This is a genomic window from Bacillus sp. FJAT-27445, assembly GCF_001510665.1.
Lineage (GTDB): Bacteria > Bacillota > Bacilli > Bacillales > Cytobacillaceae > Bacillus_D.
Map to the genome: position 1 here is coordinate 519045 of NZ_LMTI01000004.1, position 57027 is coordinate 576071.

At 45.3% G+C, this 57027-nt stretch carries 64 protein-coding genes, 1 pseudogene and 1 riboswitch (2 of these 66 running past the window's edge); of the genes and pseudogenes, 51 read left to right on the forward strand and 14 right to left on the reverse strand.

The genetic code is table 11. The features are described from left to right. Nucleotides 1-578 carry the 3' portion of a hypothetical protein gene (locus tag AR337_RS14200; protein ID WP_059172664.1) on the forward strand. It extends 94 nt beyond the left edge of the window, so 578 of the gene's 672 nt are visible here — the last part of the coding sequence; its start codon lies off the left edge, out of view; the stop codon is at nt 576-578. 125 nt (nt 579-703) lie between these two features. Here AR337_RS14200 and AR337_RS23210 read toward each other — a convergent pair whose 3' ends face one another. Beyond that, nucleotides 704-850: a hypothetical protein gene (locus tag AR337_RS23210; RefSeq protein ID WP_156424406.1), complete on the reverse strand. Its 147-nt coding sequence runs from the start codon at nt 848-850 to the stop codon at nt 704-706. A gap of 9 nt (nt 851-859) precedes the next feature. Then, a complete protein-coding gene (locus AR337_RS14205) occupies nt 860-1957 on the reverse strand; it encodes a M20 family metallopeptidase (RefSeq protein ID WP_172797547.1) in 1098 nt (365 codons plus the stop codon). 528 nt (nt 1958-2485) lie between these two features. Between AR337_RS14205 and AR337_RS14210 the strand changes: the two genes are divergently transcribed. The 3 genes from AR337_RS14210 (at nt 2486) to AR337_RS14220 (ending at nt 4715) form a co-directional block, all read left to right on the forward strand. After that, on the forward strand, nt 2486-2977 hold the full coding sequence (locus tag AR337_RS14210) for a DoxX family protein (RefSeq protein ID WP_059172666.1): 492 nt from the start codon (nt 2486-2488) through the stop codon (nt 2975-2977). 225 nt (nt 2978-3202) lie between these two features. Further along, entirely contained in the window at nt 3203-3523 is a 321-nt protein-coding gene (locus AR337_RS14215) for a PadR family transcriptional regulator (RefSeq protein WP_059172667.1), read from the forward strand. Continuing rightward, nucleotides 3516-4715: a DUF2812 domain-containing protein gene (locus tag AR337_RS14220; protein ID WP_059172668.1), complete on the forward strand. Its 1200-nt coding sequence runs from the start codon at nt 3516-3518 to the stop codon at nt 4713-4715. The genes AR337_RS14215 and AR337_RS14220 overlap by 8 nt, the downstream gene beginning before the upstream one ends. Nucleotides 4716-4861: 146 nt before the next feature. On the opposite strand, the gene AR337_RS14225 is transcribed toward AR337_RS14220, so the two are convergent. The 3 genes from AR337_RS14225 to AR337_RS14230 form a co-directional block, all read right to left on the reverse strand. Further along, a complete protein-coding gene (locus AR337_RS14225; protein WP_053365267.1) occupies nt 4862-5050 on the reverse strand; it encodes a YfhD family protein in 189 nt (62 codons plus the stop codon). Nucleotides 5051-5178: 128 nt separating this feature from the next. Beyond that, on the reverse strand, nt 5179-5307 hold the full coding sequence (locus AR337_RS22780) for a YfhE family protein (protein ID WP_082686988.1): 129 nt from the start codon (nt 5305-5307) through the stop codon (nt 5179-5181). Nucleotides 5308-5374: 67 nt separating this feature from the next. Then, entirely contained in the window at nt 5375-6277 is a 903-nt protein-coding gene (locus AR337_RS14230) for a TIGR01777 family oxidoreductase (protein WP_059172669.1), read from the reverse strand. A 102-nt stretch (nt 6278-6379) separates the two neighbouring features. Here AR337_RS14230 and recX point away from each other — a divergent pair, with 102 nt between their 5' ends. Next, complete coding sequence (recX, locus tag AR337_RS14235; protein WP_059172670.1) at nt 6380-7189, forward strand: recombination regulator RecX; 810 nt, start codon at nt 6380-6382, stop codon at nt 7187-7189. A 101-nt stretch (nt 7190-7290) separates the two neighbouring features. On the opposite strand, the gene AR337_RS14240 is transcribed toward recX, so the two are convergent. Continuing rightward, nucleotides 7291-7965: an SDR family oxidoreductase gene (locus AR337_RS14240; protein WP_059172671.1), complete on the reverse strand. Its 675-nt coding sequence runs from the start codon at nt 7963-7965 to the stop codon at nt 7291-7293. Nucleotides 7966-8060: 95 nt separating this feature from the next. On the opposite strand from AR337_RS14240, the gene AR337_RS14245 reads away from it, so the two are divergent. Continuing rightward, nucleotides 8061-8384, forward strand: coding sequence for a YfhH family protein (locus tag AR337_RS14245; RefSeq protein ID WP_059172672.1), 324 nt, complete (start codon nt 8061-8063; stop codon nt 8382-8384). 58 nt (nt 8385-8442) lie between these two features. Here the strand turns inward: AR337_RS14245 and AR337_RS14250 are convergent, their stop codons facing one another. Next, nucleotides 8443-8616, reverse strand: coding sequence for a small, acid-soluble spore protein K (locus AR337_RS14250; RefSeq protein WP_059172673.1), 174 nt, complete (start codon nt 8614-8616; stop codon nt 8443-8445). Between the two features lie 114 nt (nt 8617-8730). Between AR337_RS14250 and AR337_RS14255 the strand changes: the two genes are divergently transcribed. Beyond that, nucleotides 8731-9000: a YfhJ family protein gene (locus AR337_RS14255; RefSeq protein WP_059172674.1), complete on the forward strand. Its 270-nt coding sequence runs from the start codon at nt 8731-8733 to the stop codon at nt 8998-9000. A 51-nt stretch (nt 9001-9051) separates the two neighbouring features. Here the strand turns inward: AR337_RS14255 and AR337_RS14260 are convergent, their stop codons facing one another. Next, on the reverse strand, nt 9052-10032 hold the full coding sequence (locus tag AR337_RS14260) for a metal-dependent hydrolase (RefSeq protein ID WP_059172675.1): 981 nt from the start codon (nt 10030-10032) through the stop codon (nt 9052-9054). Nucleotides 10033-10200: 168 nt separating this feature from the next. On the opposite strand from AR337_RS14260, the gene mutY reads away from it, so the two are divergent. Next, complete coding sequence (gene mutY / locus AR337_RS14265; protein WP_059172676.1) at nt 10201-11307, forward strand: A/G-specific adenine glycosylase; 1107 nt, start codon at nt 10201-10203, stop codon at nt 11305-11307. A 44-nt stretch (nt 11308-11351) separates the two neighbouring features. On the opposite strand, the gene AR337_RS14270 is transcribed toward mutY, so the two are convergent. Further along, nucleotides 11352-11576 (reverse strand): hypothetical protein, encoded by a 225-nt coding sequence (locus tag AR337_RS14270; protein ID WP_059172677.1) that lies wholly within the window; start codon nt 11574-11576, stop codon nt 11352-11354. A 110-nt stretch (nt 11577-11686) separates the two neighbouring features. Between AR337_RS14270 and fabL the strand changes: the two genes are divergently transcribed. The 5 genes from fabL (at nt 11687) to AR337_RS14295 (ending at nt 15749) form a co-directional block, all read left to right on the forward strand. Next, nucleotides 11687-12436, forward strand: coding sequence for an enoyl-[acyl-carrier-protein] reductase FabL (gene fabL / locus AR337_RS14275; protein WP_059172678.1), 750 nt, complete (start codon nt 11687-11689; stop codon nt 12434-12436). 73 nt (nt 12437-12509) lie between these two features. Then, nucleotides 12510-12782 (forward strand): gamma-type small acid-soluble spore protein, encoded by a 273-nt coding sequence (locus AR337_RS14280; protein ID WP_059172679.1) that lies wholly within the window; start codon nt 12510-12512, stop codon nt 12780-12782. 178 nt (nt 12783-12960) lie between these two features. Next, complete coding sequence (locus AR337_RS14285) at nt 12961-13227, forward strand: YgaB family protein (RefSeq protein ID WP_059172769.1); 267 nt, start codon at nt 12961-12963, stop codon at nt 13225-13227. 175 nt (nt 13228-13402) lie between these two features. Then, nucleotides 13403-13933 carry a DUF402 domain-containing protein gene (locus AR337_RS14290; RefSeq protein WP_059172680.1) on the forward strand — a complete coding sequence of 177 codons (531 nt, stop codon included), beginning with the start codon at nt 13403-13405 and terminating at the stop codon, nt 13931-13933. Between the two features lie 55 nt (nt 13934-13988). Continuing rightward, nucleotides 13989-15749: an ABC transporter ATP-binding protein gene (locus AR337_RS14295; protein ID WP_059172681.1), complete on the forward strand. Its 1761-nt coding sequence runs from the start codon at nt 13989-13991 to the stop codon at nt 15747-15749. A gap of 284 nt (nt 15750-16033) precedes the next feature. Here AR337_RS14295 and AR337_RS14300 read toward each other — a convergent pair whose 3' ends face one another. Continuing rightward, complete coding sequence (locus AR337_RS14300) at nt 16034-17116, reverse strand: aromatic acid exporter family protein (protein ID WP_059172682.1); 1083 nt, start codon at nt 17114-17116, stop codon at nt 16034-16036. A gap of 248 nt (nt 17117-17364) precedes the next feature. Continuing rightward, nucleotides 17365-18660 carry a glutamate-1-semialdehyde 2,1-aminomutase gene (locus AR337_RS14305; RefSeq protein WP_059172683.1) on the reverse strand — a complete coding sequence of 432 codons (1296 nt, stop codon included), beginning with the start codon at nt 18658-18660 and terminating at the stop codon, nt 17365-17367. A 173-nt stretch (nt 18661-18833) separates the two neighbouring features. Between AR337_RS14305 and AR337_RS14310 the strand changes: the two genes are divergently transcribed. The 3 genes from AR337_RS14310 to AR337_RS14320 are packed head-to-tail and all read left to right on the forward strand — an operon-like array spanning nt 18834 to nt 21439. Further along, nucleotides 18834-19847: an ATP-binding cassette domain-containing protein gene (locus AR337_RS14310; RefSeq protein ID WP_059172684.1), complete on the forward strand. Its 1014-nt coding sequence runs from the start codon at nt 18834-18836 to the stop codon at nt 19845-19847. Between the two features lie 12 nt (nt 19848-19859). Continuing rightward, complete coding sequence (locus AR337_RS14315) at nt 19860-20651, forward strand: ABC-2 family transporter protein (RefSeq protein WP_059172685.1); 792 nt, start codon at nt 19860-19862, stop codon at nt 20649-20651. Nucleotides 20652-20653: 2 nt separating this feature from the next. After that, the gene (locus AR337_RS14320) at nt 20654-21439 is read left to right on the forward strand and encodes an ABC transporter permease (protein ID WP_059172686.1); all 786 of its coding nucleotides are present in this window, start codon (nt 20654-20656) and stop codon (nt 21437-21439) included. A gap of 248 nt (nt 21440-21687) precedes the next feature. Here the strand turns inward: AR337_RS14320 and AR337_RS14325 are convergent, their stop codons facing one another. Together AR337_RS14325 and AR337_RS14330 are read right to left on the reverse strand one after the other, a co-directional pair. After that, complete coding sequence (locus AR337_RS14325) at nt 21688-22410, reverse strand: flagellar motor protein MotB (protein ID WP_059172687.1); 723 nt, start codon at nt 22408-22410, stop codon at nt 21688-21690. After that, entirely contained in the window at nt 22407-23207 is an 801-nt protein-coding gene (locus AR337_RS14330; protein ID WP_059172688.1) for a MotA/TolQ/ExbB proton channel family protein, read from the reverse strand. Before AR337_RS14330 ends, AR337_RS14325 begins: the two co-directional genes overlap by 4 nt. A 123-nt stretch (nt 23208-23330) precedes the next feature. Here AR337_RS14330 and AR337_RS14335 point away from each other — a divergent pair, with 123 nt between their 5' ends. The 11 genes from AR337_RS14335 to fliD all read left to right on the forward strand — a co-directional run bounded on the left by AR337_RS14335 (nt 23331) and on the right by fliD (nt 37129). After that, complete coding sequence (locus tag AR337_RS14335; RefSeq protein WP_059172689.1) at nt 23331-23768, forward strand: YaaR family protein; 438 nt, start codon at nt 23331-23333, stop codon at nt 23766-23768. 15 nt (nt 23769-23783) lie between these two features. Next, entirely contained in the window at nt 23784-24623 is an 840-nt protein-coding gene (locus tag AR337_RS14340) for a flagellar hook-basal body protein (protein ID WP_059172690.1), read from the forward strand. A 5-nt stretch (nt 24624-24628) separates the two neighbouring features. Next, nucleotides 24629-25408, forward strand: coding sequence for a flagellar hook-basal body protein (locus tag AR337_RS14345; protein ID WP_059172691.1), 780 nt, complete (start codon nt 24629-24631; stop codon nt 25406-25408). A gap of 147 nt (nt 25409-25555) precedes the next feature. Continuing rightward, entirely contained in the window at nt 25556-25822 is a 267-nt protein-coding gene (gene flgM / locus AR337_RS14350; RefSeq protein ID WP_059172692.1) for a flagellar biosynthesis anti-sigma factor FlgM, read from the forward strand. After that, entirely contained in the window at nt 25815-26282 is a 468-nt protein-coding gene (locus AR337_RS14355; RefSeq protein WP_059172693.1) for a flagellar protein FlgN, read from the forward strand. The genes flgM and AR337_RS14355 overlap by 8 nt, the downstream gene beginning before the upstream one ends. A gap of 11 nt (nt 26283-26293) precedes the next feature. Continuing rightward, nucleotides 26294-27757, forward strand: a complete 1464-nt coding sequence (flgK, locus tag AR337_RS14360) for a flagellar hook-associated protein FlgK (RefSeq protein ID WP_059172694.1) — start codon at nt 26294-26296, stop codon at nt 27755-27757. Between the two features lie 25 nt (nt 27758-27782). Continuing rightward, the gene (flgL, locus tag AR337_RS14365) at nt 27783-28661 is read left to right on the forward strand and encodes a flagellar hook-associated protein FlgL (protein ID WP_059172695.1); all 879 of its coding nucleotides are present in this window, start codon (nt 27783-27785) and stop codon (nt 28659-28661) included. Between the two features lie 125 nt (nt 28662-28786). Then, on the forward strand, nt 28787-29284 hold the full coding sequence (locus tag AR337_RS14370) for a PilZ domain-containing protein (RefSeq protein ID WP_059172696.1): 498 nt from the start codon (nt 28787-28789) through the stop codon (nt 29282-29284). A 97-nt stretch (nt 29285-29381) separates the two neighbouring features. Further along, complete coding sequence (locus AR337_RS14375) at nt 29382-30215, forward strand: flagellin (protein ID WP_059172697.1); 834 nt, start codon at nt 29382-29384, stop codon at nt 30213-30215. A gap of 126 nt (nt 30216-30341) precedes the next feature. Further along, on the forward strand, nt 30342-35438 hold the full coding sequence (locus AR337_RS14380) for a hypothetical protein (protein WP_059172698.1): 5097 nt from the start codon (nt 30342-30344) through the stop codon (nt 35436-35438). Nucleotides 35439-35581: 143 nt separating this feature from the next. After that, nucleotides 35582-37129: a flagellar filament capping protein FliD gene (fliD, locus tag AR337_RS14385; protein ID WP_059172699.1), complete on the forward strand. Its 1548-nt coding sequence runs from the start codon at nt 35582-35584 to the stop codon at nt 37127-37129. A gap of 23 nt (nt 37130-37152) precedes the next feature. On the opposite strand, the gene AR337_RS14390 is transcribed toward fliD, so the two are convergent. Beyond that, nucleotides 37153-37854 carry a glucosaminidase domain-containing protein gene (locus AR337_RS14390; RefSeq protein ID WP_059172700.1) on the reverse strand — a complete coding sequence of 234 codons (702 nt, stop codon included), beginning with the start codon at nt 37852-37854 and terminating at the stop codon, nt 37153-37155. 163 nt (nt 37855-38017) lie between these two features. On the opposite strand from AR337_RS14390, the gene AR337_RS14395 reads away from it, so the two are divergent. The 24 genes and pseudogenes from AR337_RS14395 to AR337_RS14510 form a co-directional block, all read left to right on the forward strand. Further along, complete coding sequence (locus AR337_RS14395; protein WP_059172701.1) at nt 38018-39271, forward strand: flagellar hook-length control protein FliK; 1254 nt, start codon at nt 38018-38020, stop codon at nt 39269-39271. Between the two features lie 13 nt (nt 39272-39284). Continuing rightward, nucleotides 39285-39698, forward strand: coding sequence for a flagellar hook capping FlgD N-terminal domain-containing protein (locus AR337_RS14400; RefSeq protein ID WP_059172702.1), 414 nt, complete (start codon nt 39285-39287; stop codon nt 39696-39698). Between the two features lie 15 nt (nt 39699-39713). Next, entirely contained in the window at nt 39714-40529 is an 816-nt protein-coding gene (locus AR337_RS14405) for a flagellar hook-basal body complex protein (protein ID WP_059172703.1), read from the forward strand. Nucleotides 40530-40738: 209 nt separating this feature from the next. After that, nucleotides 40739-40826, forward strand: a riboswitch (cyclic di-GMP riboswitch). Between the two features lie 123 nt (nt 40827-40949). Beyond that, the gene (gene fliM / locus AR337_RS14410; protein WP_059172704.1) at nt 40950-41921 is read left to right on the forward strand and encodes a flagellar motor switch protein FliM; all 972 of its coding nucleotides are present in this window, start codon (nt 40950-40952) and stop codon (nt 41919-41921) included. Between the two features lie 94 nt (nt 41922-42015). Further along, nucleotides 42016-42255: pseudogene (gene fliN / locus AR337_RS14415) on the forward strand (flagellar motor switch protein FliN); the annotation flags it as partial. A gap of 19 nt (nt 42256-42274) precedes the next feature. Continuing rightward, the gene (locus tag AR337_RS14420; protein ID WP_059172706.1) at nt 42275-42634 is read left to right on the forward strand and encodes a flagellar protein FliT; all 360 of its coding nucleotides are present in this window, start codon (nt 42275-42277) and stop codon (nt 42632-42634) included. An 11-nt stretch (nt 42635-42645) separates the two neighbouring features. Continuing rightward, on the forward strand, nt 42646-43020 hold the full coding sequence (gene fliS, locus AR337_RS14425) for a flagellar export chaperone FliS (protein ID WP_059172707.1): 375 nt from the start codon (nt 42646-42648) through the stop codon (nt 43018-43020). Nucleotides 43021-43058: 38 nt separating this feature from the next. Beyond that, nucleotides 43059-43445, forward strand: a complete 387-nt coding sequence (gene flgB, locus AR337_RS14430; protein ID WP_059172708.1) for a flagellar basal body rod protein FlgB — start codon at nt 43059-43061, stop codon at nt 43443-43445. Nucleotides 43446-43452: 7 nt separating this feature from the next. Next, entirely contained in the window at nt 43453-43887 is a 435-nt protein-coding gene (flgC, locus tag AR337_RS14435; protein ID WP_059172709.1) for a flagellar basal body rod protein FlgC, read from the forward strand. A gap of 15 nt (nt 43888-43902) precedes the next feature. Next, a complete protein-coding gene (gene fliE / locus AR337_RS14440) occupies nt 43903-44196 on the forward strand; it encodes a flagellar hook-basal body complex protein FliE (protein ID WP_059172710.1) in 294 nt (97 codons plus the stop codon). Nucleotides 44197-44227: 31 nt separating this feature from the next. Then, complete coding sequence (gene fliF, locus AR337_RS14445) at nt 44228-45811, forward strand: flagellar basal-body MS-ring/collar protein FliF (protein WP_059172711.1); 1584 nt, start codon at nt 44228-44230, stop codon at nt 45809-45811. Between the two features lie 11 nt (nt 45812-45822). Further along, the gene (fliG, locus tag AR337_RS14450; RefSeq protein WP_059172712.1) at nt 45823-46824 is read left to right on the forward strand and encodes a flagellar motor switch protein FliG; all 1002 of its coding nucleotides are present in this window, start codon (nt 45823-45825) and stop codon (nt 46822-46824) included. After that, complete coding sequence (locus AR337_RS14455; protein ID WP_059172713.1) at nt 46814-47560, forward strand: FliH/SctL family protein; 747 nt, start codon at nt 46814-46816, stop codon at nt 47558-47560. The genes fliG and AR337_RS14455 overlap by 11 nt, the downstream gene beginning before the upstream one ends. After that, on the forward strand, nt 47553-48878 hold the full coding sequence (gene fliI, locus AR337_RS14460) for a flagellar protein export ATPase FliI (protein ID WP_082686993.1): 1326 nt from the start codon (nt 47553-47555) through the stop codon (nt 48876-48878). The genes AR337_RS14455 and fliI overlap by 8 nt, the downstream gene beginning before the upstream one ends. Continuing rightward, the gene (gene fliJ, locus AR337_RS14465; RefSeq protein WP_059172714.1) at nt 48875-49321 is read left to right on the forward strand and encodes a flagellar export protein FliJ; all 447 of its coding nucleotides are present in this window, start codon (nt 48875-48877) and stop codon (nt 49319-49321) included. Before fliI ends, fliJ begins: the two co-directional genes overlap by 4 nt. Before the next feature lie 66 nt (nt 49322-49387). Continuing rightward, a complete protein-coding gene (fliN, locus tag AR337_RS14470; RefSeq protein ID WP_059172715.1) occupies nt 49388-49735 on the forward strand; it encodes a flagellar motor switch protein FliN in 348 nt (115 codons plus the stop codon). 14 nt (nt 49736-49749) lie between these two features. After that, nucleotides 49750-50325, forward strand: a complete 576-nt coding sequence (locus AR337_RS14475) for a flagellar biosynthetic protein FliO (protein ID WP_172797548.1) — start codon at nt 49750-49752, stop codon at nt 50323-50325. After that, nucleotides 50322-51083 (forward strand): flagellar type III secretion system pore protein FliP, encoded by a 762-nt coding sequence (fliP, locus tag AR337_RS14480; RefSeq protein WP_059172717.1) that lies wholly within the window; start codon nt 50322-50324, stop codon nt 51081-51083. The genes AR337_RS14475 and fliP overlap by 4 nt, the downstream gene beginning before the upstream one ends. Before the next feature lie 11 nt (nt 51084-51094). After that, nucleotides 51095-51364: a flagellar biosynthesis protein FliQ gene (gene fliQ, locus AR337_RS14485; protein ID WP_059172718.1), complete on the forward strand. Its 270-nt coding sequence runs from the start codon at nt 51095-51097 to the stop codon at nt 51362-51364. 10 nt (nt 51365-51374) lie between these two features. Beyond that, a complete protein-coding gene (fliR, locus tag AR337_RS14490; protein ID WP_059172719.1) occupies nt 51375-52142 on the forward strand; it encodes a flagellar biosynthetic protein FliR in 768 nt (255 codons plus the stop codon). A gap of 12 nt (nt 52143-52154) precedes the next feature. Then, nucleotides 52155-53237, forward strand: a complete 1083-nt coding sequence (gene flhB, locus AR337_RS14495; protein WP_059172720.1) for a flagellar biosynthesis protein FlhB — start codon at nt 52155-52157, stop codon at nt 53235-53237. An 11-nt stretch (nt 53238-53248) separates the two neighbouring features. Next, complete coding sequence (flhA, locus tag AR337_RS14500) at nt 53249-55279, forward strand: flagellar biosynthesis protein FlhA (protein WP_059172721.1); 2031 nt, start codon at nt 53249-53251, stop codon at nt 55277-55279. Next, a complete protein-coding gene (gene flhF / locus AR337_RS14505) occupies nt 55276-56460 on the forward strand; it encodes a flagellar biosynthesis protein FlhF (protein WP_059172722.1) in 1185 nt (394 codons plus the stop codon). Before flhA ends, flhF begins: the two co-directional genes overlap by 4 nt. After that, nucleotides 56420-57027 carry the 5' portion of a MinD/ParA family protein gene (locus AR337_RS14510; RefSeq protein WP_059172723.1) on the forward strand. 262 nt of this gene lie beyond the right edge of the window, so 608 of the gene's 870 nt are visible here — the first part of the coding sequence; the start codon lies at nt 56420-56422; the stop codon falls past the right edge of the window. The genes flhF and AR337_RS14510 overlap by 41 nt, the downstream gene beginning before the upstream one ends.

Below are 57027 nucleotides of genomic sequence, written 5' to 3' on the forward strand. Positions count from 1 at the left end.
AATACAGCCTGTGGAAGGAACCGCTCGAGGACCCAGGCATCCGAGTGTTTGTCGCTGTCGATGGAGACGAGGTAGTTGGCGCGACCGAATACCGTTATTATGAAAACTGGAACATTGCCATGACCGACTTTACGATTATCGGCCAGCCTGGCAAGGGAATTGGCCGCTTCCTGGCCGTGAACCGAATGAAGGACTTGAAGGAACTGGCTAGTAAAAATGGCAAGGAATTATACGGCATGTTCGCTGAAATTTATAATCCTTACCGTGTAGAAGACTACGAGTTTGGCGGTGTCAAGGTAATGGATCCTTATGTCCGCCGCGAAGTACTTTCCCATCTCGGCTACAAGCGCCTTGATCTTGATTATGTCCACCCATCCTGGGAAAATAATGGGGAGGCTGTTTCCGGATTGGACCTCGGCTTCATGCCGGGCGACGACAGCAAGGATGCCATCGAAGCTGCACTCGTTGTCGATTTCCTGACTACCTATTACTCTGTCCTGTCCAACAAGCCAAAGGAATGGCTGGATATGATTGAATCACTAAGGGCAAAAGAAACCATAGCCCTCCTGCCATTGTAGGAAATAGGACGCGCCGCCCTTTTGTTAATGGGCGGCGCGTTTTTTCTGGTTGGTGGCTAAACACGGAACTTGTATTAAGACGTTCCAGGTAACAGAAGGGCCATCCAATTGGCTGTAAATTTCTGTTAGGCAGAATTATTCTCTAATTTAGCATTAATAATTCTTCGTTTGGCATTAATAATTCCTGATTCGGCATTAATATTGGTGATTTCGGCATTATTACCGCCTGATTTGGCATTAATGCCAAACATATCAATAAATATAGGTGTCATTTAACCATGTTATTCCTTAGCACGCCTCTTAAACTCCACCAATCTATCAGATAAAGCCAGTTCGACAAGTATGTTCTGAAAAGCCAGCACTGACTCGATGTCCACGTATTCCTCATCACCGTGCCAATCCCCGCCAGCGGGACCGAATTCAATCGCCGGTATTCCGTGTTTTGCAAAAAAGACTGTATCCGCACTGCCATGCTGGCCAAAATAATTGGCTTCCCGCCCGGTATGCCGTTGCACGATTTCGCCCAGCAGTTGCAGGAAGGGGTGGCTGCGGTCTGTATCGACGGGATTTGAAAACATTCCAGGAAACAGTTCCGCGCCCTCAATCCCGCTGATTTGGCCTAGAATTTCATCCTTATTCTGACCGGGAAGATAGCGGATATCGAACCCCATCGTGCATTGATCAGGAACAACGTTATAGGCCCCGCCTGCATTTATTTTCGCCAAATTGATCGACGGTTTGTCATAGTATTCACTGCTTTCGCGGGCAAAAGGGAGGCCGAGAATTTCACGGTAAATTCCATATGCCTTCTCAATCGCATTAACCCCTTCCCATGGGCGGCTTCCATGTGCCGGCTTTCCGGCTGCCAGTACATCTGTACGGAGAACGCCCTTCGCCTGGTGGGCGATGCCAAGCCCCGTCGGCTCACCGCAAATAGCGAAATCGCCTCTGTAGCCGTTTTCGACAAGGAAGCCTGTGCAATTGAATCCGCCAATTTCTTCATCTGAAACTATCTGCAACTGAACCTTAATTCCGAGCTCCTTCCCATTAATTTGGGCAAGTGCGGCCATCATTGCCGCGACACCGGCTTTCATATCAGCCGATCCCCTTCCGTAGATCTTGCCGTCTCGTTCAAAAGGGAAGAACTGGCTGGGCTTTGCGGCAACCACATCGACATGCCCATTCAGGACAAGGGTGAAATCGCCACTGCCTATTTCGGATACAAGCATAGTGAAGCCATTGTTTTCGAAAAAAGATACAGGAAGGCCTTTTCCGCGGAGCCAGTCACCGCAAAATCGTACTGCTTTATTAGCCCCTTCAACCGAACTGCTGTCTATGGAAATCAAATCGTTAAGCAATTTAAGTACCAAACTACCCATCTCCATTCAACTATCTAATCAAATTCTTTCTTGTAAAAAAGCCCTTAATACAGTTTGCGTTAGAGAGATCCGGGAAAGCAGCTTAGAAAATAGTAAATTCCCGCATTCTCCCTCACCTAAACTAATTTTTGGGATTCCTACAGTTATTCAGAGGGATATCCACAAAAAGAACGTTATTTTAACAATCATCAACAGACTTATCCACTTTATCCACAGACATATCCCCAAATGTTATGCACAAAACCCATATTTAACACTCCCTTATTTTCTTATCGCCACCAAACTTATCCACAATATCCCCGATATCCACAGTTGTTCACATTTTATTCATATACACACTATAAACATAGTAAAATATATAAAAACATATTGAAAGTTTTTAATCGACGGAGTATAGTAAGGGTGTAGAAAGTAAGTGAAAACATTCACAAACTTAAGCCATAAACGACAGAACTTATCTCGAAACTATATTTTTTTCTTTAAGTATGTGAATAATTTCACAAAAAACTAAAACAGGAGTTGGTTAAGATGAAAAAATGGTACGAAACACCACAAGCCGCAGCACTTTGGACAATCGCCAGAATCTGGCTTGGCCTACAATGGGTTGAAGCAGGCTGGCACAAAATTACCGGAGGATTTGATGCAGGAGGTTTCCTTCAAGGAGCCATGGCAAAAGCCGGCGGAGATCATCCAGCCGTCCAAGGCTGGTATGCTGATTTCCTGCAAAGCGTAGCAGTTCCAAATGTAGACCTCTTTAATGTCCTGATTCCTTGGGGTGAAACACTTGTTGGAGTTGGGCTGATCCTTGGAGCAGCAACAATCCCGGCCTTAATCGCAGCTGCGTTCATGAACCTGAACTTCTTGCTTGCCGGCACAACTAGCACAAACCCAATCCTTTACACAGTAGCATTTGTCCTCTTGTTCGCTGGAAGCGGCGCAACCTACTGGGGCGTTGACCGATTCGCAGTCCCTTATCTAAAGGCGGCAATCAATAAGAAGGCAGCCGTAAATAAAGCATAATAGTACACAAAAAGAAGCAGGGCATACCTGCTTCTTTTTTAATTTGTTTTTTACAGGTAGAACGAGCTAGAGAGCAGTAGATTTACAGGGCTTAAAGAGTGGTGATGGTTTTTATACCATATTTAGTATTTACAATTGATACTTCATGAAGTACTATTATGCCATACGATATATCGCGATACATAATAGTAAATATCTTGAAAACCGAAAGAAGGAGTGTAATGGATGGCATATAATGGAGGTCCAATGACTGAAGCAATGTATTATGTACTATTAGCATTAATGCATCCTAACCACGGTTATCAACTGATGCATGCAATTACAGAAGTTTCGAATGGCAGATTAAAAATGGGACCTGGGACACTTTATGGAGTACTCTCACGGATGCAAAAAGATGGCCTTATTTCATTAGAAGAAGATGATGGCAGAAGAAAAACCTATCAAATTACAGCAGAAGGAGAACAAGCTCTACGTATAGAGTACAGTCGGTTAAAGTCCTTGATACAAGACGGCGGCATTTTAGATGGAGGTGATGAGAATGAATAAGGTTGTCTATAAACTCCGCCCAAGTGATTATTGGCGTATCGGTGAGCATGAAAGCTGGTTTGCAGACATGGCGACGAAGGGATTCCATCTAAAAAAGATGGGGTTACACTTTGCTAAATTTGTTAAAGGTGAATCGAAAAATATGAGGTACAGAATAGATGTATCGATAAAAAAGAAGATTACACCAGAACAAATACAGATGTATGCGGAAAATGGATGGGATTATGTAACAAGCTATAATTTTTTTCACGTATTTTCATCACCGGTTGAGCTTAATGCACCAGAGCTTCATACAGATCCTGCTGAGCAATCTTATACATTAAAGGAACTGGACAAAAAATTAGCTCTGAATGCAAGTATAGTTGTGGGTGGAATGATCTTAATGATCGGGATGTTGACTTCTATCTGGTTCCTAGATGGGACACCTACCTATATTTTAGTAGAAGGGTTTGCTATTCAACAAACCATTTTTTCAATCTTCATCGGATTTATGGCCTATACTTCGCTACAGGCAGCAATATCCATCCGTGCTTTGCGAAAAGCACTTATGGAAGGAAAGCCGATTGATCATCATGCTCCCTGGAAGAGGCACCACCGGTTACATTCCACCATCGCTTTTCTTTTTACAGTAGTGGTCGGATTGAGTGCTATCATTCCATTCGTACAGCTTGTAAAAATGGATACGAAAACATTGCCCGAAGCAAGCATTGACTTACCGTTTGTCAGATTAGCAGATATAGAGCAGAATCCTGCTTTAGTTCGAGAGGAACCTACCTATATGAGTGACAACGTTGATTGGGGAAACCGGTATACGTTTGATTGGAGTCCGTTGGCACCCGTGCAATATGAAACAGATGAAACCGGGGTGGTTCCCGGGGAAATGTGGGAGGACGGGAGCGGTGAATATTCACCAAGTATTTACACAAGGGTTTATCAGCTAAGTTTTCCAAGTATGGCGGATAATCTGATTTCTAATTTAATAAAGAGATATAGATTTGAAGAGAGCGATAAAGATTTTGTTGAAAAAAAGCATCCGAATTTTGACCTTTTGATTGTTAATGAGAAAAAGGAATCCAAACAAGTATATGCTTCTAAAGGTAATGCCGTCATACATGTTCGCTATTATGGCTATGCAGACATAAACTCAGTAATAAAAAACATTGCAGAGAAGATTGAGTTAATTTCAGAATAATGCTTGAGTCCGAATTGATATGGTTAGCATAGTTTACTCAAAATGAAAGCTCAAGGAGTAAAGCTGAGAATAATCTTGCAAAAGCAGGGCAATAAAAAACGAGCATTCGCAAACCTCAGTCAGGCGAATGCTCGTTTTTCTAAGGATTATTTCCGCCTGCTTTTCGCCCTCTGGTCCGCGGCCTTTGACCGGGCCATTGCCTCCAGGTCGTCGTGGTCGGCAAGGTCGCGGTCGAATTCGACGTCACGCCCATCGGTAATTTTCAGGTTCTTTGGAGTTTGTGGCAGGGAAGCAGTGTTCTTATCGCGATTCCTATGTCCGCGTGAACGGGCCATCACTTAAAACCCCTTTCGGAAATAAATTGCGGATATCCCGCAGTATTATCGTTTCCGAGAAGGGCCGGACCATAAGTGGGAAATTTTACAGTCAGCCAGGAGGTGAAAACGCCTAACTTTTGTAAACCTTATCTCTTCCTTAGTTTCGGCCCCTCAATTCCCGCCGCTCTGTCCGCCGCTTTGAATTCCCGCTGATAAAGAACCTCCTGAGTAGACGTTAACGTAACTCTCGCTTTATCCTTCTTTGGTTTTTCCATTGTTGGTCCCTACCTTCAAGAAAAGTATGCTGCTATTCCAATCCTTTCCTTAACAAGGGGGAATGATTCAACTTTTGTATATATTTTTAAGAGCTGGTTCAAGTACAGGATGGCGGAAGCTATATCCCGCATCAAGTATTTTTTTCGGCATGACCCTTTGTCCTTCAAGGACGAGGGTGCTCATTTCACCAAGCATAAGCTTCAGTGCGAAGCCGGGAACCGGCAGCCAGTGCGGTCGCCCCAAAACCTTTCCAACCGTCTTTCCGAACTCCTTCATTGAAACAGGTTCAGGTGCCGTAAAATTGACCGGGCCACTGACCCCTTCATTTTCAATGGCAAAAAGAATTCCGCCAATGGCATCATCAAGATGGATCCACGACACCCATTGCCGGCCTGAGCCCACTGTCCCGCCCCCGAACAATTTGTATGGAAGGGAAATTCTTGGCAATGCGCCTTCTTCGCTATCAAGGATGATTCCAAACCTGCACAATACCGTCCGAATCCCTAAATCACCTGCCTTGATGCTTGCCTCTTCCCAGCGCTTGACAAGCTCTGCGAGAAAATCGTTTCCTGGCGCATTTTCTTCGGTAAATGTTCGTTCTTCCGAGGTTCCGTAAAACCCAACCGCGCTAGCGGCAATATGGACTTTCGGCTTTTCTTTCATAGCTGCCATAATCCGCACAGCCTCATTGGAAGCCGACAGCCTGCTTGTCAAAAGCCGTTCTTTCCGTTCCGGGGTCCACCGTCCGCTGTTCAGTGACTCACCTGCAAGGTTGATGAAAGCTTTTACTCCTGCAAGTTGATGTTCCGGGCGGCATCCCTCCGAGAGCCACTGTACATACGTAAGCTCTTTTCTGCCACTTTCTTTTTTCCCTCTTGTTAAAATAAACACCTCATGGCCTTTTGCGAGCAAATCCTCCGCAAGGGCGCTACCCAAAAACCCGCTTCCCCCGGCAATTGCAATCTTCATTCCAAATCCTCCCCTCTCAAAAACCTGTTATTTCTATTTTACCTTCTTCCCATATGAAAGGCACTCCCCGGGTATGGTACAGTGGAGAAGAGGTGAGGAAGAATGGCAACTATTACGAAAATCACCACCCAGAAACGTGATACAGGAAGATACAATATTTATATGGATTTCGGCAAGGGAGAAGAATACGCATTCAGTGCCGACGAAGCCGTAATCATTAAGTTCAAATTGAAAAAAGGAATGGAGCTTGACGAATTCGCGCTGGCGGAAGTTGGCTACCATGATGAAATCCGGAAAGCCTATAACAATGCAATTAACTACCTGTCCCATAAAATGAGGTCGGAAAAAGAGGTCCGTACGCATTTGAAGGAGAAGAAGCTGGAAGAAGCGGCCATCAATGAAGTCATCCACAGGCTGCTTGAACAAGGGTACCTGGATGACACCGAATATGCTAACGCATATGTAAGGACGCAAATCAGCACAACGGATAAAGGCGCTTATGTTGTCAGGATGGAGCTGAGGGAAAGAGGCATCGCCGACCAGCTTATTGAAGAGGCGCTAAAGCAATTCACGAACGAAGAACAGTTCGAGAAGGCTAAGACGCTTGCCGAAAAATATGCGCGTAAGTACTCCTCGGAGTCAGAGCGAATCCTTAAACAAAAGCTTGATGGAATGCTGCGCCGGAAGGGTTACCAGACGGATGCCATCCAATTTGCGCTTAGCGAAGCTGACTTTGGCAGGGAAGAAGAGGATGAACTGGAAGCAATCAGGCTCCAGGGGGAAAAAGCCCACCGCAAGCATGCCAAACTAAGCGGCTATGCTTATGAAAGAAAAATGAAGGAAACTTTGTTCAGGAAGGGGTTTCCAATCGAGCTGATTGACCGCTATCTTGCATCACAAAGCGAGGAGTGAGCTGATTTAACCAAGTGCAACGAGAATTAATTGAAAATCGTAAAAACATAGCCATCCTGTTCTGCGAGGATGGCTATAGCTCGTTAAATAGACAACGCAATCTATTTTTGCCTTTCAATGATGATTTCCTTTTTTCCCATACCCTCAACAATCAGCTCAGCAACTTCCCGCGGTGACGGGAGCTTTGAAGCATCAGCCACATGCGTGCTGCCTTCCCAAAAAGGCGTATCCATCCCGCCCATATAAGCGGCGGTAAAGGTTATTCCGCTTCCTTCATATTCTTTTTGGAGGCTTTCAGTAAAGCCGCGGACCGCGAATTTGCTTGCCGCATAAACCGCTTCATTGACTTTGCCGCGCAATCCTGCCGTTGAAATGATATTAACCACATGGCTGGATTCTGCTTTTTCGAGGTAGGGCAGGACTTCTTTCGTCATATAAATGGTCCCGAGCGCATTCGTCTGAATCATTTCGGCAATTTGCTCGTTATCCATTTTTAAAAAGGGGCCAAAATGGCCGATGCCCGCATTGTTGACAAGGCCGCGGACCGTTTTGCCTGCAAGCCCCTCGGCAAGCTTTTCTGGCAGGCTTTCCGGATTAGAAACATCCAGGGTAAGAACACTTGCCGTGCCGCCAGAAGCCTCAATATCTTCTTTTACCAAGAGGAGTTTTTCCAAAGTTCTTCCCGTGAGCAACACATCCCATCCTTCTTGCGCTAAAAGGAAGGCAATTTCCCGCCCTAGCCCAGAACCCGCCCCTGTTACAATAAATGTATTCATCCAGTAATCCTCCCATTTAAATAAGCACTATCCTTTTAAAACTCCCTATAATTTACTATACTGAATTTATATTAACAAATAAGGTGGTTGCCTTGATGGAACAGGAAAAACGGTATAGCGCCATGACCGAATATGAATTAAGGCGGGAAATAGCCGCTTTGAACGAAAAGGCAAGGAAAGCTGAACAAATGGGCATGGTTAATGAATATGCCGTGCTTGAACGGAAGGCTGTAATGGCAAAGGCCTATCTGCTAGATCCAAAAGCGTTCAAGCCTGGAGAAATTTACGAGATCGACGGCGATCCGGGTTCTTATTTTAAAATTGATTACCTGAATGGGGTTTTTGCGTGGGGATACCGCCTTGGCGGATCAGGAAAGGAAGAGGCACTGCCAATCTCGATGCTGATCAATAAAGAATAACCAGGCAAAGGATTGCGAATGCCTGGTCTTGGATGGAAATTTAAAATTGAATTTAATCTTAATACGATTTAATCTGGCCGGGGTCTCTTTGTGAAGAGGCTTTCATTCTTTCCTGGGGATGGGTATTGATAGAACCGTCCGCCCGTGTTGACGCATATTCCGCCTTTGCCCGTGGTTCACCTTCGAATTTGTTGTCATTTCCGTATGGAAAACCTTTAGCTTTGTTTCTCATTGCTCCTGCCTCCATCCGTCAGTTTTTTTCAGCAGAGCAAAGAACTCTGCGTAATTTTAGTATTTGTTCGTACTTTATCAATATGCAGCCACTTTTCTGCCAGGAGGTGAAAAGGTGAACGACTATCATGAAAGATTGACCAAGGTATTGCTCGATAGAAATGACCATTTATCTTATGGGCAGGCGCGGACCTGGGTAGAGCTTCTTTGGGAGGATTTCGAAACTACCTATGCAAAGGCGGGCAGGGAGTATCAGGGCAGTGAAATGACTGAAAAAGTTATCCGGCAATGGATTGAGCATTACGGAGAAAGCCTCCACGAATTTGCGGCCCAGAACCCAAAATATGCCCATTACCTAAAGCAGGACAAGAATAAATTACATTAAGAAAAAAAACGGCAGCCCGCGGAATAACGGCTGCCGTTATATTTTGCTATTTTAGCCCGGAAGGATTTCCAGTTTCTTCCGTAATTTTTCCTCGCTGAAAATCCAGCCAGTATAGGAATTGATTACATTCAGGTCAGGATCGAGGTGGGCGACCGCGACGAATGGGTAATGGCCATTGCTTCGGTACCGCAGGTCGATGAACCTGACTTCATGGAAATCATCAAATTCCTTTACCTCCCACCTGTAAACAGGAGAGAAGGACAGGAATGCCGAGATGTTCGAATCTTTTTTTGCTGCATGGATGACAGGAGTGTCAGGAACAGGGACACGGTTGAATTTATCAAGGATTCTTACGGTCGTCCCCTGGGCCCTCCCGACAAAAAATTCGTTTTCGTTCATGACGGCAACCTTCCAGTGGTTATACTTCATAGTTGGCGTGACGACAATCTGGGTTGCATCAGGCACAATCTGTTTGACGGCGTTCACAACCTCCCGCTTTACGGAAAACCTCAGCAAATAATAAAAAATGAGGATTCCGTACACGACGAGGAATGTATATCCAGGATGCGCGCCCATGATCCAGGCGACTATGCCTGCCACATGCACCCCGAATATGAATGGATCGAACGTATTAATTACCCCGAGCGCCACCCATTTGCTAGAGAATGGCCTCAAGGCCTGGGTTCCATAGGCGTTGAAAATATCCACAAAAACATGCAGGAAGACGGCGAACTGCGTCCAAAGCCAGAGATGGAGCAGATTCGCATCGGGATTAAAGAAAAAGATGATCCCTGTAATTAAGAGCGGCCAAAGGAGCACAGCAGGAACTGAATGGGTGATTCCACGGTGGTTCCGTATATATACTGCATTGTTTCTCAGCTTTAAAACAGTATCTATATCCGGGATTTGAGATCCAATGATGGTTCCAATCATAACACTGCTGGCTGTTGCTGTATGTGGTGCAACGGCCGGATCAAGAGTGGCCAAGCCTCCTAGGGCAAGCCCCATAACGACATGTGTGCCAGTATCCAAGGTGCCGGTTCCTCCTTTTTGGGAATCGTATTCCCTTTCAAAATTCCTTGCCAATGGCCAATCATTATTTTACGGTAGTATATGGCGGCAAGTTTGCCATTGTTGAAATAATACTATTATATTCCCACTTTACTTTGTTTTTTAACATACGGGAGGATAAAACTCAAGATGAACCAATTGGAAAATGTTGAAAAGATAAACATAAAGCAATTCCGGGAAGACCTAATTTCCTGGTTTCGTGCTGAACAAAGGAGCCTTCCGTGGCGGGAAAATCAGGACCCATACAAAGTGTGGGTTTCAGAAATCATGCTCCAGCAGACGAGGGTTGACACAGTCATTCCTTATTTCACAAGGTTCATGGAACAATTCCCGACGATTGAAGCCCTGGCCGAGGCTGAAGAAGATAAAGTCTTAAAAGCGTGGGAGGGCTTAGGATATTACTCCAGGGCGAGGAATCTACAGGCTGCCGTCCGGGAAGTTAAGGAAAAGTACAATGGGGTTGTCCCAGATTCCCCCAAGGAAATCGCCACGTTAAAAGGGGTTGGCCCTTATACCGCGGGAGCGATTTTAAGTATTGCATACGGCATTCCCGAACCCGCTGTCGATGGAAACGTCATGAGGGTTTTGTCGCGGATTTTGCTGATTCGTGAAGATATTGCGAAGCCGTCCGCACGCAGAATTTTTGAAGAAGCTGTCAGGAAATTGATATCCCATGAGTCGCCTTCGGACTTCAACCAGGCGCTGATGGAACTTGGCGCGCTCATTTGTACCCCAACTTCGCCGTCATGCCTGCTTTGCCCGGTCAGGGAGCATTGCCATGCTTTTCATGAGGGTGAGCAACATGTGCTCCCAATCAAGGCTAAAAAGAAGAAGCCAAAACAGGTCCGCCTTGCAGTTGCCGTTGCCGTGGACGGAGAAGGAAGGATTTTAATCAGGAAACGTCCAGCAGAAGGGCTCCTGGCTAATTTATGGGAGCTTCCCTCCATCGAGGTGCATCATCCGATTGGAAATGCCCGCGAGGAACTGGAGCGTTATTATAAAGATTCATTTCATGCCGAATTGATGATTGGCGAGTCGATCGGCCAGATTCAGCACGTCTTTTCCCATCTTGTCTGGGACGTTACCGTCTTTTCGGCCAGACTGGATGGGCCTATTGGGGAGAATGAAAGCCTGCGCCTCGTGCCGCTTGAAGGGCTGGCGGACTTTGCGTTCCCGGTTCCACATCAAAAAATGCTGGCGCTTTATGCAGTACGGGGTGAGGAGTTCCATCCTTAAGGCCGATATACAATGAAAAACGGCCGGAAAGACCGGCCGAAACATTAATCATATTGTACCTTTGTACCATGGGTATAATCTGCTTCGCCCCGGTTCAGGCCGCCGCGCCTTTCAATTTCTTCAACTATTTCCCGGTGGATGGTCTGGCCCTCGGAATTTAGATAAGGGACTACCTGCTGAAGGGAGTGGTGAAAGAACGCAAGCTCGCTGTCTTCCCATTCGCTTTTGGATTTCATTGTCAGCTCGGTCATATCCCGTCCGACATACATGGCAATTCTCCTTTCAATGGATCATTCCCGGTTAGTTTTTGGATTCAATTGTCTTCTATACCCGGAAACGCTAAAATAAAAACAAATCAAGCAGGAAAGGAATTACGTCTATGTCTCAAAAAGTTGCACTTGTTACTGGAAGCAGTCGGGGAATCGGCAAAGCTGCCGCCATTCGGCTTGCAAAAGAAGGATATGATATTGCCATCAATTATGCGCGGAGCAAAAGCGCCGCGCTTGAAACTGCTGCCGAAATAGAGGCGTTGGGCCGGAAAGCGGTTATCATTCGGGCAAACGTCGGGGATGTTGAAAAAATCCGCTCGATGTTTGCCACGATTGAAGAAGAGTTCGGGCGGCTTGACGTATTCGTCAATAATGCCGCTTCGGGTGTACTCCGTCCTGTTATGGAGCTCGAGGAATCGCATTGGGATTGGACTATGAACATCAATAGCAAGGCGCTCCTTTTTTGCGCCCAGGAAGCTGCGAGGCTTATGGAGAAACACGGCGGCGGGAAAATCGTTAGCATCAGCTCCATCGGATCCATCCGCTATCTTGAAAATTACACAACAGTCGGAGTGTCGAAAGCGGCCCTTGAAGCGCTCACCCGTTACTTGGCAGTCGAACTGGCGCCTAAAAATATTGTAGTGAATGCTGTTTCAGGCGGGGCCGTCGATACCGAGGCACTAAAGCATTTCCCAAACCGGGAGGAGCTTTTGGAGGAAGCCAGGAAGAAAACTCCTGCGGGAAGAATGGTCGAAATCGATGACCTCGTCGATTCCGTCATGTTCCTTATATCGGAACAGTCGAGGATGATTTGCGGGCAGACCATCATCGTCGATGGCGGAATCTCATTACTCGTTTAAATTTTTTCCTGCGAAATTTTTAGGATAGAGCCTCACCTTCATGGACAAATTAATAACCGTGGAGGTGATTACAATGGCAAAATTCAACCAACAAGCAGGAAAAACTTCTTCTGGAACAAACATTCAGGAAGTACGACAGCAAAATGCACAAGCTGGCCAAGGCCAATTCGGCACTGAATTCGCGAGCGAAACAAACGCTCAAGAAGTAAGGCGCCAAAATCAGCAAGCTGGACAAGGCCAACAAGGCCAACAAGGTCAATTTGGTGAGTTCGGAAGTGAAACAAACGCTCAAGAAGTAAGACGCCAAAACCAACAAGCTGATAGCCGTAAAAACCAAAACAACTAATCAAATGCACCGAAAGGCGCCCTTTAGAAGGGTGCCTTTTTCTGTTTTACAGGAAAGCTGGCTTTCGGGTCTGAAGATCATTCGACAAAACTTCTTTAGAAGCAACAGAACTAGTCAAAGGAGATGGGCGTTATTTCAAGAATACATAGAGGAACAATTAAAGCGGGGCGGTGGAGTGATGAAAACCTTTAATCAGATGGTCTCAGAACAGATGAAAACGATGGAGAAGCTCCTTTACTTGCAGGCGGAACTAGAACGATGCCAGGAGATACAGGCGCAGCTGCATAGACTGCAAAATGAAACAGAACTAGAGTCCGTTCATGAAGAAATTATCGGAATGAAAGCTGAACTTAGAGAAATCCAACAAATATTCGAAGAGCAAACCGAAGAGGTAATACGCTCCTATCAGGATGGAAGCGGGGATATGTCGGAGATCATCGGGTAAAGGAAAGGATAAATTTTAAGAGCCATTTTCCTTCAGTTAATGGCTCTTTTGTTTTAAAATAGCCCTTTAACCGTTATAATAGGAGAAAACAGGAATAGCCTTTTGTTGCCTTTTGTCGTTTTTTTGGTTTATTATAGGTTGCAAAGCGTTCGGGAAATGAAAGTAGGGGAGATTCATGGGTTTACCCATTGAAGGAGAACCAATGCAAATACACAGCTACAAACATAATGGGCATATCCATCGCATTTGGGATGAAACCACCATTCTTAAGGGTACCCAAAACCTTGTGATTGGCGGCAATGACAGGACGGTTGTCACGGAATCCGATGGAAGGACCTGGCTGACCAGGGAACCTGCCATTTGCTATTTTCACTCGGAATGCTGGTTCAATGTAATTGGGATGCTCCGTGAAGATGGTGTCCATTATTATTGCAATATCAGTTCTCCGTTCATTTTTGACGGGGAATCTTTGAAGTATATCGATTATGATCTTGATATCAAAGTGTTTCCGGATATGACCTTCAATTTGCTTGATGAGGATGAATATGAGCGGCACCGCCGTGAAATGAATTATCCAGATGTCATCGACCAAATCCTGAAGAAGAACGTTGAAAAGCTAATCAGGTGGATTCGGCAGCGGAAAGGGCCTTTTGCCCCGGACTTCATTGACACCTGGTATGAACGTTATCTCTCATTCAGGAAATGAAAAGCCCTGTTGATTCTATCAACAGGTTTTTGTTTGATAAGGGGGAGGAAACAGTTTGGGCAGCATTCGAAGGTATCTTCATTATGTAAAACCGTATAGATGGCAAATAATCGGGACAATTTTAATCGGGGTCATTAAATTTGCGATTCCGCTTATCATCCCAATGCTCATAAAATATGTCCTCGATGACATTGTCGGAAGCACGATGCCGAAACAGGAGAAGCTCGACAGGCTATTTTGGATCATGGGTATCATGATTGTTATTTTTGTTGTAGTTCGTCCGCCAGTCGAATATTACCGACAATATTTTGCCCAGTGGACCTCAAGCAAAATCCTCTATGATATCAGGGATAAGCTGTATTCACATATGCAAAAACTCAGCTTCAAGTATTACTCCAATACAAAAGGCGGCGAAGTTATTTCGCGGGTCATCAATGATGTGGAACAGACGAAGGCGTTTGTTATTTCCGGTCTCATGAACCTGTGGCTTGATGTTGCGACAATCCTGATTGCAATTGCCATTATGTTTACAATGAATGTAAAGCTGACAATGGTTTCGCTCATTCTGTTTCCTTTATACGCCTTTTCGGTCAAATATTTTTTCGGAAATTTACGGAGCCTGACAAGAAACCGTTCCCAAGCCCTCGCGGAGGTGCAAAGCTATCTACATGAGCGCGTGCAAGGCATGTCGGTGATCAAAAGCTTTGCGATTGAGGAACATGAACAAAAACAGTTCGACCGGACGAACAAGAACTTTTTACAAAAAGCGCTTGAGCATACAAGCTGGAACGCAAAAGCCTTTGCGGTTGTCAATACGATTACGGACATTGCACCACTTATCGTCATCGGTTACTCAGGCTACCTCGTAATTGAGGGCCAGCTGACGGTCGGGACGATGGTCGCGTTTATTGCTTATATTGACAGGCTTTATAACCCGCTTAGGAGGCTTGTGAACTCATCGACCACGATTACCCAGTCCTTTGCTTCAATGGACCGTGTTTTTGAATTCGCGGATGAAAAATACGACATTGTTGATGAACCTGGTGCGATTGACTGTACAAAGGTAAACGGCCATATCTCTTTTGAAAATGTCAGCTTCTCTTACGGGGAAGGCGAAGAGATGGTGCTGAAAAACATCAACCTTGAAGCGAAAAAAGGTGAAACGATTGCCCTTGTCGGCATGAGCGGAGGCGGAAAATCCTCGCTAGTCAGCCTGATCCCCCGTTTTTATGATGTAACTGAAGGCCGAATCCTGCTTGATGGGATGGACATCAGGAAATTCAAAGTCCAGACGCTCAGGGATAAAATCGGGGTCGTGTTCCAGGACAATATCCTGTTCAGTGATTCCGTCAGGTCGAATATTTTATTGGGCAAACCTAACTCAAGTGATGAAGAAGTAGAGGCTGCTGCGCAGGCCGCGAATGCCCAGGAATTCATCGCTAATTTGCCTGAAGGGTATGAAACGAAGGTTGGCGAACGCGGAGTCAAGCTTTCTGGCGGACAAAAGCAGCGGGTTGCGATTGCAAGGGTGTTCCTGAAAAACCCGCCGATTTTAATTTTGGATGAAGCGACTTCTGCCCTCGACCTCGAGAGCGAACATCAAATCCAGGAGGCGCTCGAGAAGCTGGCGAAGGACAGGACAACCTTCATCGTCGCCCACCGCCTGTCCACGATTACCCATGCCGATAAAATCGTCCTCATAGAACATGGGGAGATTGTCGAAACCGGCACCCATGACGAATTAATGGAAAAGCAGGGCGGCTATTACCGCCTATTTCAGGTACAGCAGCTCGAACAGAAAACCGGAACGGAGTAACTACTCCAAACCGGTTTTTTTGTTTTTATTAAAAGCAGGGGACTCCGTATCCAGAAATAATTGCTCGATATATTTAGCATAATCGCTGATATATTAAAATAATCGCCGATATATAAAAATAATCACCGATATATAAAAATAATCGCTCGATATATTAAAATAAATGCTCGATAAAAATGTACCCAGGAAAGAAGGAAGTCTGCCCGCAGTGGAAATCAAAAGCCTAATTTTATATAGCAAAGAAAAGAAGCACCAGCGGACCGATGCTTCTTTTCAAACAACTACTATTCCAAAACCTGTTCCTCAATCGTAATTTCATTATCATCCTGATGATAGGACAGAAAGCTTGTGACCAATGTGTCTAAATGTTCAGCGTGTTCACCGTAGTCAAGAATGGCAGATACAATTTGCATCGTATGGTAAAGGTGGTTGTCGTCCTCTTCCTCATACTCTTTTTGCCTTGTAATGAAAAGGCGGAACACTTCCTTTTTGTCGAGGCATGGGACCGGGCTTTCCAGTACAGCCTCAGGTCGTACTTTCCCGATGAATTTAAGCATAGTATGCTCATGGTCGGTAATTAGGCAGTCCAACTGTTCCAGTAATGACATCTTGAACGCATCCGGCAGCAAATGGTACTCGTTTTCAAAACGATGGAGGCGGTTCAATGTCTCAAGGGCCGCTCTTGAAGTGGAAAGCATTTGCCTGTAGATGACAAGTTTGCGTGCTTTAACCGCATCCTCACGCTTAAATAAGTTCCGCTCCTCCTTATACATGGAATAGATAAGGTCGGCTTTAACCAGTGTATCCTTCAGCTTTTCGATTTCGTTTTTCAGCAAATTGTGATCGGAAGCGTTCCGGGCAGCCAGCCTGATCCAGCGGATAATGTCCCCTGTTGCATCCGATATTTTATGGTACAGCCTGCTTTCATAGCGGGGTGGAAGGAAAACAAGGTTAACGATAAATGCCGAGAAAACCCCGAGCATGATTGTTGAAAACCTGATGGCGGCAAACTCAATGAACTGATCGCCAGGCGATTCCATGATGGAAATGAGTGTCACGAGCGAAAGGCCGATTGTATTCCCAAGCTTTAGTTTAAGATTAATTGTAATCACGATTACAACGGCAATTCCAATGACTAGTATATGATTTCCCAGAAGAAGGACAAAAACCGTGGCGAATAACGCTCCGATAAAATTCCCCTGCACTTGTTCAAGGATGGATTGATAGGACCTGTAAATGGTCGGCTGCACGGCGAAAATCGCGGCAATCCCGGCCATTACCGGTGATGGCACATCCAGTAGTTCGCTGAGCAAAAGCGCCAGCATAATGGCGATCCCCGTCTTTAAAATACGTGCACCTAACTTCATTGAAAAAATTCCCTTCAAACTATTCTTTAATACAGCAAGTATAGCCCAATTTAAATAACTGTCCAGCCGAAAAGTTACTTTCAAGCTTGAAAGTTCCAGATTTCAAGAGGAGTTCTTATTATTTTTTCACCTTTTGGGGCAAGGCTAAACAATACTGTACTATACAACAAGTGGGGAAGCTAAGAAAGTGAATTTTTTATGAATAAATCCAGGAGCCTGTAAAGCCCCTGGATTTTATTGAAATTTAGCTATTCATTCATTAAAGAATAAAATGCATTGTCGACAGCGTGCAGCGTTGCTTCGATATCTTCTTCGGAATGGGCAATGGTTACAAACCATGCTTCGTATTTTGATGGAGCAAGATTGATGCCTTGATGGAGCATCAGTTTAAAGAACCGAGCAAACATCTCTCCGTCAGTGTTTTCCGCTTGCTCGTAGTTTACGACTTTTTCTGTTGTAAAATAAATCGTCAGTGCGCCTTTAAGGCGGTTGATGGTGATTGGCACGCCATGCTTGCTTGCTGCTTCAAGAATGCCTTTTTCAAGCATTTCGCCAAGGTGGTCGAGATACTCGTAAACGCCTTCCTGCTTAAGGACCTCAAGGCATGCGATACCCGAAAGCATCGAGGCAGGGTTTCCAGCCATTGTGCCAGCCTGGTAAGCCGGCCCGAGCGGGGCAACCTTCTCCATGATTTCCTGTTTGCCTCCATACGCTCCGATTGGCAGCCCGCCGCCAATAATTTTTCCAAGCGCGGTTAAATCGGGAGTGATGCCAAGAAGGTCCTGGGCACCTCCATACATAAACCTGAAAGCGGTTATTACTTCATCAAAAATGAGCAGAGCGCCAGCTTCATGGGTAAGCTCTTTTACCTTTTCAAGAAATCCGGGCTTCGGTTCAACAATGCCGAAATTGCCGACAATCGGCTCAATCATGACCGCGGCAATCTGGTCTCCCCATTTATCGAGTGCTTCCTTCAATGGTTCTGTTTCATTAAATGGTACGGTTATGACTTCCTGGGCAATGCTCTTTGGCACGCCGGCGGAATCGGGTGTCCCAAGCGTTGACGGGCCGGAGCCAGCGGCAACTAGGACAAGGTCGGAGTGCCCATGATAGCAGCCGGCAAACTTGATAATCTTATCACGGCCGGTATACGCACGTGCAACACGGATGGTGGTCATGACCGCCTCGGTGCCAGAGTTGACGAAACGGACCTTGTCCATCGCCGGCATCGCTTCCTTCAGCATTTTTGCCAGGGTAATCTCATGTTGGGTAGGCGTTCCGTAAAGGACGCCGCTTTCTGCCGCCTTTTTAATCGCCTTCGTGATATGCGGATGGGCATGGCCGGTAATGATTGGGCCATAGGCTGCCAGATAATCAATGTATTGATTTCCGTCTACATCCCAAAAATAGGCTCCCGCAGCTCGTTCCATTACAACGGGCGAGCCGCCGCCGACCGCCTTGTATGAGCGCGACGGACTATTGACTCCGCCAACAATATGTTCAAGTGCTTCCTTATGTAATTTTTCAGAGTTCGAAAAGTTCATGTGCGCTGGCCTCCTCTTAATTTACTTACCTATAATAGCATTCTTCTGCTTTATGATTGAAGTTTTGGCATGAAAATACTATCATTATCCTTCATAAGAATGCCAGAAAGTTGTTTTGCTCAAAAAGATTGGATAAACTGTTTTGTTAGAGTGCTGTTTTTGGAGGATTAAAAATGAATCATACGAACGCTATCGAAGTAACCGGGCTACGGAAGGAATTTAAATCGCATTCAAGCCGGTCAGGCCTTGCAGGTGCTTTTCGCGACCTGTTTACACGGAATTATAAAATTGTTCCCGCCGTTAATGATATAAGCTTTCATGTAAAACAGGGGGAGATGGTCGGCTACATCGGCGAAAATGGAGCGGGAAAGTCGACGACCATCAAGATGCTTACAGGCATTCTGACGCCTACATCTGGCAAAATCATCGTCAATGGAATGGATCCGCATAAGGAAAGGGAGCGGTTCGTTCAGACAATCGGTGTCGTTTTCGGTCAGCGTTCCCAGCTCTGGTGGGATATTGCTGTCCAGGAGTCGTTCCGTCTTTTGAAAAAAGTCTATAAAGTCTCCGATGCTGATTACAATTCGCATATGGATCACGTCATCAAAACGCTCGAGATCGGGCCGCTGCTGGACAAGCCGGTCAGGAAGCTGTCGCTTGGACAAAGGATGCGCTGTGAGCTAGCGGCCGCCTTGATCCATAACCCTCCGCTCCTGTTCCTTGATGAACCGACCATCGGCCTTGATGTGTTAGTCAAACTGCGAATCCGCGACTTTTTAAAAGAAATAAATGAGAAGTACAATACGACAATTCTGCTGACTACGCATGACCTTTCGGATATTGAGGCGCTTTGCGAGCGTGTAATTATGCTAGACGAAGGCAGCATCATTTATGATGGCCCGCTGAATGACTTAAAGGAAAAATGGGTTGAAGGGAAGGAGCTTCAATTCGAATTCCTCGAAAAAGTGGAGCTTGCCGCCCTTCAGCAAGTGACCGCCGATATGCCGGTGAAATGGGAAATGGACGAGAAAGGCCAGGTTTTTACAGCCCAGACCGAAGATGTGGATGAAGTCATTTCCAAGGTTATCTCACGAGTTGTTTCGGCTTTCAAAATTAAGGACTTTAAAATCAATGAAACCTCCACTGAGGAAATTATCCGCAATATTTATGAAAAAGGCTCAGCATAAGGGAGGCAGCAGATGGACAAGTACCTAGAAATGGTCCGGATCCGGTTTTTGATGATGCTGGCCTATCGGACAAACTACTATACCGGAATATTGATTTACAGTATAAATATTGGAGCTTACTATTTTCTTTGGAATGCCATTTACGGCGGGAAAGAAAGCATCCAGGGGCTTTCGGTCGAGCAGATGACTACTTATGTGGCAATAGCCTGGATGGCGAGGGCGTTTTATTTCAACAACCTTGACAGGGAAATGGCGCTTGAAATCATGGAGGGGAAAGTCGCGATTGAACTGATCCGCCCTTACAGCTACCTAGGCATGAAGACGATGCAGGGTCTTGGCGAAGGGATTTTCCGTCTGCTTTTTTTCTCCGTGCCCGGAATGGTAATCGTGTCGCTGATTTTCCCGGTTAAGCTGATTTGGGATCCGGCTGTCTGGGGGCTTTTTGCCGTTTCCATTTTCTTTAGCTTTCTGATCAACACACAGATCAATCTGTTAACAGGGATAACAACATTTTTCCTATATAATAACGCAGGGTTAATACGAGCAAAAAGGGTCGTCATTGATTTGTTTTCCGGCCTGCTTTTGCCAATGAGCTTTTTTCCTGGTTGGGCTCAGGAAATCATGAAGTATCTCCCTTTCCAGGGGATCAGCTACACCCCTAGTATGATTGTGACGAAGGGTTTTTCACAAGGGCAGGCGATTGAGGCAATCCTTCAGCAGGCGGTTTGGGTTCTCATCCTGCTTGTTCCAATTTTCATCCTTTGGCAGCTTGCCAAAAAACAGCTTGTCATTCAGGGGGGCTGACCGTGTTTTATGCATCGATGTTTTTTCAATATGCAGGACAGTATATGAAAACAAGGCTCCAGTATCGGGCTGACCTGCTGGTTGAAATTGTCTCCGACCTCCTGTCCCAGGCGGTCAATTTCATTTTCATTCTTGTCGTTTTCGGACATACATCGTTTCTAAACGGCTGGAGCAGGGATGAAATCATTTTCATCTACGGTTTTTTCCTAGTTCCATATGCGATTTTTTCGGCGTTCTTCAATATTTGGGATTTTAATGAGCGATACATTGTTAAAGGGGAGCTGGACCGGATTTTAACAAGGCCGATCCACAGCCTGTTCCAGATTATCCTTGAAAGGCTTGAACTAGAAGGTCTTTTTGGAGCGGTTACCGGAATAGCGGTTATGATTTACGCGGGTAACAAGCTTGGCATTGAATGGTCATGGGCAGATCCGTTTATTTTCCTGCTATTTGTGGCAGGCGGTGCGCTCATTTACGGCGGTGTCTTTGTCATGCTCGCCTGTGTAAGTTTCTGGGCGGATGCCCGGACGTCAATCATGCCGATGATGTACAACATCGGAAATTACGGGCGCTATCCAGTCGACATATACAACAAGGCCATCCGTTTCGTTTTGACGTGGATTTTGCCTTTCGCATTTGTAGGAGTCTATCCCGCCGCCTATTTTCTCGGGAGGGAAGAATGGTTCGGATACGCCTTCCTTACTCCAATAATGGGAATCCTTTTCTTCACGGCTTCAATTTTCCTATGGAATCAGGGAGTGAAGCAGTACAGGGGAGCGGGGAATTGAGAAAAGCGAAAGCGCCCGTTTAGCGCCGTATGGACTGGAGGGCTCCGATGGAGATAAAGGAAACACGATGAGCGCAAGGGAATCGATGTTGACTTATCGTAGCGAGGGGACCGAAGTACACTAGGCGCTGGGCGCTTGAGCTAGACAAATTTTATGCATTTTTTATGTCTTAGAATAAAAACGCCTGCCAATTTGCATCAATCGGCAGGCGTTTTTATTATGTTAAAATAGATTTGGAGCGTGGATGACTATTGCCTCAGAATAACGATTGTCACCCTGCGGTTGGCCTGGCGGCGTTCATCCGTATCGTTTGGAAACAACGGATGGTATTCGCCGAAACCTGAGAATTGGAGTCGGCTAGATTTGACATTTTTTGACTCAAAATAGTATAGAACACTGGCGGCCCTGGCCGCTGAAAGTTCCCAGTTTGTCCTGTAAATGGTATTGGTAGCAGGAACATTGTCTGTATGGCCTTCAATGCTAACCATGTTAGGAACGGTATTGATCAGCCCGACCATTCCATCAAGCGTTTTAAAGGAACGTGCCTTCAGTTCAGCCCTCCCTGAATCGAAAAGGATGACATCCTTCAAAGACACTTCAACGCCTTTTTTTGATTCCTGCAGGGAAACGACCGCCTCCAATTTATTATTCTTAATATAATTTTCTAGCTTGATTTTCAAAGCGTCAAGCTCTGTATCTTTTTTCTCTTCCTGCTCCTCCTTTTGAGGCAGCCCTGGAGTCGGCAGCTGCGGTGTAAGGCCTTCGTTTTTATCGGGGATTTTCGTTCCAGTCAGCTCTGATTTGAACGATTCCATAATCGACTGGTACTTTGCGGCGTCAATATTACTTGCCGCATACAGGACAATAAATAAAGCCAATAAAAGGGTCAATAAGTCGGCATATGGAATCAGCCAGCTCTCGTCGATATGGCCTTCATCACTGTTGTCAAACTTTCTTCTTCGCTTCCTCATGCGGATTTCTCCTCAAAAAGAGCTTCCCTGTCAAGGCTTTCATACTCCTTGCGCTCGGACAAAGGAATATGGACGGTCAATTTTTTTTCCAATGCGCCTGGCAAAATCCCCTCATAGATTGCGAGCAGCCCTTCGATAACGACAAGCTTGGAGTCCTGTTCCTGCTTGGAAATCCGCTTCAGTTTGGTTGCGAGCGGGTGCCAGAGGACATACCCTGAAAAAATTCCAAGAAGGGTCGCGATGAAAGCGGCCGAGATAGAATGACCGATTTTTTCAATTTCCGAAAGGGAACCAAGTGCGGCAATCAGCCCGACTACTGCGCCTAGAACGCCAAGAGTAGGGGCATAAGTTCCAGCCTGGGTGAAAATAAGAGCACCGGATTGGTGCCTTTTTTGAATTGCATCCACTTCCTCAAATAAAACTTCCTCGATAAACTCAGCTTCGTATCCATCGATGATCATTTCCAGTCCCTTTTTAAAAAAAGGATCGGTTGTCGACTCGGCAATTCCCTCCAGAGCAAGAAAGCCTTCTTTTTTGGCCATTTCTGCGCATGCAATTAATTTTGCAATTGTTACTGCCTGGGAAGGAAGCTTTGGTTCGAACAACGCAATTTTCAACAATTTAGGGAACTTTTTCATTTCCCTGAACGGAAATGCGACAAACAGGGCTGCCGCAGTTCCCCCAAAAATAATCAAAAATGCGGCGGGGTTATTCAGGGAAGCAAGTGGAGCGCCCTTTAAAATCATCCCAAAACCAACAGCCAGCAATGCCAAAATTATTCCAAAAATACTAGACATGAATTTCTCCTTTGGTTTATCTTTAATTTAACTTGATACTTGCCATTGTAAAGGACAAGGCAAAATTCGACAATTGTGTTTTGAAAAAATATTTTTTAACCGATTGGACGGAGGAGGGCCAAATTGAAAATACAACAAAGCCATGGAATCGGCCAAGAACGCCATTTGCCAGTAAGGGAACGAGGCATAGAATCACCCTCTTTCCAGCAAATATTCCATGACAGGCAGCTTGGCCTGAGCAAGGAACGGCTCGAGTCTCTGTTGTCGCAATTGGACAGAAATGGAAGCCGGCTAACTGTTTCGAGGTCGATGCAGGATTTATTGGCATATAAGCAAACGATAAGGGAATTTCTTCAGGAAGTAGTCCATAATGGATATACACTTGAGGAACACAGGAATTTTCAGCAAAACGGCCGAGAGAAAAAGCTGATTTTGATAAAACAGGTAGACCGCCATTTGCTCGAATTGTCCGACCAGGTATTCGACCAGCAAACGACAACGGTCGGTCTGCTGGACAAACTGGGTGAGATAAAAGGGCTTTTAGTGAACCTGTACATGTAAAGAGGGGGAGACGATATGCTAAGAGGAATTGATTCCGCCGCATCCGGTATGATTGCGCTTCAGCGTAAGCAGGATGCGCTGACAAATAACCTGGCCAATGCGGAAACGCCTGGCTTCAAACAGGACGCAAGCCCGCTCCGTTCATTTCCCGAGGTTTTGCTCGAGCAAATCCGCGGCCGGGAAAAAGGAGTACAAGCAAGGCTTGGAACATTATCGATGGGCGTTTACAACCAGGAGTCGCTGCCATTGTTTTTGCAGGGGGTGCTGACAGAAACAAATATGCCATTCGATGTCGCAATCAATGATCAGGGAATTACACCGGTTCAGGTGGATGGCCGAACTGTTAAGCCGGCTGCATTCTTTGCGGTACAAACAGAAGAAGGCACCATGAGGCTGACCCGGAATGGCCGTTTTTCCGTGAATGAAAACGGAGAGCTTGTAACGGCAACAGGGGATTTTGTTTTAGGGCAAAATGGGAACAGGATCACTGGGCTTGACCCGCTCTTGAAGGATGTCTCAATTTCATCGAATGGGGACATCGTCGCTTTTCCAAATGATCCGCAGCGGACAAGGACAATAGGATCGATTGGGATGGTGATTGTTGAAAATCCCAACCAGCTGAACAAAAGGGACAATGGCCAGTACGAGCTTGAAGGACCAGGAATGGCGATGATTACCGGCAATCTGCCTGCCGGGCTCCAGCTGCACCACAAGATGCTGGAACAGTCGAATGTTGATATGTCACAGACAATTACAGAAATGATGGCCAACATCCGCCTGTATGAGGCAAACCAGAAAGTTCTGCAGGCCTACGACAAAACATTAGAGCAATTGAATACGATTGGAAGGGTATAAAAACCATGAGCTCATCTTTATTTATCGCTACTTCAGGCATCAAGGCATACCAGGGTAAGTTGGATACAATTGCCAACAATATCTCGAATGTGGATTCCGCTGGATATAAACGCAGGGAAGCCGCGTTTTCCGAAAACCTTGCAGCATCCATCCGGCAGCAGCCGGAAGCGGAAAAGGAAATAGGGCGGCTGTCGCCGGACGGACTGCGAGTTTCCTATGGATCCCGAATTGCGGCAACGCCGATGGATTTGACCCAAGGCGCGCCAAAGCAAACGGACCAACCGTTCGATTTCATGATTGAAGGGGAAGGCTTCTTCCAGGTTCGCCGTACTACTGGCACAGCCAATGAAATTTTATACACGAGAAGCGGGGCGTTCCAGAAAACCCCTGTTGGGCCGGGAAGGTTTCAGCTAGTCAACGCCAATGGCGATGTTTTGCTCGGCCGGAACGGAAACCCAATTGAACTGAATGAGAACGACACGCTTACAGTCAGGGCTGATGGAACCATTGAAGGGACAGGCCAGCAAATCGGGCTCGTTGGGTTTTCGAATCCGCAGCTCTTAAAGAACGAGGGCGGGGTTTACCGGCTGACGGGTGGGAATGTGTTCCTTGTTCCAGGTGACACCTACCAAATCAGGCAGGGCTTCCTCGAAGGATCAAATGTCAGCCTGAATCAGGAAATGACTGATATGATCAAGGCGCAACGAGGATTTCAGGCAAATTCAAGAGCGCTCAGCTATGCTGACCAGATGATGGGAATCGCGAATGGAATCATGAGGACATAGCATCTAAAGTTACGGCGGTTGGCACCGAGGATTAGTGCCCGCCGTTTTTTATTATTTTTTCGTAAAAAATCGTGGATTTACCCTAGTCGGTTGTAGATTTCCGGCCGATACATGGGGTAAGAGAAAGTTTGAAAGGAGTGGGCCGTTATGAAAATCAATCCATTTAATCGAATCGATACTGCCTATCAGGCTTATCGGAAAAATCAGCCCAGCCGCACTGAAGGAACAAAGAAGGATAAGGTTGATACAGTAGAGTTATCAAGCGAAGCGCAACTTCAGATTCAAAAAGATAAAGAATTGAGAATTCAGCAACTGAAATCGCAAGTTGAAAATGGCACATACAAAGTGGACAGTGAAAAAATCGCTGATAAATTGATTTCGCTGTGGAAGACCGGAGCTAAGCTGGATGAATAGGCTTCTTGAAGTATTGCAGCTTTTGGCGGACTTGCACAACAAACTTCTTGAGACAGCAAAAAGGAAACAGGAAATCTTGGTTTCAGGCGATGTCAATCTGCTTCTTCCTGTCATTTCTGAGGAGTCCAAACTTCTCAAAAAAATCAAACAGGCGGAGGAAGAGAGGACAAGAGCACTCGGCGAGGATGTAAATCTTTCGTTTACCAGGCTAATTGAACAACAGCCTGACGGAGACCTGAAAGAAAAATTGAAATCGATATTAAGCGTTCTTCAGCAGCGGTTCGAGGAAATTGGCCGGGTGAACCACCTGAACCAGCAGCTCCTCGAGCAATCGCTGACATATACACAATACATGATTAATCAAATCTTACCTGCATCAGAAGGGCCTGGCCTTTACAGCGCAGGGGCAAACCCGAAGGAAATGAACGAATCCGTTCGGCTGTTTGACGCAAAAGCATAGGGGAGAAGGAAATGTATTCTACCTTTCACGGTTTGGAAGTAGGGAAAAGGGCAATCCTTTCACAGCAAACGGCCCTTAGTGTCACAGGCCATAATATTGCAAACGCGAATACAAAAGGCTACACAAGGCAGGAAGCCGTCCTAAAGGCAACCAACCCGCTTGCCTCGCCTGGCATCCAAAACGGAACACTCCCAATGCAGCTTGGAACAGGAGTGGAAGTTTCCGAGTTCAGGAGAATCAGGGAAGGGTTCCTGGACAAACAATACCAAAGCGTGCAGCAGCAGGCGGGTTATTGGGATGCCAAATCGGGCAGCCTTTCCGCTCTCGAAAGCATTTTCAATGATTTGTCGGACGCCGGGTTGGATGGTTCAATCCAGCGTTTCTGGCAAAGCCTGCAGGAGCTTGCGAAAAGGCCGGATGATTTATCGGTCAGGGTTGTCGCGGCCGCATCAGGCAAAGAAGTAGCCGACCGCCTCAATCAAATCCATTCGGATATCGGGCTAATTGAAACAAGCATTGCTGACCAGCTAAATGTTAAGGTGAACGAAATTAATTCGACGGCAAAGGAAATTGCCTCCCTTAATCTGAAAATCGCCCAAGTCGTTGCCGGCGGAAACCAGCCGAATGATTTGCTCGACAAGCGCGATGTGCTTCTAGATAAGCTTTCACGGCTTGTTGATATCGAAACAGTGCCGGGGCAGAATGGGCAGATCAATGTGTTGGTCGGCGGCGAGGAACTCATTAAAGGCGATAAAGCAAAGGATTTTACCATCAATCCTCTTACCGGAGGAGCGGCGGTTGACGGGATTTCCGTTACTTTGAAGGGCGGCGAAGTGCAGGGGCTTCTAGAAACCCACGGCTATACAACCGGTGGAACAACGGCCGGCACGATACCAGCACTTAAGACGAAGTTGGATGCGCTGGCAAAGGCAATCGCAGACAGCATCAATAAAATCCATTCAAGTAGCGATGCCAGAAGCCTTGAGTATTTTGATAAAAAGAAAAACGACCCTTCCGTTCAGCCTGAACCACTGCTATTCTTTGTTGATAAAAACGATCCGACACAACCGCCTTCAAGCGCGGACAGCATCATGGTCAATCCGCTTCTAAAGGACTTTCCGGCGAAGATTGCCGCGGCAGCCGCCGAGAATATTGGGGACGGCTCTAATGCTACGAAGATGAGCGATGTGCTCCAAGGGAAACTAACAATTGGCGGAACAATCGCGTCACTTGGCGACTTTTATAAAACAATTATTGGCGAGCTAGGAACCGACATACAGGCGGCAAACAATTGGAGCGATAATGCCAATGCGATGGCGCAGCAGGTCGAAAATCAAAGACAGTCTATATCCGGCGTCTCCATCGACGAAGAATTGACAAATATGGTCCGGTTCCAACAGGCATACAATGCCGCTGCACGTTATGTATCCGCGGTAAATGAAATGCTGAATGTGCTGATTAATGGAATGAAGTAACGGCAGGCCGGAAAGGAGGGCTACAATGCGTGTAACACCATTGATGATAAACCATCAATTCATTAAAAATCTTCATAAAAATAACCGAACAGTTGAAGCGCTGCAGGGGCAAATAGCATCCGGGAAACTGTACGATAAGGTTTCGTCCAACCCTGGGGCTGCATTAAAAAGCCTTTCGTACAAATCCGACTTGGCGAAACTGGAACAATATCAGAAAAACGCCCAGGACGGAATCAATTGGAGCTTGGCAATGGATGATGCGCTTGACGATGTGACCGGAGTCATGCAGCGTGTCCGTGAGCTTGCAGTCCAGGGAAGCAGTGATTCATTCAGTCCGGCTGACAGAAAGAGCATCGCGATTGAGATGCGCTCGCTCCTTAATCAGGCGGGAACCATCGCCAACACCCGATTCGGCAGCGGCTATTTATTTTCAGGGACTGATATTGAAAGCCAGCCATTTATGAATGATGCTTTGCAGCCTGTAAGTGCTGAGGGCATGAAATGGCAGATTGGCAAAGGGCTAAATGCTGAGGTGAAAGTAAGTGCGGGATCGGTTTTCGGCCATACGGAAAGCGGCAGGGACCTTTTCCAAACTCTTACTGCTTTTGCTGAAAAACTGGAGAGCGGGGAAAACCCTGGGAACTTCCTGTCGGAGATCGATGGGCATCTGGACAATGTCCTTGCTCAGCGGGCAGTGGTCGGCTCCAGCCAGAAACTTCTTGAGCAAGCCTCAAGCCGATTGGAACAGGCTCATTTTTTAACAGAGAAAATGCTGGCGGAATTGGAAGGAACCAATATCGCCAAAGCATTCACAGAGTTATCTTTACAGGAATCGGCCATCAAAGCCTCGCTTTCAGCCGGTTCGAAAATGATGCAGCTAAGCCTTGCTGATTTCCTTCGTTAAAATAATCAATCGGCAGAGCCGGCAGGTACAGGGAATACGATTTAATAGTTTGATCATCCCCATCCAGCCAACAGGAGATGGGGATGTTTTATGTTCAGCTTACCTAATAGGGAGAGTGCGGGGGCATGCAGGATCAACAGCTTATCATACTAGGGGCTTTAGTGGTTTTATTTCTCATAGCGGCTATATTTCTCTTTTTAAAAAATCGAAAGAATCATAGCCAAAAACAGACAATGAACGAGGAAAAAGCTGACAATAAAAGAGAGAATTTCAGAATCCATGTTGAAATTGAAGAATCCGTAATGGAAGTAAAAAAAATAGGTTCGGAAGAGATGGACAAGCCTTATACGTGCAAAGTTACCGACGTGAGCGCAGGTGGAGCAGGGGTCTTGTGTGAAGAAGACTTTACGTTAAGGGATAAAATATTTGTCACGCTCCATTTCTCCATGAACAAGGAACAGTTCACATTCAACGGCAGGATTGTCCGGAAAATCGAAAACCTGGGAAGAAAACAATCGCTCTACGGAATCCAATTCCTCGACATGCCCGTAGCGGACGAGAACAAGCTCATAAAAGAAATCATCGCCATCGAAAACAATAGAAGAAAAATATCAATAAAATAAAAAAATTTATCGAAAACCCTCTACACTTTTAAAAACAGTGTCGATACATTAAAGTACAGAGGGAAAATATTTCCTCAATAAAAGGAGGGTACATAAAATGATTATCAACAATAACATTGGAGCATTAAACACTCACCGCCAAATGTCCATCAACACTGCCAACCAGTCGAAAAACATGGAAAAGCTTTCTTCCGGACTACGAATTAACCGCGGTGCGGACGATGCTGCTGGCCTATCAATCTCTGAAAAGATGCGTGCTCAAATTCGCGGTCTCGATCGTGCAGCACAAAACGCTCAAGACGGTATTTCACTGATTCAAACAGCGGATGGAGCTATGAATGAAGCACATGCCATTCTTCAGCGTATGAGAGAGTTAACCGTTCAGGCAGCTAACGATACTAACGCAGCCGATGAAAGAGATGCTATATCAAAAGAAATTACAGAACTTTCAGCAACCATTACGAATATTGCCGAGACCACCAAGTTTAATGGTGAAAACTTGTTGGATAAATCTGCAGGAGTTAATACTGACGGAAAAATATTAATTCAAACAGGGGCTAATAAAGGAGAAAATTTCGAAGTTGATTTAGGGCAAGCAGATTTGGCTACTATCGCATCAACTGTAGGTGCAATTGATGTCACTACCCAAGCTGGTGCAGATAGTGCATTAGATGTTCTTGACAAGGCTATTGCAGACGTGTCTACTGGTCGTGCATATCTAGGTGCGGTTCAAAACCGTTTGGAATACACTATCAACAACCTGAACTCCAGCTCCCAAAACACCCAAGCAGCTGAATCCCGTATCCGTGACGTTGATATGGCGAAAGAAGTTGTTGAGAACAGCAAGAACGGTATCCTTGCTCAAGCTGCACAAGCTATGCTTGCTCAAGCTAACCAACAGCCACAAAGCGTTCTTCAATTGCTTCGTTAATTTTAATTTAAAATGGCCATTGGGTTTCCGATGGCCGTTTTTTATACTCTTTTTTACATATAAATGGAATTAATTGTATGCAAAACTCGAAACATACTAAGTTTTTAGGAAAGGCAGGCCAAGGCTATGGGAAAGAAAAAATCCATAATCCCTACATTTTTACTAACATTGATTCTGCTCTATCAACTGGTTTTGCCGTTTGGGAATATCACCGCTTTTGCAAACACCACCATGCTTCCGCCAAGTAATCTTGCGTATCAATCGATTACTCCAGATGACGGAAAGCTGACCTGGAATACAGTTTTTGGGGCCACTGGCTATAAAGTCTATGAAATTAAGGATGGCCAAATTGTCCCTCTAGCAACAGTTACTGCAACAAACTATAGCCTCAATGATCTTGCAGAGGGCAATTACAGGTACGTTGTTTCGACATTAAGCAGTGGAGGAGAGTCGGGACCGTCCGCACCTGTAAGCGTCGAGATCATATACCCCAATATGGTAGCGCCGGCAAAAGTAACTTCAACAATAACCCACGGAAATGATATTGTCCTCAACTGGGATGCATCCCAATATGCAACAACCTATAACGTTTATCGAATTAATGAAGCTGGCGAGAAAAACTTAATTACTAGAACGTCTTCCAGGTCATATACACTGGCAAAAGCTGAAGAAGGATCATATACTTTTGCTGTTTCAGCATCCCACAACTTGTACGGGGAATCCCCGGTATCAGCTCTAGTTAATGTGGATCTTGCCTACCCTGTAATGGTGCCTCCTGCTAATTTGTCATTTACGGTTAGTAATGGGACGGACGTTACACTTAAATGGCAAGCTTCATCATATGCGATGAACTACAGGGTTTATGAAGTTCTCGACGGACAAAAACAATTGCTAAACACCGTAACTGGAACTTCGGTTACACTTAAAAACGTCTCTTCAGGGGAACATAGCTACATTGTTCACACCTTTAGCGACCGGTTCGGGGAATCAGCCGAAGGCAGCCAGATAACTCTTACGGTCAGCGAGATCGTGATGCAGCCTCCTGGGACGCTGACGTATAAAATTCAAAACACAAACGATGCCACCATCAGCTGGGCAACGGCAACTTATGCGACTTCGTATAAAGTTTATCAAATCATGGATGGCCAAAGGATCCTGAAAAGCACTGTATCAGGAACATCTGTTACGTATGCAAAGCTATCTGCAGGCAGCTATCAGTATGAGGTTTATTCTTACAGCAATAATTTTGGAGAGTCAGAAACAGGAGCTCCAGTATCGTTCACAATTGATTCGGTCCAAATTTATCCGCCTGCGGAACTAACCTATAAAGTACAAAACGGCAATGATATCGTCCTGAATTGGACTTCATCATCCAATGCCGAAAATTACAATGTCTATAAGATTGCCGATGGAAAAAGAACTCTGTTAAGGAATGTAACCGGAACGACAACTACCTTGTCAAACCAGCCGGCAGGTGAGTATGTTATATCGGTAACTGCGAACAGCAGCCGTTTCGGTGAATCTGCCGAAGGAACAATGATTTCTTTTACTTTAGATCAAATCATCCTTCAAGCACCGCAAAGCTTTGCATATGAAATCAAAAATGGAAATGATGTTTATTTTACATGGTCTTCAGTCGAGTTTGCTACGAATTACAAAATCTATCAAATTGTCGACGGCCAGAAGATTTTAAAATCAACAGTTACAGGAACTAATGCCACCTTGGCTAATCTTCCTGAAGGAGTGCATAATTACAGGATTTATACGTACAGCACCCGTTTTGGTGAATCGGGTGAAGGGACATCTGCTACTATTTCGATTGTCTATCCTAAAATGGCGGCTCCGGAAAATCCTGTACAAACCGTTACAAGCCCAACTTCCTTTACTTTAAGCTGGGATTCAGTCAATTTTGTAACAAACTATAAAGTTTATCAAATCGTAAATGGGCAAAAAGTGTTGAAGAGTACTGTCACCGACAAGAAAGTTTCATACAGCAATATGACTCCTGGATTATATAACTATGAAGTTTACTCCTACTCATCAAGGTTTGGAGAATCGTTGGTAGGCACTCCGTTTGCCGTAAAAGTAGATGGTCAATTTTTGCCCGCTCCGGATAACATATCCTTTTCGATTAAAAATGGAAATGACATAACGCTTCAATGGTCCTCCGTCCAGTATGCAACTGGCTATAAAATCTACCAGGTTGTCGGAGGGGAAGAAACCCTTGTTCGAACGCAATCCGGAACAACAGTTACTTTTACGAATCTGCCCGAAGGAGAAATCAATTACATTGTCAGGGCTTACTCCACTTTGCTCGGTGATTCTCCTTTCGGCGCGGAAACCAAACTCACAATTGTTTATCCAGTATTGGAAAAGCCGGTAAATGTAACAACGTCCATCTCGAATGGGAACGATATTACAATCAAATGGAATGCCGTTACTCATGCTACAGCCTATAAAATCTATCATATGAATAATGGCGAAAAAGTTTTGCTTAGGTCAGTTACAGGAACCTCTTCTACTTTCACGAACATGCAAGAAGGAAATTACGAGATTATAGTCCACTCATCCAGCGACCGGTTCGGCGAATCGCCAGAGGGTAGCGCAGTTCAATCCAATATTGTATTCCCAATTATGCAGGCACCTGCAAGTGCAACTCATTCTATTGCAAGCGGAAATGATGTTACACTCCGCTGGAATGCTTCACTTTTTGCAAAGGAATACAGGGTATATCAACTTGTCGATGGGGAAAGAATTTTAAATAGAACCGTAACCGGAACTTCAACTTCTTTGGTAAATCTGCCTGAAGGTGATTATACCTTTGTAGTTCATTCCTATAGTGATCGATTTGGCGAATCACCTGTAGGAAGCACTCTTGCTATTAAGCTGGTTTTCCCAGTCATGCAAGCACCAGCAAATTTCACCCAATCAATTTCAAATGGGAATGATATAACGCTTCGCTGGAATTCATCAACTTATGCGAAGGACTATAGGATTTATCAAATACAAAATGGTGAAAAGAGTTTGATTCGAACACTGACAGGGACATCCGCCAGCTTCACAAATATGCCCGAGGGCGATTATACTTACGTCGTCCATTCATACAGTGACCGTTTCGGCGAGTCGCCTGCAGGAAGCTCCATCGAGTTTAACCTGACATGGCCGGTTGTCCAAGCCCCTAAATTGAGCGGAACTGTGTTTGACGCGAACAACATCACCCTTTCGTGGCCAGTTGCTATATGGGCGAATGAATACCGGGTCTATAAGGTTCAGGGAGATAACAAAGAGCTCCTATACAAAGGGCCAGCGCTAACTTACAAGGTTTATAACCTGAAAGAGGAAACACATTCCTTTGAAGTAACGGCTTACAGCACGCGCTTTGGAGAATCGGTTCCTTCAAACCGCGTTGAGCAGAAAATTGTGTATCCGATCATGGGAATTCCAGCAGCGAGCCTCAAACTATTAAGCGAAACGAGCGCGCTGATCTCATGGGATTTCGTCACTTATGCGAACGGCTATAATATTTATGAGTTAATTGGCGAAGAACGAGTGCTTGTTGCTGGAAAAATCAACAACCTCAGCTATACACTGCAAAACCTGACATATGCGAACCATGAATACATTGTCACTTCGTACAGCAATTCATTTGGGGAATCAGATCCGTCAGAAATTTTGCTTGCAAAGCTTATTGTTGACACAACTCCTCCGGAAACTGCTTTTGATGGGCCGGCGGGCTGGTCAGCTGAAAATGTAATCGTGACTCTTAATCCGACCGATGATGAAACAGGCGTGAAAAGTACATTCTACTCTTTGAATGACGCGCCGATTACGGTAGGAACATCAATTTTAGTAACATTGGAAGGCTACAATAAAATTTCCTATCATTCTCTCGACAATGCCGGAAATATGGAACAGGTAAAAACAGCGTTTGTCTGGATTGATAAAACCGTTCCCGAAACAACGATTAATTCGTTTCCGGAGTATTCACAAAGCGTATCAATCGAGTTGACAGGATTTGATGGCCTCAGCAAAATCGGCCAGACGTTCTACTCGATTAACGGTTCTGATTTCATCGAAGGCGCTTCTTTTACAGTAGAAAAAGAGGGAGTCAATAAGATTGCGTACTTCTCGGTCGATCAGGCAGGGAATAGGGAAGAAGCAAAAACAGCAGAAGTACTAATTGATAGAACCGCGCCAACAACTGAAACTTCCATTCCGGGTTCATGGGTAAATGAGAACGTCTCGGTTTCCCTAAAACCGGTTGACGAGGCAAGCGGTATTAAAGCGACTTTCTATTCGATTAACGGTTCTGACTTCATCGAAGGCGCTTCTTTTACAGTAGAAAAAGAGGGAGTTAATAAGATTGCGTACTTCTCGGTGGATCAGGCAGGGAATAGGGAAGAAGCAAAAACAGCAGAAATCAAAATCGATAAAACGGCACCTGTGACAAAAGCAACTCTTCCAGCCGGTTGGGTTAAAGAGGACGTTCTCGTGTCATTATCTTCCGCTGACAACAACAGCAAATATGTGAAAACATATTACTCAATCGATGGTTCCGACTTTGTGGAAGGCACTGCTTTTAAAATCAGCAAAGAAGGAATTTCGAAAATAGCTTATTACTCTGTTGATGAAGCCAAAAATGCCGAAGTAATTAAAACAGCCGAAGTGAAAATTGATAAAACTGCTCCGGAAGCAGCGATTGTTACAAAAACAGAATTCGAACTTGGTTCTGTTATAACGCTGGATTATACGGCTTTTGACGGAATCTCGGAAATAACTTCAAAAGAATTGAAAGTTAACGGAAAAACATATTCTAAGGGTGACCGCCTTGAGCTTGATCAGCCTGGGGAATACAAAATCCAGCTTTCGGTGACCGATGCCGCCGGATGGGCAACGACTCAGGAAAAAACGTTCACAGTGTTTATTCCAGTTTCCATCGAAGTGCTTCCGAAAGTAATCACAGGAAATAAAGGCATCTTTACCGTAAAAGCAAACTTGCCGAAAGAGTTCCAGTCTCTCTCCTTTGATGTCCAGACGGTTACCTTGAATGGTGTTTTTGCAAAAGCCGATAACAACGGTTTGCAAAAACAGGCTGAAAAAGGCCACTTCAAATTTGAACGCGAAGACTTCAAATGGGAAAAGGGAGAAGTTGTAGTAGAACTTCGAGGCTATCTGGACAATAACTACTTGGTAGTAGCAAAAACAACGATAAAAGTAAAATAAGTTATAGGTCCCGGAATTCATTCCGGGGCTCTTTTTTTTGCTAAAAAATACCCGTCGAAATTATTTTCAATTTACCTCTCTACTTTTGGAATGATTATGTCGATACATGTAGTTAAAAGACACTTTACGCGAGGTGAAGGTGGATGAACACATCCTCTGTTACGAGAATTACCGGGCTTGCATCCGGATTGGACACAGAATCAATTGTAAAAAAACTAATGGATGTTGAAAGGATTCCGCTTAACCAGCTTAAGCAGAAACAGCAGAAACAGACATGGCTTCTAGACTCCTACCGCCAATTGAATTCCGACTTCCTGGCTTTTCGGAATTCAACATTGTTCAATATGAAACTCTCAAGCTCCTACAACACATTTGAAGTTACTTCAAACCTTCCGAATGCCATTACTGGGACCGGGACAGGAAGCTCAATCCAAGGCTCTTATTCAATTGGAGTGAAACAATTGGCTAGCCAGGCAGCGTTTACGGGCAAAAATGTCCAGCTGGATCCAACAAAAACACTTGGGGAACAAGGAAAGTTATCGCAGGATACCTCTTTTTCCATTAGCGTAACAGATCCTGCGAATCCCTCTGTGGTCCAAACGGCTACAATTCAAATCCTAACAACGGATAAAATAGGCGATGTCGTTTCGAAAATTAATGGCGCCATCGATGGTACAACCAAGAAAAGCCTTGGCCTCCAGGCCTTCTATGATGCCAATCTCCAGCAGTTCACGATGAGGACAAAGGCGACCGGCGAAGCGGCGAAAATAGATTTGAGCGGAAATACAGACCAAGCGAGCCTTGATCTATTAGGTAAAACACTTGGCCTGGACACAGCTAATCTTATTGCTGCCGGGAAAAATGCCCATGTTGTTTTTGATGGAAAAGACATAACAAATCTATCAACGAACAATGCAACGATTATGGGAATTAACTTCAGCTTCAAGAGCACGACCCTCGACGGTTCCGGCAACGTACAGACAAGCAATGTTACGGTAACGCGCAGCGTCGAAGCGGAAGTAAAGAATATAAAAGATTTTGTAGAAAAATATAATTCCCTGATTGATCGCCTGAACAAGCTTGTAACTGAACCGGTTTATAGGGATTACCAACCGCTTCTTGATGACCAGAAGACAGACATGTCGGAAAAGCAAATCGAGAAATGGGAAGAAAAAGCGAAGAGCGGTTTGTTCCGGAATGACAGCATCCTGTCGGGGGTACTGAACAAAATGCGGGGGATTATGAACTCAACTGTCAGCACAGGAAGCTCTTATAATTCGCTAAGTTCCATCGGAATTGGTTCCAAAAGCTATCAGGATCGCGGCAAGCTGTATGTGGATGAAGCAAAATTAACCGCTGCCATTCAGGCGGATCCGGATGCGGTTCAAAAGTTGTTTTCGCAAATTGGCGATACAACGGCTGGCACAAATGGGCTAGTAAACCAACTGTCGGACGAGGTGCAGACGGCCATGTCCCAATTGACGAAGAAAGCGGGAGTGACGGGAAGTTCACAAATGGACCAAAGTACGGTTGGCAGGCTACTGGCTAGAATCCAGAACGATATTACCCGTCAAACCGACAGACTATTCCGGAAAGAAGACCAATATTACCGGCAGTTCACCGAAATGGAAAAAGCGATGTCGAAATTTAACTCTCAAAGTTCTTGGCTGTACCAGCAAAGCGGTATGTAAGAGAACAAAAAAAGAGACCGGTTTTATGCAAAATCGGTCTCCGTCGTAAGGGCGGCAAATTGTTTATTTACGCCTTTCACCCAGTGGTTATTCAAATTTGTTGGATCATTGGCGGCTCCAATCGGGGCATATTTCGCGCCAATTTGCGAAATCGTCAATTTTCCTTTATCAAGATAGTTTTGGCGGAGGTTTCTCGCCATATCGAAAATGCTGTCCCGGATGGAAGGATACGTTTTTAAGCCATCCTTGCCCATCATTCCGGCAACGTTAAATTTAAAGCGGGCCGCATTCGAGGTTCCATTCCCGGTTTCATGGATGGAAATGGCGGCTAGCAGCGCCGGGCTTATCTGATATTTCCGGCCGGCCTCTACAAAAAATTCACCACTTTTTTCAAGGACTCCGCCAAGTCGGCGGTCCAGGGTGGGTGCATCTATACCGGTGCTTGTTATATCGGTCTTCGGGGTGGTAAATCCCGTTGTCGATGCCGGAGTTTCCAAAGTGCCAGGCATGAGAGATGCAAGGTTGTTCGTAAACGGGTTGGCCGGATTTGGATTTTGCTCGGAAAACTGATTGCTTTCAGCTTTGAGCAACGCCTGCTCTAGAAGCATCTGAAATGTACTGCTTGATAAACCTAGTTGGCCAAGGCGATTGTTCGATCCAAGTAAGGCCGTGTCCATAAGCGTTTTATATAAAAACCAGTTGCTTGATAAAGGTCCGATGGTCATTGCATACGCTCCCTTTTGTAATTCTGCTATTATTTTAACTTGTTTTCTTCCAAAATCAACAGGATTCGTTAAAAAACTACACTATTGTTATATATTGTGAATTCGATTACTATATCTAGTATCCTCGTTTTGGCCATGGTAATTTCAGATAGTAGGTGGATAAATGATACAGCCAACAGCGTTTGGAAATGTAAATAAAGCCGCTTCCATCAAGGGAAAGGAGACGGAAACAGACGGGACACAGCCTTCCTCCTTTGACTCCCTTTTGCAGATGGTTAGCGCGATGGCAGAAGGCGATGCGAAAACTCATACAGAAACTGGCAACCCTTTTAACCTTATGAATCAGGTGCTTCTGCAAAATCCACTAATAAATTCTTCAGGACTTGAAAATGCTTCACCTGAGGAAACAGGGGCATCAGATAAAGGTGGAGCTGGAGTGCAGCTGTTAGGGCTCCAACAAGGAGAGGCAATAACCCCACAGAACGGTAAGCAATGGGATCTTTCGATTCTCAACCAAAGCATCGAGGCGAATGGTAAAAGCCCGTTAATTGCAGAGTTACGGGGAATGATAGACGAAAAGATAAATAACGTCCCTGAAGATTTACAGAAAACAGGCGGCCCGGTTATTAATAGCGGGGGGCAAGAGGCAGACCCAGCGAACATACTTAAGCCAACTATTCAGGTCCACTTGAACAAGGAGACGACAAGCTTTCTAGCCGTAAATCCAGTTCAAACGGAAAATCCTTTAGTGAACGGTTTGAAAATTCCAGTAGAAAAAGTTTCTGCCGGAATAGAAAACGAAGCGGCCATCTTGCCTGAAGAAGCAGGACCAACTGCTGACATTGAAGCAGATATAACAACTAGTGAAGGCAAGCCGGCCCATTCGCTTCAGCCGCCTATTAACCGAGATGCTCCACCTATCCTCAGGGCAAGTCATTTTGAACAGGATATAAAACAAATTATTCAATCCGCCTACCAGGGACAGGAAGTTCCCGAAGGCCTGGATGGAATGAAAACGGCAATCAATGTCCAAAGACTGGCTAACGGGGTAGAAGCGATTATCAAGCTTTCACCAGAAAATCTGGGAAACATTGAAGTCAAGTTGAATATCCAAGAGGGGCAGATAAAGGCGGAGTTTTTAGCCGGGACAGCCCAGGGAAAGGAACTACTTGAAACGCATATTAATGCTTTGCGTTCCGCCCTTGAACTACAGGGTCTCCAGGTTGGCAAGATTGATATATCCCAGCAGGCCGGCAACAATTTCATGGGTGCTTTTTCACAAAAAGGCGATGCACATCCTAGACAGGGACAACACGATTCAAGAAAACGCAGCGAAGAAAAAGTGCCTGCCGAAGAAAAGTACCAGGATTACGGATTGGATACAGGAACCTATTCGCAAATAAATACAACAGCCTAAGGGAGGAAGAAGCTTGTCATCAATTCAATCAATTAACTCCTATTCCACGGCCCGGGCGGGAAACACAAATAATCAGGAGCTTGGAAAAGAGGCTTTCCTGAAAATTTTGGTTACCCAGCTCAAGCACCAGGACCCGACACAGCCTCAGAAAGACGGCGAATTCATTGGGCAAATGGCCCAGCTCAGTGTTCTTGAACAGCTTTCAAATTTAAACAAGTCTCTTACAGCCTATTTGGAATCATCAAATAACATTAGCCAATATTCTTACGTCATGGGAAATAAAGTAACCTGGACAAACCCGGAAACGAACGCGCAGGAAAACGGAGTTGTCACAGGAGTTCACTATAAGGACAATCTTGTCTATTACAAAGTCGGGGATCAGGAGATCTTGTCTAGTGCCATCACTTCCATGGAATTGGAAAAATAATAGGGGGAAAACATTATGCTACGTTCACTAAACTCTGGAGTCTCAGGCCTTAAAGCCTTCCAAACAAAGCTGGATGTCATTGGTAACAATATCGCAAACGTAAACACAGTCGGTTTCAAAAAAAGCAGGGTAGTATTCGAGGACATTTTTAGCCAGACAGTCAAAAACGCTTCCGGACCAAATGCAAATACTGGTGGTACTAACCCAATCCAGGTGGGACTAGGAACAAAAGTGGCAAGTATTGATACAATTCATACGCCTGGAAGCCCTACTACAACAAATATCGGAACGGATTTATATCTTGATGGCGATGGATTTTTTGTGGTACACAAACTTGACAATGCTAACAACAAGGAATTTTTCCTAACCAAGGCAGGCAACTTCATGTTTGATAAAGACAATCAACTGGTAAACCAGAACGGAATGTACGTAACGGATAGTACAGGTGCAAAGATTTCATTCACACCAGGCACTTACGTTTCACTTTCAATTAATCAGGATGGTTCCATTATCGGAGTTAGACCGGATGGTACCCCAGTAAATACAAATGTGAAAATTGGAACGGTAACTGTAAATAACCCTGCCGGTTTGAAAAAAGAAGGCGGTTCACTCTATTCTTTAACCCAAAATGCTGACACTCGGACAGCTATCGCATTACTAGGCACCGCCAATAATAATCAAATCGTCTCCGGCGCTCTTGAAATGTCAAACGTTGACCTTTCGGAAGAAATGACGGATATGATTACCGCTCAGCGTGGCTTCCAGGCAAACGCAAAAATAATTACTGTTTCTGATTCTGTTTTAGAGGAATTAGTGAATTTAAAACGTTAATAGATTCTTTTTAAAAAGGTGGATGCCTCAATGGAGGTATCCACCTTTTTTATAGGTAATTGGAAAAAAATCCCTCAAATATGTATATATTTCGATTGGTTTCGAGTTTTTATGACCGTATTTTTAAAAATCCCATTGAAAAATTTTTTTCCAGGTGTTATATTGCAGTTAAATTACATTTGTGAAAATTTCCAAAAAGTTCATTAAAAATTCGAAAATGGCAAACCTGGGGAAATTCAGGGACGCAAAACTAAAGGGGCTAAATTGGGAATACCAGTAAGCCAGCCAGTTGCCGAAATTAGGTTAGTCCTGAAAAATTGAAGGGCGAGGCTATTCTTCGGGATAGCCTTGCCCTTTTTATTATTAGAATTAAGGGAATTTAAATTGTTTTCCGAAAAGGTTGAAGGAAGGAGTGGTTGAATGGAACTGAAATATTCCCAGAATCAAGCCGTTTCAAAGATAGATGGAACTGCTGCCATTAAAGTCTATGACTTCAAAAAAGCATTGCGCCTCTCAATGGAACAGGTAAGGGTTTTAACAAGGATTCATGAGAATTTTGCCTATCAGCTTGCTTCCTATATTTCTGCTGAGCTTCGTTCCATTGTACAGGTGGAGGTAAGCTCTGTGGAGCAAATGCTTTATGAAGAATTTATTAACGAACTTCCGGTATCAACGGTATTGAGCGTTTTTGAAGCAAAGGAACAGGAAATCCGCATGGTTCTCGATATGAATCCGGGAATGGCATACGGAATGATTGACCGTCTATTAGGTGGAAAAGGGGGAAAAAAAGAGTGGGAACGGGCTGCCTTGACCCCAATTGAAACCAATGTTTTGAAACATTTGCTCGAGGGGGTCGTCAAAACCCTCCAAAAAGCATGGAATGATATTATTACCCTGCAACTCAGATTATTAAACCTCGAAACAAACCCGCAGTTTTTGCAGCTGGCGATTCCAACAGAAACGGTCATTGTGGTCACTTTTCAAATATCTATCGGTAACACGATTGAGTACATGAGGCTTTGTATTCCCTACATTTTACTGGAGCCGTTCATCCCAAAACTCTCCTCCCATAACTGGTATGGGCATAACAAATGGGTCAAAAACAAGGAGGAGAGCGAGTATTTGCAAGACCGGATTGAGCACTTGGCCGTTCCGCTGGTTGTAGAATTGGGCCGGGCAACAATTACGATGGAAGAGCTTCTCGGATTGGCGGAAAATGACGTTATACAACTAAGCCAGCTAGTTGACGACCCGCTCCATGTAAAAGTAAATGAAGAAACGAAGTTCCTGGCGCATCCTGGAATAAGGAAATCCCGGGTGGCTGCGAAAATTGAAAAGGTGGTAGAAGGAGGAACGGGCCATAGTGGAAAATGGGAAACTTACTCAGGATGAAATAGATGCGCTTCTTGGAGACACAGTAGGTGAAGCCTTCCAGTTCAGCGAGCTTGAAACGGATGTTATCGGCCGAAGTTCGGAGGATAGCATGAATATGGATCTTTTACTCGATATTCCGCTCGAAGTAGTAGTTGAATTGGGACGAACGAAGAAAAAAATAAGTGAAGTGCTTGAACTGACAAGCGGTTCAATCGTAGAGCTGGAGAAGATGGCTGGTGAGCCAGTGGATGTTTATGTAAATAATAAACTAATTGCAATTGGCGAGGTAGTCGTAATTGATGAGCACTTCGGGGTACGGATCAAGGAAATCATGCGGTCCCCTGTAAAATAAACTACGGCAGGTGAGTTTAGTGCTCGAAGAAAAATTTGTACAGCTGAAAAAGTTCGGTAGTATTTCGGAAAAGCTCCTTGAGTCTTTAAAAAATGGAAGGAACGATGAAGTACCTGCACTGCTTGAAGAAAGGGATGCTTGCATTTCAGCCATCGACCGTCTGGATCAAGCATCGGGCGGACCATTCATCGATATCCGGATCAAGGAACTACTGATGGAATTGGCTGAAAAGGAAAAAGTCTTGAATGGCCGGTTCAAGGAAACCTTGAGCAAAATGTCAAGAAGTATCCGGGATGTCAGGCAGGAACAATATGTAACAAGGCAATATGATGATTGGGTCAACGTAACTGAAGGCTATTTTTACGATAAAAAAAGTTGATTGGAGGCTATATGGTGCTTAAGCCAAATGAAATTTACCAACGAAACCAGGTAACAACCGCAAGGCCAGAGGAACTGACACTCATGCTTTATAACGGCGGGATAAAATTCCTCCAGCAGGCAAGGGTGGCGATTGATAAAAAAGATATCCCAAAAGCCCATTCATTGATTACAAGAGTCCAGGATATCGTAACTGAACTAATGGTGACCTTGAACATGGACTATGAAATTTCAAAAACACTTCTCCCTTTATATGAATATATGAAAAACAGGCTCGTTGAAGCAAACGTTGCCAAGGATTCCGAGATTTTAAGTGAAATAGAAGAGATGTTCCAGGAGCTTAGGACTACTTGGGCACAGGCTATAAAGCAGTCAAAATCCATGTAATCTTGTTTTAATGCAAATCAATAAACAGGCAGGTGAATGTGTTGACAAATATTAGTCTGTTATCCAGCGCGCTAAATGCTTCAGCTCTTAGGCAAAAATCGATATCCAATAACATTGCCAACGTAGACACTCCCAATTATCGGACGACAAAGGTTGCGTTTGAAGAAATTCTTCAAAAAGAAGTAAACAGCACGTTTACGGGGCGCCGGACGGATGAGAGGCACTTTACAATCGGCGCACAGGGAGGCATCCCATCTGCAAAGCTGAAACAGGAAAACATAGTTTTCCAGAATAGCGGCAACGGAGTGGATATCGATTATGAGATGTCCCAGCTCAGCCAGAACACCATCTGGTATCAATCACTGACGTACGGCATTAATGAAGAGTTCAATCTCATAAAAACAGCAATCCGGGGAAGGAGCTAGTGTATAAATGTCTATTTTCCAATCTTTATCAATTAGCGGCTCGGCACTGACTACACAGCGTTTAAGGCTCGATGTAATTTCCTCCAATATTGCGAACGCAAATACAACAAGGGGAGAGTTCGTCAACGGTGAGTGGGTGCCCTACCGCAGAAAAATGGTCGAGGTTGCCCAAGGGAATGCCCCTTCCTTCGCCAACTATTTGCAGAAAGAGCTTACCGGCGTCCGTGCAACAAGGATTGTCCAAGACCAGACCCCATTTAAGGCTGTTTACGATCCAACCAACCCTGACAGCAATGAACAAGGGTATGTTTTCATGCCGAATGTAGACATCACAAAGGAAATGGTGGACTTGATGTCCGCTTCACGGGCATACGAGGCGAATGTAACAGCGTTCAATGCGGGCAAAGCAATGCTTGTCAAAGCACTTGAGATAGGCCGATAAGGAGGATTTTGAAGAATGAATATTTCCAGCATCCAACCGTATAATCCCAATTTCCTGACAACCAACAAACAGCAAGGTGCCGCAAATGAAGCCTCATTCGGGACGATGCTGAACCAATATATCCAGGATGCCAATATGGCAGTCAAGAATTTTGAAGGAAAAACCGCCGCTCTTGCAAGGGGTGAGGCTGTGAACCTTCATGATGTAACGATTGCGGCCCAAAAGGCGAATATCGCGGTAGCTTTGACAACCCAGGTGCGCGACCGGGCTGTGGAAGCATATCAGGAAATAATGAGAATGCAAATCTAATTATGGAAATACGTAGCATAGTGGAGCGGCCATGAATCAACAATTACTGCAATTCAAACAAAAATATCAGGGATATTGGAATTCAACCGGCAAAAAACAAAAGTATTTATTTATCGGATCCTTTATTGGAATTTTCGCAGTCCTGTCCTTAACCATTTACTTTCTAACGAGGACGGATTATGTACCCTTATACAGCAATGAAATGAGCCAGAAGGAAATTGGCGATATCAAGGCTGTGCTTGATAAGGAGGGTTTTTCCAACTACAAACTTGACAGCACCGGGACACGGATCATGGTCCCTCGTGAAAACGCACCGGACCTGCAAGTTTCAATGGCGGCAAAAGGGCTTCCGAAAACAGGGTCAATCAGCTTTTTTGACATGACAAAGGACCTTCAGTTCGGAGCGACGGATCGCCAGCTTGATGCGATGGAACGCGAGGCGCTTCAGAGCGAAGTCGCCGATTTGCTTAGGCATGTCGAAGGTGTTAAAAATGCCGCGGTTGTCATTTCCACACCACAGGAAAGCCTTTTCATCAAGGAGGACAAAAAAGCCGCATCCGCTTCGGTAGTGGTTGAAATGGAACCGGGCTACCAATTGGAGCAGCAACAAGTCCAGGTGCTTTACCACCTGGTTTCAAAAAGTGTCCCCAATCTGCCGAAAGAAAATATTGTGATGACGGACCAGGATGGACGGGGCCTGAATGTTCAGGACGAGTCGACCAAGGTTCTCGACAATTATGAAATGCAGAGAAAAATTCAGAAGGATATCGAAAGCGACATCCAATCGAGCCTTCAGCAAATGCTTGGCACGATTATCGGCCAAAATAAAGTGCTTATCCAGACTTATGTACGCTTGAATTTTGATCAGGTAAAGACCAATGAAACTCTTGTCCAGCCTGCGAATGATGCATCCAAGGAAGGCATTGCAATTAGCGTCGAAGAAATATCGAAGAAATATAACGGAAAAGACGCCATGCCGGCAACGACTGGAACGGGCGAGACAGATATTCCAGGTTATGCTTCTCCAGGCGACGGCCAGGAAAATAGCTCCGAGGAATTGGAAAAGCGTGTTAACTATGAAGTAAACAGGATTTCCAATGAGATTGTCCAAAGCCCTTATAAGATTGAAGATATTACGATAAATGTTGGCGTCGAACCGCCAGACCCTCAGAATCCAGACTCACTGACGCTTGTCACGCAGAGAAGCATCCAGCAAATTCTCGGAAATGTTGTCAGGACGGCATTAAGCGATAACCCTTCCCTTCAGGATGAGGATATTGATTCCAGAATCACTGTTTTTGCAAGGGAATTTAGTGGTAAAGCGGAGTTGCCAAAAGCTGAACAAACAGGAAGCCCGTTCCCAACATGGGCAATCTATGCGCTTATCGGCGCGGTTATTTTAGCGGTCCTCCTGGTTATATACCTCGTTAGGAGAAGGGATAAACCTGAATATGAAGAAAATGATCCATTTTCTGAAATTCAAGTTGCCCGGCTTGAAGCTGCAGCAACGGTTGAGGATGAAAAAGTTGTTATTAAAAGGCAAATTGAGGATATGGCCAAGGAGCAGCCTGAAGAATTTGTTGGCCTGCTAAGGAATTGGCTATCCGGTGATTAAGGGGCGATAAGATGGAAAAGTATACAAACACCCAGAAGGCAGCCATCTTACTGCTTTCTGTAGGACCGGATGTCTCAGCCGGCATTATGAAAAATCTCGATGAGAAAGAAATCGAGGCGATTACAAAGGAAATCACAAGCTTGCGCAGGGTTACTTCCAATGTAAAGGATGAAATTATAAAGGAATTCCATCAGCTTGCCGTTGATGCAAACCTCGTTTCCTATGGAGGAATCGATATTGCGACCGACCTGCTCAAACGGACTTTTGGTCCCGATAAGGCAGCTGGCTTCCTGAAACGTATGGATGGAAGCGCCGATGACAAACCGTTCAAATTTATTCAAAATGTTGAACAATTGCAGATTTTCAACTTGCTTCAATACGAAAATGCACAGACGATTGCTCTTGTTTTATCCTATCTCGACCCGGAGAAGGCAGCTGCAACGCTATCAGCCTTCCCGCCTGAGCGCCAAATAGAAATCGCAATGCGAATTGCGATGATGGATACAGCCTCACCGAATATTGTCCAGCAAGTGGAAAAGGTTTTGGAGGAGAAGCTGACAATGACCAGCTCGCAAAAGCATGATGCGCAAAACGGCATTGATTCCATTGTCAGTATTCTCAGCAGTGTCGACCGGGGAACGGAAAAGAATATCCTCGACACGCTCCAGGAGGAAGAACCGGAGCTTGCAAATGAAATCAAGCAAAGAATGTTTGTATTTGACGATATTGCCTACCTTGATAACCGTTCCATTCAGCGTGTGCTCATGGATGTCCAGAACCAGGATCTCCCGCTTGCACTCCGCACAGCTTCACAGGGAGTCAAGGATGCGATTTTCCGGAATATTTCCAAACGCCGTGAGGAAAGCCTTCAGGAAGAAATGTCTTCCACAGAGCCGGTTCGCCTTAAGGACGTGGAGGATGCTCAAGGCCGAATTGTGTCTGTAGTTAGGAAGCTGGAAGAGGAAGGTACAATTATCATTTCTCGAAATGGGGCAAAAGACCTTGTCTTCTAGACTTGTGAAATCCTTCAATGTTAAAACCGGAAATGGCCAGGTTGTTGTCGGCGCTCCCGATCCAGTACGCGAACCGTTGGAACAAGAAGAGTATCGGCAGCCAGAGATTAGCTTCGTCGATATCGAGCTTGAACTTGAAAACCAAAGGGAAGCTGCCAGGATTGAATTGGAGGAGTGGAGAAAGAGAGAGCAGGAAGAGTTTATCATCCAACTCGAAAAGGAAAAAAGGCGCGGTTATCAGGAAGGCTACCAGCTTGGCATTGAGGATGGAAAAAAGGACGCGATGGGGCAATATGTGTCCAAGCTGCAAAAGGCCGCTGGAGTTTTGGAGCAGGCCTATGATGAGAAAGAAAAGTTAATTCAGGAAGCGGAGCCGTTCGTTCTTGAGCTGGCTGTCGATATTGCCAAAAAGGTGCTGCAGCAGGAATTGAAAACCAATCCGGATGCCCTTGTTGGCTTAATCAGGCAAACATTGTCTGAGGTTTATGAGACGGACTCCGTTTCAATTGGGGTTGCCCCGGAGGATTTTTCTTTCGTCCAAAAACAGAGAAAACAGTTGTTGGCTGTAGACAATGGGCAGCTGGAAGTCAAAATATTTCCCGACTACTCTATTGAGCAGGGAGGCTGCGTCATTAGGACATCTTCTGGAAGCATTGACGCCCGCCTTGATATGCAGCTGAGCGAAATTAAAAAAGCGCTCCTTTCTTACCAGCAGGAGGTCAGGTCCGGTGAGTAAATGGGATATTAAAGCCTACCGTGATGTGCTTGAAACGGTAAACCCAATCAAAATGAACGGCAAAGTCACCCAGGTCATCGGGCTTACGGTCGAATCGCAGGGCCCGGATGTGAAATTGGGCGACATCTGCCATATTTTCTCTCCGCAGCAGCAAAAGCCGATAAAAGCGGAAGTGGTCGGATTCAGGGACCACAAGGTTTTGCTAATGCCCCTCGATGTCCTTCATTCGGTCTCGCCAGGGTGCGATGTCGTATCGACAGGGAAGCCTTTGACTGCCAAGGTTGGAATGGATCTTTTGGGGAAAGTGCTGGACGGCCTCGGCAACCCAATGGATGGAAGCGCCCTCCCTTCCGGACTGCTTGAAGCGAAAGCAGACAACCTCCCGCCCAACCCATTGTCCAGGCCGCGGATTACCGAGCCGCTAAGTGTTGGCATCCGCTCGATTGATGGCCTGATGACCGTTGGAAAAGGGCAGAGGGTCGGCGTCTTTGCAGGAAGCGGAGTCGGAAAGAGCACACTGCTCGGCATGATTGCCAGGAACACCGAAGCTGACGTGAATGTAATCGGCCTTATCGGTGAAAGAGGAAGGGAAGTACTCGATTTTATCGAACGGGACCTTGGAGAGGAAGGATTGAAAAAGTCTGTTGTCATTGTGGCTACATCCGACCAGCCAGCACTAATCAGGATTAAGGGTGCCATGATCGCTACAGCGATTGCCGAATTTTTCCGTGATCAGGGAATGAATGTGAATCTAATGCTTGACTCTGTCACACGTTTTGCGATGGCCCAGCGGGAAATCGGCCTAGCGATTGGCGAGCCGCCAACAACAAAAGGATATACACCTTCCGTTTTTGCGATGCTGCCCCGTCTCCTTGAGCGGGCCGGAACCAACTCGAATGGCAGTATAACTGCATTTTATACCGTTTTGGTTGATGGTGACGATATGAATGAGCCGATAGCGGATACGGTGCGGGGGATTTTGGACGGGCACATTGTTCTTGACAGGAAGATAGCGCAAAAAGGGATATACCCGGCGATTGATATCTTAGCCAGCATCAGCCGTGTCATGAAGGACATTGTCGACCCTCAACATTTGCTTGCTGCTGAAACATTAAAAAAACATATGAGTGTTTACCGGAAGGCCGAAGACTTGATCCAGATCGGAGCCTACAAACGAGGGACGGACCACGATATTGATAAAGCAATGGATGTGAAAGGCTGGATCGACGATTTTATTAAACAGGGTACACTTGAGACATCCACCATCGATGTGACTGTAAGCCAGCTACTATTTCAATTCGGGGAGAATAGCCTATGACGTTTCAATTCCCATATGAGCACATCCTCTCATTGAAAGGAAGGGAAAAAGACCTTTCCTACTCTGAGATGGGGTTGTTGATGATAAAAAAGGAAGGAATTCAGAAGGAATTGGATTCCCTTATTCAAAAAAGGCAGGATTGCATCCTCCAGTGGGAGCAGATGGAGGAAGGCACCTATATATCCGCCATTTTGCAGCAAAATGAATACCTTGATTTTCTGGCCGGAAAAATCTCACGGGTAGAGGAAGAACTTAAAGCAATTGAACAGGAAATTGCCGAAAAGGAAGAAGAGCTCCTTTTAAAGCAAAAGGAAGAAAAAACATGGCATCGTTTGCGGGAGAAGTCATTTGATGCCTATGTCGAACAGCAGAAAAAACTGGAGCAAGACACGCTTGATGAAATAGCCGCAATCCGGCACTACCATCAAAGAGCTACATTATAAAATGAAGCCGGGGGCCGTGGGAAATGAGTTTACGGCCAAATTTCAGGGCTGAAAGGGGCAGATAACATGAAGGATAAGAAGACAAGCCACTATGGTTCTGTTCAATCGGTCCAATTTTCGCCGATAACAGAACAGCCTCCAACCGCAGCGGGACATAACGAGATTAACATGCTTACTGATGTTTCACTACAGCTTGGATTCGAACTTGGGCGGGCAACAAAAACGGTTAGGGAAATCCTCGAGCTGAAAAAAGGCTCTGTAATTGGCCTGAACAAGCTGGCCGGAGAATATGTAGATGTACTTGTGAATAACCAGCGGATTGCCACTGGTGAAGTTGTCGTCATGGATGAAAAATTTGCCGTCAGGATCACCGAAGTGATTTCAGAACGGGATAAAGAGAAAAAGATCAGGTGAGAGGAACAGGACTTGTGAGTTGGAGAAATGCAATAGTAATATTGGCCGCGGCCCTGCTATTTATCCTCGTACCGCTAAACGAAGCGGCAGCTAAGGAAAAAAGCATATATGAAAAGCTCGAACAAAAATCCGAAAATGAAAATAATGAAACTGTTGAAATAAATGAACCGGTACAAACGTCAGTTCTGCCTTATGCGCTGAAATTTATCGGTTCCTTCCTATTAATAATAGCTCTTCTTTATTTGGTATTAAGGTATCTCTCAAAAAAGACAAATCCGTATAACCGGGGAGGCCTCTTTCATGGAATCGGCGGACATTCACTGGGGAACAACCGGTCGGTCCAGCTATTGATGGTGGGGGACACACTTTACATTCTAGGAGTAGGCGAATCTATCAATCTTCTTAGGATGGTTCCTCCAGGTGAAGAACAAACGAGACTTCTTGAAATGGTCGCTGAAAAGCAAGGCGACCCGATTGCGGATTGGGGAGCGAAGCTGAAAAAGACTTCCCAGGAAAAATGGAATGAACTCCTTCTAAAACAGCTAAAGGATGGGAAGCCAAAATCAGGCGAGGAGAACGGCAAGCAATGAAAAGAAAAGAACTTGTTAAAAAAACAGCCATTCTTGTCCCGTGCCTGTTTTTCCTGATACAAAATACCGCTTTTGCCCAGACGCCCATCCCCGGAATTAATTTGGAGATAGGGGGGACAGGGGCGTTGGAAGACACAGCGACGTCTATCAAGCTCCTGCTCATGCTGACTGTTCTATCCGTGGCGCCGAGTATCCTTTTGCTGATGACTTCCTTTACAAGGATTGCGATCGTCCTATCCTTTGTGAGGACGGCAATCGGGACACAGACGATGCCTCCTTCCCAGGTAATCATGGGGCTAAGTATGATACTAACCTTTTTCATCATGGGCCCGACATTCCAGGAAATCAACAAGGAAGCCTTTCAGCCGTTTCTTGATGGGAAAATGGCCCAGGAGGAAGCATTTGAAAAGGCGAGCGGACCAATAAAGGTTTTCATGGCAAAGCAAACCCGGGAAAGTGACCTCAAGCTTTTCCTGGAATACCGGGATACAGGAACAATCGACAGCATCGATGATATCCCTCTTACCGCACTAGTTCCGGCTTTTGCGATAAGTGAATTAAAAACTGCATTCCAGATGGGTTTTTTAATTTTTATTCCTTTTATCATAATTGATATGATTGTTGCCAGTGTTTTGATGGCGATGGGGATGATGATGGTTCCGCCATCACTGATCTCGCTGCCATTTAAAATCCTCCTCTTTATCCTTGTCGATGGGTGGCATCTAGTCGTCAAATCTTTGTTTGTGAGCTTTAGTTAAGGAGAATTGTTATGACACCTGACAGCATCATGGGGCTTGCGCAAAGCTCGATTTATCTAACCTTAATGATTTTGGCACCCGTTTTGGGGGTGGCTCTTGTTATTGGGTTATCCGTCAGTATTTTTCAGGCGGTCACCCAAATCCAGGAGCAGACACTTGCCTTTACCCCGAAAATTGTAGCGGTTTTTGTAAGCCTCCTCTTCTTCGGGCCTTGGATGCTTACCCATTTGGTCGATTTTACAAGGAATATCCTGTCCAACCTGACAAGTTACATAGGATAGAGTGACGCATATGCTTACTCTACTTACCTATTGGCTCCTGATATTTGTTCGGCTGGCCGGTTTTTTCCTGGCGGCGCCAGTTTGGGGACATCGGCAAGTTCCTCCCCAATTTAAAATAGGCATTGCATTTTTTGTTACCGTCATGGTTGCGGGCACGGTAGAGCCGGTCCATATTCCAGAAATGGATTCTATCTATCTATTGCTGATATTGAAAGAAACGGTAGTCGGGATAACCCTAGGATTATTAACTACTATTCTCTTCTATGCCGTCCAGCTGGCAGGAACCTTTGTCGACCTTCAGAGTGGGCTGGCGATGTCCACACTCTTTAATCCACAGTCAGGGGTTCAGGAGCATATTACCGGCCGATTCTATTATGCCATTGCAATCCTGTTCTTTCTTGCGGTGGATGGCCACCATATCCTTCTCAAAGGCGCGGTGGCAAGCTTCCAATGGATACCGGTCGAATTATGGCTCCCGGCAGGAACAGCCGGAAGTATAGCGCAGCTTTCTGTTTCAATTACGAAAAACATGTTCTGGATCGCAGTCCTAATCGCTTCCCCGATAATGGGGACGATTTTCATGGTCGATATCGCCCTTGGGTTGCTATCCAAAATGGTGCCGCAAATGAATCTGTTCGTCGTCGGCATACCAGTAAAACTCATTGTCCACTATATTATGTTATTTATTACAATGCCCGTTTTCTTCTTTGTAATGGGGAAGCTGATTCGCACAATGACCCATTCAATTGAAAGCATATTGAAGATCCTGGGGACGTAAAGGAAGGTCATCATGCTCCTAAGGCTCGATTTGCAGTGTTTTGCTGAAAAGACGGAAAAGGCCACCCCGCGAAAAAAACAGGATGCCAGGAAAAAAGGCCAGGTTGCCAAAAGTACGGATTTATCCAACGCCTTGATTTTGCTCGGATCCTTCTCATTCCTATCCTTTTATGGGAAGCTGGCCGGACCGAGGATACTGAGGATTTTTACGAGTGGCCTATCGGATGGCCTTCTATGGGATTTAACGGAAGAGTCGACCGTACTGCTGTTTAAAAACATCCTGATTGATGCTGTTTTAATCGCAGCTCCGGTAATTTTTATCGCATGGCTCGCGGCAATTGTTTCTACCTTGTCACAGGTTGGGTTTTTGATAACGGGAGAATCCATTAAGTTTGACCTGAAAAAAATCGATCCCATTGCAGGAGCGAAGCGCATCTTTTCGATCAGAAGCCTTGTCGAGCTTTTAAAATCAATTCTCAAGGTAATTTTGATAACAACCGTAGCAGGCTTGTATCTCTGGAACCAAAAGGAAATAGTGCTCAAGCTTCCGCAAATGGACCCATTCTTAATCGTTTCGACGCTAACTGCATTGACGGTGAAAATGGGGATGATTGTTTCAGCCGTGTACCTCATTCTGGCGGTTGCCGACCTTTTTTATCAAAGGTACGAACATGCTAAGAACTTAAAAATGTCCAAGCAGGATATTAAGGATGAACACAAAAAAACAGAGGGCGACCCGTTAATCAAACAGAAAATCAAGGAAAAACAGCGGCAGGTGGCAAGCGCAAGGATGATGCAAGATGTTCCGAAAGCTACGGTTGTCGTGACCAACCCGACGCACTATGCTGTTGCGATTGCCTATGAAGCAGGGAAAATGTCCGTTCCGGTAGTTGTTGCCAAAGGTACGGACTTCCTGGCTCTCAAAATTAGGGAAATAGCAAAAGAACATCGCGTCATTATTATGGAAAACAAGCCGCTGGCAAGGTCGCTGTATGCCGGAGTTGAGATAGGCGAAGAAATACCGGAAGAGCTGTTTAAGGCAGTAGCCGAAGTACTGGCCTACGTATACCGGGTTAAAGGAACTTTAAGCAAGTAGAGGGTGACGGAATGACGATGAAAAACCTGAGTGTCCTGGTGGCTGTCATACTGATTGTTGTAATGATGGTTATCCCGATACCGACATTTATGCTTGATATTTTACTCATATTGAATCTTTCGATGGCCATCATGATTCTCTTGATCACGATGAACACGAAGGAAGCACTGGAATTTTCAATTTTTCCATCCATTCTATTGCTGACCACTTTATTCCGTCTTGCCTTGAATGTTTCAAGCACGAGGTCGATTCTCGACAAAGCTGATGCAGGAAAAGTTATCGAAGCATTTGGAAACTTCGTCATCGGCGGAAAGCCCGTCGTCGGATTCATAGTCTTCCTTATCCTTGTCATTATTCAATTTATCGTTATTACAAAAGGGTCGGAGCGTGTCGCGGAGGTTGCCGCCCGCTTCACCCTTGATGCAATGCCTGGGAAGCAAATGAGCATTGATGCCGATTTGAACACAGGGGTGATAAATGACCAGGAGGCAAGGGCGCGCCGCAAAAAGATTGAACAAGAAGCGGACTTTTACGGCTCTATGGATGGTGCGAGCAAGTTTGTTAAAGGGGATGCCATTGCCGGTATCATCATTCTAATCATTAATATTACTGCCGGGTTTGGAATCGGAATGACAACCCACGGTATGAGTTTATCGGAAGCGGCTAGTACGTTCACGCTCCTGTCTGTAGGGGATGGGCTGGTCAGCCAGATTCCGGCCCTGCTGATTTCGACTGCGATGGGAATCATGGTAACGAGGGCTTCCTCGGAGGGAAACCTTGGCGATGACCTGACAAAGCAAATGTTTTCCTACCCTTATCTTCTGTATATCGTTGCGGGGGTAATCGCCCTCCTTGGATTGTTTACTCCAATTGGGTTATTCCTAACATGGGGAATTGCCGGGCTGCTTGCATTCGCCGGGTATCAAATCCAGAAACGGCAGTCAATCGGGGAGTCGGCACTTGAAGACCATCAAGTCGAACAGGAACTTGAAGAAGTTCGGAAACCTGAAAATGTCTTTAATCTTCTTCGCGAGGATCCAATAGAATTTGAATTTGGGATAGGGCTGATCATGCTGGCCGATACCAACCAGGGCGGCGATTTGCTCGACCGGGTGGTGGCCATCCGCAGACAGATTGCGATGGAGCTTGGGTTGGTTGTTCCAGTCATCCGGATTCGGGATAACATCCAACTTCAGCACAATGAATATGTAATTAAAATCAAAGGCAACCAGGTCGCAAACGGTGAAATCCTTCTCGACCATTTCCTCATGCTGAATCCAGCTGACGAGGATCATGGAATTGAAGGGATTGAGACAATCGAGCCGACATTTGGCCTTCCCGCCTTGTGGATTACAGAAGATCAGAAGGAAGAGGCTGAATTGTTCGGTTATACAGTCATTGACCCATCATCCGTCATTAGCACCCACTTATCTGAAACGATTAAAAAATACGCCCATGAAATTTTGGGCAGGGAAGAAACAAGCCAGCTGATCAATCATGTTAGGGAAACGCATCCTTCTTTAATCGAGGAACTTATTCCGAATGTCCTAAGCATTGGGGATGTTCAAAAGGTTCTCCAGAAACTCCTGAAGGAAAATGTATCAATCAGAAGCCTCTCCGTCATTTTCGAGTCGCTCGCGGAGTATGCATCCTATACGAAAAATACCGATATCTTAACAGAATATATCCGCCAGTCACTGTCTCGCCAATTGACCTACCAGCATGTGCAAAATGGTGTCATCCATGCGATTCAGGTAGGAGCGGCAATCGAGAAGAAATTGGCAGAATCTATTCAGCGTACAGAACAAGGCGATATCCTGGCGATTGACCCCGAATCGGCAAACCAATTAATCGGTACTTTTACAGAATCGATTCAACAAATGGCGGAAATGGGCATCCGTCCGGTCATATTATCATCGTCCGGTATCAGGATGTATGTCCGGCAGCTTCTTGAACGGGCTTTCCATGATATTCCTATCCTTTCTTACAATGAATTAGAACCGACTGTCGAAGTGAAAAGTGTTGGAGTGGTGAAGGTATGAAAATAAAAACATACATCGTCGATAATGTACAAGAGGCCTACCCGTTGATTTTCAAAGACCTTGGTACAAGTGCCTTTATCTTGAATTCCAAAGAAATCAAGATCGGTGGATTGTTCGGATTCTTTGGCAGGAGGCGTGTTGAAGTGGTCGCAGCCGCAGACATTTTGAAAGAAAGCGCTCCTGCCGAGACCATACAAGAGCCGGAACAACCGCTGAGGATGCAACCACTCCGGACAGAGAATGCGAAGCTGGAAAATCCTCCTGAAACGGAAGTGCTTAAAGAGATTTCCGAGGTAAAAGGCTTGATCCATTCCATGTTGAAAAGCGGCGTCGAAGAGAAAAAAGTGCCTGGGCCATTGGATAAATGGGTGACTCATCTTGAAGACCAGGAAGTCGACCAGGAAGTTATCCAGTACATTGCAAAAAAGCTGGACCAACCGGGAAGAAGGGTTGGTGAAGAGGAACTCGGAAGACAACTTTTGGGCATCGTCACCGAGCTTTTCAGGGACGGGATTGCAACCGAAACTGAAAAAAACACTCCTGGAGGGCCGCCATCACTTATCACGCTCGTCGGACCGACCGGAGTGGGAAAAACGACGACGATTGCCAAACTTGCCGCAGTAAGGGCGTTCCAGAAAAAACAAAGGGTTGGCCTTCTAACTTCGGATACCTTCAGAATCGCAGCGGTAGAACAGCTGCTGACCTATGCGGATATCCTGAATATCCCACTCGAAGTGGTCATGAAGGAAGATGAGCTGGAAACAGCAATGAAAGTGATGAAAGGCCGCCATGTTGTGTTCATGGACACCGCCGGAAGGAATTACCTGGAAAGACAATATATCAATGAAGTAAGCCAGTTTTTGCGTTATGATACCCGCCAGGAGAATTATTTGGTATTAAGCATGGCAACTAGATGGAGAGATATGAAAAAAATCGTTGAGCAAATGAAAGCCGTTCCCATCGACAAGCTGATATTAACAAAATGGGATGAAACAACCTGCTATGGAGCAGCCCTCAATATGGCATACCATTATCCGTACCCTCTAGCCTATATATGTACGGGGCAGGAAGTTCCGCAGGACATAATGCCCGCCGACGCTGAATTCATGGCAAAAAAACTGTTGGGAGTCGATGAAAAAAATGCAGCAGGATCAGGCTTATCATTTAAGGCGATTGTCTAATACCCTCGCACTAGGCGAACAGAAACATTCACGGGTCGTGACGATAGCAAGCGGAAAAGGCGGCGTCGGAAAATCAAATTTCACCTTAAATTTCGCCCTGTGTTTAATGGAGCAGGGGCAAAAGGTTGTCATCATCGATTTGGATATCGGGATGGCGAATTTGGATATTTTAATGGGAGCTGCGCCGAAGGCTAATTTGATGGATATGATCAGGGAGCGAAAAAGCATATGGTCCGTCTTGGAGAAAGGCCCGCTCGGCTTGGAATACCTTGCAGGCGGTTCTGGCTTCAATAGCCTGTTCCAGCTGACAGGGGAAGACCGGGATTACTTTTTCGAAGAGCTTGGAAAACTCCATGGTTATACGGATATTATCCTAATTGATACGGGGGCGGGACTGACCCTCGAAGCACAGCGCTGCCATCTGGCCGCGGATGATATTATCCTCCTTACGACTCCAGAACCAACTTCAATGGCAGATGCTTATTCAGTTGTAAAAATTTTGCACAGCCAGAAAAAATCGTTATCATTCCACTTGCTGATAAACCGGATCTCCCATCAGAAGGAGGG

Excerpts from the sequence above, each read along its gene's own strand:
- AR337_RS14280 (WP_059172679.1), top strand. The coding sequence starts at position 12,510 with ATGGCAAAATTCAACCAACAAGCAGGAAAAACTTCTTCTGGAACAAAC.
- fliM (WP_059172704.1), top strand. The coding sequence starts at position 40,950 with ATGGAACTGAAATATTCCCAGAATCAAGCCGTTTCAAAGATAGATGGA.
- fliP (WP_059172717.1), top strand. The coding sequence starts at position 50,322 with ATGAAAAGAAAAGAACTTGTTAAAAAAACAGCCATTCTTGTCCCGTGC.
- AR337_RS14375 (WP_059172697.1), top strand. The coding sequence starts at position 29,382 with ATGATTATCAACAATAACATTGGAGCATTAAACACTCACCGCCAAATG.
- fliD (WP_059172699.1), top strand. The coding sequence starts at position 35,582 with ATGAACACATCCTCTGTTACGAGAATTACCGGGCTTGCATCCGGATTG.
- AR337_RS22780 (WP_082686988.1), bottom strand. The coding sequence starts at position 5,307 with ATGGAAAAACCAAAGAAGGATAAAGCGAGAGTTACGTTAACGTCTACT.
- AR337_RS14380 (WP_059172698.1), top strand. The coding sequence starts at position 30,342 with ATGGGAAAGAAAAAATCCATAATCCCTACATTTTTACTAACATTGATT.
- AR337_RS14340 (WP_059172690.1), top strand. The coding sequence starts at position 23,784 with ATGCTAAGAGGAATTGATTCCGCCGCATCCGGTATGATTGCGCTTCAG.
- flgL (WP_059172695.1), top strand. The coding sequence starts at position 27,783 with ATGCGTGTAACACCATTGATGATAAACCATCAATTCATTAAAAATCTT.
- AR337_RS14240 (WP_059172671.1), bottom strand. The coding sequence starts at position 7,965 with ATGAATACATTTATTGTAACAGGGGCGGGTTCTGGGCTAGGGCGGGAA.
- mutY (WP_059172676.1), top strand. The coding sequence starts at position 10,201 with ATGAACCAATTGGAAAATGTTGAAAAGATAAACATAAAGCAATTCCGG.
- AR337_RS14290 (WP_059172680.1), top strand. The coding sequence starts at position 13,403 with ATGGGTTTACCCATTGAAGGAGAACCAATGCAAATACACAGCTACAAA.
- flhF (WP_059172722.1), top strand. The coding sequence starts at position 55,276 with ATGAAAATAAAAACATACATCGTCGATAATGTACAAGAGGCCTACCCG.
- AR337_RS14285 (WP_059172769.1), top strand. The coding sequence starts at position 12,961 with ATGAAAACCTTTAATCAGATGGTCTCAGAACAGATGAAAACGATGGAG.
- fliJ (WP_059172714.1), top strand. The coding sequence starts at position 48,875 with ATGACGTTTCAATTCCCATATGAGCACATCCTCTCATTGAAAGGAAGG.
- flhB (WP_059172720.1), top strand. The coding sequence starts at position 52,155 with ATGCTCCTAAGGCTCGATTTGCAGTGTTTTGCTGAAAAGACGGAAAAG.
- AR337_RS14270 (WP_059172677.1), bottom strand. The coding sequence starts at position 11,576 with ATGTATGTCGGACGGGATATGACCGAGCTGACAATGAAATCCAAAAGC.
- AR337_RS14250 (WP_059172673.1), bottom strand. The coding sequence starts at position 8,616 with ATGAGAAACAAAGCTAAAGGTTTTCCATACGGAAATGACAACAAATTC.
- AR337_RS14390 (WP_059172700.1), bottom strand. The coding sequence starts at position 37,854 with ATGACCATCGGACCTTTATCAAGCAACTGGTTTTTATATAAAACGCTT.
- AR337_RS14310 (WP_059172684.1), top strand. The coding sequence starts at position 18,834 with ATGAATCATACGAACGCTATCGAAGTAACCGGGCTACGGAAGGAATTT.
- flgC (WP_059172709.1), top strand. The coding sequence starts at position 43,453 with ATGTCTATTTTCCAATCTTTATCAATTAGCGGCTCGGCACTGACTACA.
- AR337_RS23210 (WP_156424406.1), bottom strand. The coding sequence starts at position 850 with ATGACACCTATATTTATTGATATGTTTGGCATTAATGCCAAATCAGGC.
- AR337_RS14210 (WP_059172666.1), top strand. The coding sequence starts at position 2,486 with ATGAAAAAATGGTACGAAACACCACAAGCCGCAGCACTTTGGACAATC.
- AR337_RS14330 (WP_059172688.1), bottom strand. The coding sequence starts at position 23,207 with ATGTCTAGTATTTTTGGAATAATTTTGGCATTGCTGGCTGTTGGTTTT.
- AR337_RS14205 (WP_172797547.1), bottom strand. The coding sequence starts at position 1,957 with ATGGGTAGTTTGGTACTTAAATTGCTTAACGATTTGATTTCCATAGAC.
- flhA (WP_059172721.1), top strand. The coding sequence starts at position 53,249 with ATGACGATGAAAAACCTGAGTGTCCTGGTGGCTGTCATACTGATTGTT.
- fliG (WP_059172712.1), top strand. The coding sequence starts at position 45,823 with ATGGAAAAGTATACAAACACCCAGAAGGCAGCCATCTTACTGCTTTCT.
- AR337_RS14405 (WP_059172703.1), top strand. The coding sequence starts at position 39,714 with ATGCTACGTTCACTAAACTCTGGAGTCTCAGGCCTTAAAGCCTTCCAA.
- AR337_RS14305 (WP_059172683.1), bottom strand. The coding sequence starts at position 18,660 with ATGAACTTTTCGAACTCTGAAAAATTACATAAGGAAGCACTTGAACAT.
- AR337_RS14370 (WP_059172696.1), top strand. The coding sequence starts at position 28,787 with ATGCAGGATCAACAGCTTATCATACTAGGGGCTTTAGTGGTTTTATTT.
- fliF (WP_059172711.1), top strand. The coding sequence starts at position 44,228 with ATGAATCAACAATTACTGCAATTCAAACAAAAATATCAGGGATATTGG.
- fliE (WP_059172710.1), top strand. The coding sequence starts at position 43,903 with ATGAATATTTCCAGCATCCAACCGTATAATCCCAATTTCCTGACAACC.
- fliQ (WP_059172718.1), top strand. The coding sequence starts at position 51,095 with ATGACACCTGACAGCATCATGGGGCTTGCGCAAAGCTCGATTTATCTA.
- AR337_RS14215 (WP_059172667.1), top strand. The coding sequence starts at position 3,203 with ATGGCATATAATGGAGGTCCAATGACTGAAGCAATGTATTATGTACTA.
- flgK (WP_059172694.1), top strand. The coding sequence starts at position 26,294 with ATGTATTCTACCTTTCACGGTTTGGAAGTAGGGAAAAGGGCAATCCTT.
- flgM (WP_059172692.1), top strand. The coding sequence starts at position 25,556 with ATGAAAATCAATCCATTTAATCGAATCGATACTGCCTATCAGGCTTAT.
- AR337_RS14315 (WP_059172685.1), top strand. The coding sequence starts at position 19,860 with ATGGACAAGTACCTAGAAATGGTCCGGATCCGGTTTTTGATGATGCTG.
- AR337_RS14230 (WP_059172669.1), bottom strand. The coding sequence starts at position 6,277 with ATGAAGATTGCAATTGCCGGGGGAAGCGGGTTTTTGGGTAGCGCCCTT.
- fabL (WP_059172678.1), top strand. The coding sequence starts at position 11,687 with ATGTCTCAAAAAGTTGCACTTGTTACTGGAAGCAGTCGGGGAATCGGC.
- recX (WP_059172670.1), top strand. The coding sequence starts at position 6,380 with ATGGCAACTATTACGAAAATCACCACCCAGAAACGTGATACAGGAAGA.
- AR337_RS14220 (WP_059172668.1), top strand. The coding sequence starts at position 3,516 with ATGAATAAGGTTGTCTATAAACTCCGCCCAAGTGATTATTGGCGTATC.
- AR337_RS14225 (WP_053365267.1), bottom strand. The coding sequence starts at position 5,050 with ATGGCCCGTTCACGCGGACATAGGAATCGCGATAAGAACACTGCTTCC.
- fliR (WP_059172719.1), top strand. The coding sequence starts at position 51,375 with ATGCTTACTCTACTTACCTATTGGCTCCTGATATTTGTTCGGCTGGCC.
- AR337_RS14345 (WP_059172691.1), top strand. The coding sequence starts at position 24,629 with ATGAGCTCATCTTTATTTATCGCTACTTCAGGCATCAAGGCATACCAG.
- fliS (WP_059172707.1), top strand. The coding sequence starts at position 42,646 with ATGGTGCTTAAGCCAAATGAAATTTACCAACGAAACCAGGTAACAACC.
- AR337_RS14395 (WP_059172701.1), top strand. The coding sequence starts at position 38,018 with ATGATACAGCCAACAGCGTTTGGAAATGTAAATAAAGCCGCTTCCATC.
- AR337_RS14325 (WP_059172687.1), bottom strand. The coding sequence starts at position 22,410 with ATGAGGAAGCGAAGAAGAAAGTTTGACAACAGTGATGAAGGCCATATC.
- AR337_RS14355 (WP_059172693.1), top strand. The coding sequence starts at position 25,815 with ATGAATAGGCTTCTTGAAGTATTGCAGCTTTTGGCGGACTTGCACAAC.
- AR337_RS14300 (WP_059172682.1), bottom strand. The coding sequence starts at position 17,116 with ATGAAGTTAGGTGCACGTATTTTAAAGACGGGGATCGCCATTATGCTG.
- AR337_RS14245 (WP_059172672.1), top strand. The coding sequence starts at position 8,061 with ATGGAACAGGAAAAACGGTATAGCGCCATGACCGAATATGAATTAAGG.
- fliN (WP_059172715.1), top strand. The coding sequence starts at position 49,388 with ATGAAGGATAAGAAGACAAGCCACTATGGTTCTGTTCAATCGGTCCAA.